At 64.7% G+C, this 54275-nt stretch carries 58 protein-coding genes, 1 tRNA gene and 1 pseudogene (1 of these 60 running past the window's edge); 34 read left to right on the forward strand and 26 right to left on the reverse strand.

What is annotated here, in order from left to right:
* Positions 1 to 147 precede the first annotated feature (147 nt).
* Complete coding sequence (locus FJ471_RS13225) at positions 148 to 555, reverse strand: DUF2000 family protein (RefSeq protein ID WP_140803650.1); 408 nt, start codon at positions 553 to 555, stop codon at positions 148 to 150.
* 45 nt (positions 556 to 600) lie between these two features.
* Here FJ471_RS13225 and FJ471_RS13230 point away from each other — a divergent pair, with 45 nt between their 5' ends.
* Positions 601 to 1473, forward strand: coding sequence for an AraC family transcriptional regulator (locus FJ471_RS13230; RefSeq protein ID WP_140803652.1), 873 nt, complete (start codon positions 601 to 603; stop codon positions 1471 to 1473).
* 131 nt (positions 1474 to 1604) lie between these two features.
* Here FJ471_RS13230 and FJ471_RS13235 read toward each other — a convergent pair whose 3' ends face one another.
* On the reverse strand, positions 1605 to 2078 hold the full coding sequence (locus FJ471_RS13235) for a MarR family transcriptional regulator (protein WP_140803654.1): 474 nt from the start codon (positions 2076 to 2078) through the stop codon (positions 1605 to 1607).
* Between the two features lie 372 nt (positions 2079 to 2450).
* On the opposite strand from FJ471_RS13235, the gene FJ471_RS13240 reads away from it, so the two are divergent.
* The gene (locus FJ471_RS13240; protein WP_140803656.1) at positions 2451 to 3491 is read left to right on the forward strand and encodes a GTP-binding protein; all 1041 of its coding nucleotides are present in this window, start codon (positions 2451 to 2453) and stop codon (positions 3489 to 3491) included.
* Between the two features lie 291 nt (positions 3492 to 3782).
* Here FJ471_RS13240 and FJ471_RS13245 read toward each other — a convergent pair whose 3' ends face one another.
* Positions 3783 to 4796, reverse strand: a complete 1014-nt coding sequence (locus FJ471_RS13245) for an IS5 family transposase (RefSeq protein ID WP_181179368.1) — start codon at positions 4794 to 4796, stop codon at positions 3783 to 3785.
* Between FJ471_RS13245 and FJ471_RS34770 the strand changes: the two genes are divergently transcribed.
* On the forward strand, positions 4795 to 5019 hold the full coding sequence (locus tag FJ471_RS34770) for a hypothetical protein (protein WP_181179382.1): 225 nt from the start codon (positions 4795 to 4797) through the stop codon (positions 5017 to 5019). The genes FJ471_RS13245 and FJ471_RS34770 overlap by 2 nt on opposite strands.
* Positions 5020 to 5085: 66 nt before the next feature.
* Positions 5086 to 6495: a 3-isopropylmalate dehydratase large subunit gene (gene leuC / locus FJ471_RS13255; RefSeq protein ID WP_140803660.1), complete on the forward strand. Its 1410-nt coding sequence runs from the start codon at positions 5086 to 5088 to the stop codon at positions 6493 to 6495.
* 312 nt (positions 6496 to 6807) lie between these two features.
* On the opposite strand, the gene FJ471_RS13260 is transcribed toward leuC, so the two are convergent.
* Positions 6808 to 7113: a hypothetical protein gene (locus FJ471_RS13260; protein ID WP_140803780.1), complete on the reverse strand. Its 306-nt coding sequence runs from the start codon at positions 7111 to 7113 to the stop codon at positions 6808 to 6810.
* Positions 7114 to 7275: 162 nt separating this feature from the next.
* Here FJ471_RS13260 and FJ471_RS13265 point away from each other — a divergent pair, with 162 nt between their 5' ends.
* Together FJ471_RS13265 and FJ471_RS13270 are read left to right on the forward strand one after the other, a co-directional pair.
* A complete protein-coding gene (locus FJ471_RS13265; RefSeq protein ID WP_140803662.1) occupies positions 7276 to 8472 on the forward strand; it encodes a GGDEF domain-containing protein in 1197 nt (398 codons plus the stop codon).
* A gap of 270 nt (positions 8473 to 8742) precedes the next feature.
* A complete protein-coding gene (locus FJ471_RS13270; protein WP_140803664.1) occupies positions 8743 to 9945 on the forward strand; it encodes a GGDEF domain-containing protein in 1203 nt (400 codons plus the stop codon).
* Here the strand turns inward: FJ471_RS13270 and FJ471_RS13275 are convergent.
* Positions 9929 to 10285: a hypothetical protein gene (locus FJ471_RS13275; RefSeq protein WP_140803666.1), complete on the reverse strand. Its 357-nt coding sequence runs from the start codon at positions 10283 to 10285 to the stop codon at positions 9929 to 9931. The two genes, FJ471_RS13270 and FJ471_RS13275, sit on opposite strands and share 17 nt — an antisense overlap.
* A gap of 365 nt (positions 10286 to 10650) precedes the next feature.
* Here FJ471_RS13275 and FJ471_RS13280 point away from each other — a divergent pair, with 365 nt between their 5' ends.
* From FJ471_RS13280 to FJ471_RS13320, 8 genes are all read left to right on the forward strand, one after another.
* A complete protein-coding gene (locus FJ471_RS13280) occupies positions 10651 to 11148 on the forward strand; it encodes a hypothetical protein (protein ID WP_140803668.1) in 498 nt (165 codons plus the stop codon).
* A gap of 384 nt (positions 11149 to 11532) precedes the next feature.
* The gene (sdhC, locus tag FJ471_RS13290) at positions 11533 to 11955 is read left to right on the forward strand and encodes a succinate dehydrogenase, cytochrome b556 subunit (RefSeq protein WP_140803672.1); all 423 of its coding nucleotides are present in this window, start codon (positions 11533 to 11535) and stop codon (positions 11953 to 11955) included.
* Positions 11955 to 12350, forward strand: a complete 396-nt coding sequence (gene sdhD / locus FJ471_RS13295; RefSeq protein ID WP_140803674.1) for a succinate dehydrogenase, hydrophobic membrane anchor protein — start codon at positions 11955 to 11957, stop codon at positions 12348 to 12350. The genes sdhC and sdhD overlap by 1 nt, the downstream gene beginning before the upstream one ends.
* Positions 12351 to 12354: 4 nt before the next feature.
* Complete coding sequence (gene sdhA / locus FJ471_RS13300) at positions 12355 to 14190, forward strand: succinate dehydrogenase flavoprotein subunit (protein WP_140803676.1); 1836 nt, start codon at positions 12355 to 12357, stop codon at positions 14188 to 14190.
* 2 nt (positions 14191 to 14192) lie between these two features.
* Entirely contained in the window at positions 14193 to 14627 is a 435-nt protein-coding gene (locus tag FJ471_RS13305; protein ID WP_140803678.1) for a DUF3052 family protein, read from the forward strand.
* Positions 14627 to 15406 (forward strand): succinate dehydrogenase iron-sulfur subunit, encoded by a 780-nt coding sequence (locus tag FJ471_RS13310; RefSeq protein ID WP_140803680.1) that lies wholly within the window; start codon positions 14627 to 14629, stop codon positions 15404 to 15406. The genes FJ471_RS13305 and FJ471_RS13310 overlap by 1 nt, the downstream gene beginning before the upstream one ends.
* Before the next feature lie 911 nt (positions 15407 to 16317).
* Positions 16318 to 16390, forward strand: a tRNA-Glu gene (locus tag FJ471_RS13315).
* 173 nt (positions 16391 to 16563) lie between these two features.
* Entirely contained in the window at positions 16564 to 17193 is a 630-nt protein-coding gene (locus FJ471_RS13320; RefSeq protein ID WP_140803682.1) for a DUF480 domain-containing protein, read from the forward strand.
* Positions 17194 to 17401: 208 nt separating this feature from the next.
* On the opposite strand, the gene FJ471_RS13325 is transcribed toward FJ471_RS13320, so the two are convergent.
* Positions 17402 to 17827, reverse strand: a complete 426-nt coding sequence (locus FJ471_RS13325) for an OsmC family protein (protein WP_140803685.1) — start codon at positions 17825 to 17827, stop codon at positions 17402 to 17404.
* Positions 17828 to 18048: 221 nt separating this feature from the next.
* Between FJ471_RS13325 and FJ471_RS13330 the strand changes: the two genes are divergently transcribed.
* Positions 18049 to 18276 carry a hypothetical protein gene (locus FJ471_RS13330; protein ID WP_140803687.1) on the forward strand — a complete coding sequence of 76 codons (228 nt, stop codon included), beginning with the start codon at positions 18049 to 18051 and terminating at the stop codon, positions 18274 to 18276.
* Positions 18273 to 18629: a YciI family protein gene (locus FJ471_RS13335; RefSeq protein WP_140803689.1), complete on the forward strand. Its 357-nt coding sequence runs from the start codon at positions 18273 to 18275 to the stop codon at positions 18627 to 18629. The genes FJ471_RS13330 and FJ471_RS13335 overlap by 4 nt, the downstream gene beginning before the upstream one ends.
* On the opposite strand, the pseudogene FJ471_RS35295 reads toward FJ471_RS13335, so the two are convergent.
* Both FJ471_RS35295 and FJ471_RS13350 read right to left on the reverse strand, forming a co-directional pair.
* Positions 18624 to 20453, reverse strand: a pseudogene (locus tag FJ471_RS35295) (carbamoyltransferase C-terminal domain-containing protein). The gene FJ471_RS13335 and the pseudogene FJ471_RS35295 sit on opposite strands and share 6 nt — an antisense overlap.
* Positions 20363 to 21565 (reverse strand): nucleotide disphospho-sugar-binding domain-containing protein, encoded by a 1203-nt coding sequence (locus tag FJ471_RS13350; RefSeq protein WP_140803695.1) that lies wholly within the window; start codon positions 21563 to 21565, stop codon positions 20363 to 20365. The pseudogene FJ471_RS35295 and the gene FJ471_RS13350 overlap by 91 nt, the downstream one beginning before the upstream one ends.
* A 123-nt stretch (positions 21566 to 21688) precedes the next feature.
* Between FJ471_RS13350 and FJ471_RS13355 the strand changes: the two genes are divergently transcribed.
* A complete protein-coding gene (locus FJ471_RS13355; RefSeq protein WP_140803697.1) occupies positions 21689 to 22219 on the forward strand; it encodes a hypothetical protein in 531 nt (176 codons plus the stop codon).
* 390 nt (positions 22220 to 22609) lie between these two features.
* Positions 22610 to 22909: a DUF3892 domain-containing protein gene (locus FJ471_RS13360; protein ID WP_140803699.1), complete on the forward strand. Its 300-nt coding sequence runs from the start codon at positions 22610 to 22612 to the stop codon at positions 22907 to 22909.
* 45 nt (positions 22910 to 22954) lie between these two features.
* On the opposite strand, the gene FJ471_RS13365 is transcribed toward FJ471_RS13360, so the two are convergent.
* Positions 22955 to 24229, reverse strand: coding sequence for a ubiquinone biosynthesis hydroxylase (locus FJ471_RS13365; protein ID WP_140803701.1), 1275 nt, complete (start codon positions 24227 to 24229; stop codon positions 22955 to 22957).
* Positions 24230 to 24332: 103 nt separating this feature from the next.
* Here FJ471_RS13365 and tesB point away from each other — a divergent pair, with 103 nt between their 5' ends.
* The 7 genes from tesB (at position 24333) to xth (ending at position 32543) form a co-directional block, all read left to right on the forward strand.
* Complete coding sequence (gene tesB / locus FJ471_RS13370; protein ID WP_140803703.1) at positions 24333 to 25196, forward strand: acyl-CoA thioesterase II; 864 nt, start codon at positions 24333 to 24335, stop codon at positions 25194 to 25196.
* A gap of 246 nt (positions 25197 to 25442) precedes the next feature.
* Entirely contained in the window at positions 25443 to 25781 is a 339-nt protein-coding gene (locus tag FJ471_RS13375) for a P-II family nitrogen regulator (protein WP_006327120.1), read from the forward strand.
* Positions 25782 to 25875: 94 nt separating this feature from the next.
* Positions 25876 to 27159, forward strand: a complete 1284-nt coding sequence (locus tag FJ471_RS13380) for an ammonium transporter (protein WP_281408529.1) — start codon at positions 25876 to 25878, stop codon at positions 27157 to 27159.
* A gap of 311 nt (positions 27160 to 27470) precedes the next feature.
* A complete protein-coding gene (locus FJ471_RS13385) occupies positions 27471 to 27746 on the forward strand; it encodes a hypothetical protein (RefSeq protein WP_140803707.1) in 276 nt (91 codons plus the stop codon).
* A 211-nt stretch (positions 27747 to 27957) separates the two neighbouring features.
* Positions 27958 to 30636, forward strand: a complete 2679-nt coding sequence (locus tag FJ471_RS13390; RefSeq protein ID WP_140803709.1) for a DNA translocase FtsK — start codon at positions 27958 to 27960, stop codon at positions 30634 to 30636.
* Between the two features lie 222 nt (positions 30637 to 30858).
* A complete protein-coding gene (locus tag FJ471_RS13395; RefSeq protein ID WP_140803711.1) occupies positions 30859 to 31527 on the forward strand; it encodes an outer membrane lipoprotein carrier protein LolA in 669 nt (222 codons plus the stop codon).
* 209 nt (positions 31528 to 31736) lie between these two features.
* Entirely contained in the window at positions 31737 to 32543 is an 807-nt protein-coding gene (gene xth, locus FJ471_RS13400; RefSeq protein ID WP_140803713.1) for an exodeoxyribonuclease III, read from the forward strand.
* 288 nt (positions 32544 to 32831) lie between these two features.
* On the opposite strand, the gene FJ471_RS13405 is transcribed toward xth, so the two are convergent.
* Both FJ471_RS13405 and FJ471_RS13410 read right to left on the reverse strand, forming a co-directional pair.
* Entirely contained in the window at positions 32832 to 33287 is a 456-nt protein-coding gene (locus FJ471_RS13405) for a cyclic nucleotide-binding domain-containing protein (RefSeq protein ID WP_140803715.1), read from the reverse strand.
* Between the two features lie 274 nt (positions 33288 to 33561).
* On the reverse strand, positions 33562 to 34245 hold the full coding sequence (locus tag FJ471_RS13410) for a response regulator transcription factor (protein ID WP_140803717.1): 684 nt from the start codon (positions 34243 to 34245) through the stop codon (positions 33562 to 33564).
* 84 nt (positions 34246 to 34329) lie between these two features.
* Between FJ471_RS13410 and FJ471_RS13415 the strand changes: the two genes are divergently transcribed.
* Positions 34330 to 34926 (forward strand): L,D-transpeptidase, encoded by a 597-nt coding sequence (locus FJ471_RS13415; RefSeq protein ID WP_140803719.1) that lies wholly within the window; start codon positions 34330 to 34332, stop codon positions 34924 to 34926.
* 130 nt (positions 34927 to 35056) lie between these two features.
* Here the strand turns inward: FJ471_RS13415 and FJ471_RS13420 are convergent, their stop codons facing one another.
* The gene (locus tag FJ471_RS13420) at positions 35057 to 35314 is read right to left on the reverse strand and encodes a hypothetical protein (RefSeq protein ID WP_140803721.1); all 258 of its coding nucleotides are present in this window, start codon (positions 35312 to 35314) and stop codon (positions 35057 to 35059) included.
* Positions 35315 to 35444: 130 nt separating this feature from the next.
* Between FJ471_RS13420 and gcvA the strand changes: the two genes are divergently transcribed.
* On the forward strand, positions 35445 to 36365 hold the full coding sequence (gene gcvA / locus FJ471_RS13425) for a transcriptional regulator GcvA (RefSeq protein WP_140803723.1): 921 nt from the start codon (positions 35445 to 35447) through the stop codon (positions 36363 to 36365).
* A 10-nt stretch (positions 36366 to 36375) separates the two neighbouring features.
* Here the strand turns inward: gcvA and FJ471_RS13430 are convergent, their stop codons facing one another.
* From FJ471_RS13430 to tsaD, 6 genes are all read right to left on the reverse strand, one after another.
* The gene (locus tag FJ471_RS13430) at positions 36376 to 36801 is read right to left on the reverse strand and encodes a DUF1761 domain-containing protein (RefSeq protein WP_140803725.1); all 426 of its coding nucleotides are present in this window, start codon (positions 36799 to 36801) and stop codon (positions 36376 to 36378) included.
* 51 nt (positions 36802 to 36852) lie between these two features.
* A complete protein-coding gene (locus FJ471_RS13435; RefSeq protein WP_181179372.1) occupies positions 36853 to 37551 on the reverse strand; it encodes a methyltransferase in 699 nt (232 codons plus the stop codon).
* On the reverse strand, positions 37506 to 37931 hold the full coding sequence (locus FJ471_RS13440) for an EVE domain-containing protein (RefSeq protein ID WP_140803729.1): 426 nt from the start codon (positions 37929 to 37931) through the stop codon (positions 37506 to 37508). Before FJ471_RS13440 ends, FJ471_RS13435 begins: the two co-directional genes overlap by 46 nt.
* A gap of 94 nt (positions 37932 to 38025) precedes the next feature.
* A complete protein-coding gene (locus FJ471_RS13445) occupies positions 38026 to 38322 on the reverse strand; it encodes a YciI-like protein (RefSeq protein WP_140803731.1) in 297 nt (98 codons plus the stop codon).
* 18 nt (positions 38323 to 38340) lie between these two features.
* Positions 38341 to 39345, reverse strand: a complete 1005-nt coding sequence (locus FJ471_RS13450; protein WP_140803733.1) for an NAD(P)H-dependent glycerol-3-phosphate dehydrogenase — start codon at positions 39343 to 39345, stop codon at positions 38341 to 38343.
* A complete protein-coding gene (gene tsaD / locus FJ471_RS13455; protein WP_181179378.1) occupies positions 39342 to 40427 on the reverse strand; it encodes a tRNA (adenosine(37)-N6)-threonylcarbamoyltransferase complex transferase subunit TsaD in 1086 nt (361 codons plus the stop codon). The genes FJ471_RS13450 and tsaD overlap by 4 nt, the downstream gene beginning before the upstream one ends.
* Before the next feature lie 101 nt (positions 40428 to 40528).
* Here tsaD and hemC point away from each other — a divergent pair, with 101 nt between their 5' ends.
* From hemC to FJ471_RS13485, 6 genes are all read left to right on the forward strand, one after another.
* Entirely contained in the window at positions 40529 to 41452 is a 924-nt protein-coding gene (hemC, locus tag FJ471_RS13460) for a hydroxymethylbilane synthase (protein ID WP_140803738.1), read from the forward strand.
* Position 41453: 1 nt separating this feature from the next.
* Positions 41454 to 42164 carry a uroporphyrinogen-III synthase gene (locus tag FJ471_RS13465; protein WP_140803740.1) on the forward strand — a complete coding sequence of 237 codons (711 nt, stop codon included), beginning with the start codon at positions 41454 to 41456 and terminating at the stop codon, positions 42162 to 42164.
* 100 nt (positions 42165 to 42264) lie between these two features.
* A complete protein-coding gene (locus tag FJ471_RS13470; protein ID WP_140803742.1) occupies positions 42265 to 43716 on the forward strand; it encodes a COG4223 family protein in 1452 nt (483 codons plus the stop codon).
* A 10-nt stretch (positions 43717 to 43726) separates the two neighbouring features.
* Positions 43727 to 45295 carry a heme biosynthesis protein HemY gene (locus tag FJ471_RS13475; protein WP_140803744.1) on the forward strand — a complete coding sequence of 523 codons (1569 nt, stop codon included), beginning with the start codon at positions 43727 to 43729 and terminating at the stop codon, positions 45293 to 45295.
* 46 nt (positions 45296 to 45341) lie between these two features.
* On the forward strand, positions 45342 to 45821 hold the full coding sequence (locus tag FJ471_RS13480) for a TerB family tellurite resistance protein (RefSeq protein WP_140803746.1): 480 nt from the start codon (positions 45342 to 45344) through the stop codon (positions 45819 to 45821).
* A gap of 18 nt (positions 45822 to 45839) precedes the next feature.
* A complete protein-coding gene (locus FJ471_RS13485; protein ID WP_140803748.1) occupies positions 45840 to 46556 on the forward strand; it encodes a glutamine amidotransferase in 717 nt (238 codons plus the stop codon).
* Between the two features lie 55 nt (positions 46557 to 46611).
* Here FJ471_RS13485 and FJ471_RS13490 read toward each other — a convergent pair whose 3' ends face one another.
* Complete coding sequence (locus FJ471_RS13490) at positions 46612 to 46878, reverse strand: hypothetical protein (protein ID WP_140803750.1); 267 nt, start codon at positions 46876 to 46878, stop codon at positions 46612 to 46614.
* Positions 46879 to 47008: 130 nt separating this feature from the next.
* Between FJ471_RS13490 and FJ471_RS13495 the strand changes: the two genes are divergently transcribed.
* The gene (locus tag FJ471_RS13495) at positions 47009 to 47272 is read left to right on the forward strand and encodes a hypothetical protein (RefSeq protein ID WP_181179380.1); all 264 of its coding nucleotides are present in this window, start codon (positions 47009 to 47011) and stop codon (positions 47270 to 47272) included.
* 108 nt (positions 47273 to 47380) lie between these two features.
* Here FJ471_RS13495 and FJ471_RS13500 read toward each other — a convergent pair whose 3' ends face one another.
* From FJ471_RS13500 to FJ471_RS13530, 7 genes are all read right to left on the reverse strand, one after another.
* A complete protein-coding gene (locus FJ471_RS13500; protein ID WP_140803752.1) occupies positions 47381 to 48619 on the reverse strand; it encodes an MFS transporter in 1239 nt (412 codons plus the stop codon).
* Positions 48620 to 48771: 152 nt separating this feature from the next.
* Positions 48772 to 49872 (reverse strand): aminotransferase class I/II-fold pyridoxal phosphate-dependent enzyme, encoded by a 1101-nt coding sequence (locus tag FJ471_RS13505; RefSeq protein ID WP_140803754.1) that lies wholly within the window; start codon positions 49870 to 49872, stop codon positions 48772 to 48774.
* 124 nt (positions 49873 to 49996) lie between these two features.
* A complete protein-coding gene (locus FJ471_RS13510) occupies positions 49997 to 50458 on the reverse strand; it encodes a MucR family transcriptional regulator (protein ID WP_140803756.1) in 462 nt (153 codons plus the stop codon).
* A 207-nt stretch (positions 50459 to 50665) separates the two neighbouring features.
* Positions 50666 to 51370 carry an ROK family protein gene (locus FJ471_RS13515; RefSeq protein WP_140803758.1) on the reverse strand — a complete coding sequence of 235 codons (705 nt, stop codon included), beginning with the start codon at positions 51368 to 51370 and terminating at the stop codon, positions 50666 to 50668.
* Positions 51371 to 51385: 15 nt separating this feature from the next.
* Complete coding sequence (zwf, locus tag FJ471_RS13520) at positions 51386 to 52762, reverse strand: glucose-6-phosphate dehydrogenase (protein WP_140803760.1); 1377 nt, start codon at positions 52760 to 52762, stop codon at positions 51386 to 51388.
* A gap of 13 nt (positions 52763 to 52775) precedes the next feature.
* A complete protein-coding gene (gene gnd / locus FJ471_RS13525) occupies positions 52776 to 53786 on the reverse strand; it encodes a phosphogluconate dehydrogenase (NAD(+)-dependent, decarboxylating) (RefSeq protein ID WP_140803762.1) in 1011 nt (336 codons plus the stop codon).
* A gap of 51 nt (positions 53787 to 53837) precedes the next feature.
* On the reverse strand, positions 53838 to 54275 hold the final stretch of the coding sequence (locus tag FJ471_RS13530) for a glucan 1,4-alpha-glucosidase (protein WP_140803764.1). The gene runs 1974 nt beyond the window's last position; 438 of the gene's 2412 nt are visible here — the last part of the coding sequence; its start codon lies off the right edge, out of view — the gene reads right to left on this strand; its stop codon occupies positions 53838 to 53840.

A 54275-nucleotide genomic window follows, 5' to 3' on the forward strand; every position in this document is an offset into this window, starting at 1 on the left:
AATACATGACCGCTCCAGACTTGCGCCGCCGCCGCTATTTTGCCTCTTGCCCAAGAGGGGCCGTCCATACATGACGACGTGATGGGCGTTCAGGCCAACCCCAAACGTTCGCAATGGCCCTTCGGGCGAAGGAGCATGACACCCATTTCAGCCATGCATGCGGGCGCCCTTGGTGATCTTGTCGACGAGCTTTTTGTCGCCGCGCAAGGCAATGCCGACGACCTTGGCGTCGTCCGGCGCGAATTCGGCGAAGACGGCGCGGTTGGCGAGGTCGTGGCCGGTCGAAAACATCTCCTCGATATAAGCGGACATCGTCACGCCGCGCTCCAAGGCACGTCGATGGATCGTGCCCAGCGTCGCCGCATCGGCCGACAGGACGATGACCGGCTGGATCGACATCGGGTTGTAGAGGTTGCCGGCACGGTCGCGATAGGGCTCGCCGATGATTTCGGGGAACTGCGCAACGATGCCGCTGGTCAGGAACGCGGTGACGTTGAGTTTCTGCCACACCGGCAGATCCTCTCTCAGGACAATTGCAATTTTCGTATCGAACACCAAGATGGAGACTCCGAGAGGGCCCATGACGGGCGGGAAAGGGCGATGGCGCAGGCTCTAGGCGCAGAAGCGAAGGAAGGTCTTGAACGTTCGTGCGCGGATGCGGTCAACGGCGACCGCATCGTTTCGGCGCCGGGCGGCTCGGGCCTCGAACGCATCGAGGCGCGCTTCCACGGCAACGCCTTCGAGCTGCACCGGCACGACACCTACGCGATCGGCGTGACGTTGCAGGGGGTGCAGCGCTTCCATTATCGCGGCGCGCTGCAACACAGCCTGCCCGGCCAGGCGATCGTGCTGCACCCGGACGAATTGCATGATGGCGGCGCCGGAACGGAAGACGGGCTGCGCTACCGGATCCTCTACCTGGAGCCGTCCCTGCTGCTCGACTGCCTCGACGGCGAGCCGCTGCCTTTCGTCCGTGACGCCGTGGTCGACGATCCCCGCTTTCGCGACACGCTATTGTCGGCGCTGGCGCCGCTGGACGAAGAACTCGGCGACCTGTTCGTGGCTGATTTCGTTGCGCAGCTGGCGCGGCATCTTCGGCGCCACGCCGGAAAGCCGGCAAAGTCGGCGGGCAAGACCGCATGGCGCGCCGCCGCACTTGCCCGCGACTATCTTGAGGAAAATGCCGAGCGGCCGGTGCGCTCGGATGAGCTGGAAGCCGTTACCGGCCTCGACCGCTATGCGCTATCGCGCCATTTCCGCGCCACCTATTCGACCAGCCCGCATCGCTTCCTGCTGATGCGGAGGCTGCAGCGCGCGCGCCGCATGATTGCCGAGGGCGAACCGCTGGCGGAAATCGCCGCCGCCGCCGGCTTCAGCGACCAGAGCCATTTCAACCGGCATTTCAAGAAGACGTTCGGATTGACGCCGGGACGCTGGGCGGCGCTGGTGAAGGGATCCCGGGTGGCGGCCTAGCGGGAAGGGCGACGACGCTGCGCGTCGCGCTTACAGCACAACGCCAACGTGGGTGCGTGGAGCGACGACGCTGCGCGTCGCGCGCATGTCACCAACGCCTCGCGGTTGAGCGACGATGCTGCGCATCGCGCTTACGCTTCATCCAACTCCGCGTCGTCGTCCATCAGGACCAGGTCTTCGTTCGACAAATTGGCCTCGATGCGGGCGAGCAGCTTGAACAGCGCCTTCTGGTCCTTCTTGTCGAGGCCCCTCAGCGCCTGCTTCTCGGTCTTCTTGACCGACTTCTCGATGGCGCGGATGGTTTCGCGGCCGGACTCGGTGAGGAAGATGTGGGCCTGGCGGGCATCGGCGTTGGAGGCGCGTTTTTCGAGGAAGCCCTGCGCCTGCAGCCGGTTGATGGTCTTGGTGATGGTCGGCGGGCGCACGCCGAGCCGGCCGGCGAGGTTGCCGGGGGTCTGGCCGTCCTCGCGGTCGAGCGCCAGCATGATCTGGTCCTGGCCGGCGTAGAAGCCGTGCGCCAGAAGCCGCGCGGCGAGCGCCGTGCGCGCCAATCTCGCCGCCGAATGCAGCCGGCTCATTGTCGCTGTCTTGTCCGCCTTGGCCATGGTCGTTCCCTCTTCGGCCGAACCGGCGCAGGCAAGCATAGAGGCTGTCCGACGGCTGGCAAATGACGATTTCAAGAGACCGGCTTGCAGAACGCTTTGCCGGCAAGCATTGCGGTGCCCGCGCAGGTGATGCCAGATGTTTATTTCAGTTAGATGACAAACGACTTTTGCGCTGGCGAGATTCACAGCGGAAGCCGGCATGGGCCGGTCGACACCTTTCCGGAACCTCCGTTTGACCCGCCTCGGTCGCCGCCGATCCGTCCTCGGCGCCGTCCCGGCCGGAGGTGCCGCCTGGTTCCATTGGTTTGGCGCGTGCAAAAGCGCGGCACCCATCCTATATGAGGCGACAAATCCAGATTTTCGAGGCAAGCCATGAGCGATGCACAGACGCAAATCCCCGTAACCGTTCTCACCGGCTATCTCGGCGCGGGCAAGACGACGCTACTCAACCGCATCCTGTCGGAAAACCACGGCAAGCGCTACGCCGTCATCGTCAACGAGTTCGGCGAGATCGGCATCGACAACGACCTGATCGTCGAATCCGACGAGGAAATCTACGAAATGAACAATGGGTGCGTGTGCTGCACGGTGCGCGGCGACCTGATCCGCGTCGTCGAGGGCCTGATGAAACGCCCCGACCGCTTCGACGCCATCGTCGTCGAGACCACCGGCCTCGCCGACCCAGTGCCGGTGGCGCAGACCTTCTTCATGGATGACGACGTGCGCAGCAAGACCAAGCTCGACGCCGTCGTGGCGCTGGTCGATGCAAAGCATCTGCCGCTGCGCCTCAAGGATTCCAAGGAAGCCGAAGACCAGATCGCCTTCGCCGACGTGGTGGTGCTGAACAAGACCGACCTCGTGACGCCGGAAGAGCTGGAAAAAGTCGAGGCGACGATCCGCGCCATCAACCCTGCGGCAAAGATCCACCGCACGCAGCGGTCCGGCGTGGCGCTCAACGAAGTGCTCGACCGCGGCGCCTTCGACCTGTCGCGCGCGCTGGAGAACGATCCGCACTTCCTCGAGGCGCATGATCACGATCACGATCACGACCACCATCATCACGATCACGACGGCCACGATCATCATCATCACCACCATGCTTCCGACATCCATGACGTGACGGTGAAGTCGGTGTCGCTGCGCGGCGGCGAGATGGACCCGAAGAAGTTCTTCCCCTGGATCGAGAAAGTGACCCAGATGGAAGGGCCGAACATCCTGCGGCTGAAGGGCATCATCGCGCTCAAAGGCGACGAGGACCGCTATGTGCTGCAAGGCGTGCACATGATCCTCGAGGGCGACCACCAGCGCGCCTGGAAGGATGGCGAAAAGCACGAGAGCCGACTGGTGTTCATCGGCCGCGATCTCGACGCCGAGCGCTTGCGCAAGAGCTTTGAGGCCTGCCAGGCGGCTTGATTTTAGCGCCCTTCTTCCTTCTCCCCTTGTGGGAGAAGGTGGATCGGCGCGCAGCGCCGAGACGGTTGAGGGGTGTTCCAGCGGAGTGAGACGCTGGCTTTCCCTGGAGCACCCCTCATCCGTCGCCTTCGGCGACACCTTCTCCCACAAGGAGGGCTTTGCACAGGGAGCGCAGCGGTTAGCGTTGGGTTGGCGAAGGCTTTAAAGGGCCGTCGGAGCTTTTTTCGGTGGCTTTTTGTCTGTTTTTTGACGGTTTAGCGCTCACCGGCTCGATCAGAGGCGGACTCCTCCTTATGCCCGTCTCTCAGCAGGCCGATGAATGACGCCAATCATGGTCCTTAGGTTATAGGCACAGGCAGCCAGGATGCACTGCGTACGGTTGGTGGCCAAGTTGAAGAAGCGCATGCGCCGCATGCCGTAGCGCTCCTTGAATACCGCGAAAGGCCGCTCGACCGCAGCCCGCACTTTGGCGATCAGCCGGTTGCGGAGCTTCTGGCGGGCCGGCAGTTGCGGATGATGCCTGTTGGCTCGTCGCATCAGCCGGTCCTTGATATTGGCTTCGGCGAGGCGGTCATGCCTGGCATGGGTGTAGTAGGCCTGATCGCCATAGGCAGCCTTCTCATCGCCGCAGATTAACTTGTCGGCCGGCTCGGTGTCGGTAACCGAGGCATCGCTCGCCTCGACGCGCCGGATGATGGTGTGCGCCTGGTCGACGCCAATGTGCATCTTGTAGCCGAAGGTGCTCTTCTTGCCCTTCTTGCCCCAGCGCGCATCCTTGTCGGACGATGGCTTGATCGGACCTTGGTGGCCCTTCTTCGGCTGCTTGGGTGGCCGGCCTCGAGCCTGCAGGAATGTAGCGTCGACCAAGGTACCGCGCTTGACGATTAGGCCCTTCTCTTCCAACTGACGGTTGATCTCCTCAAAGACCTTGTCGATCAGTCGATCCCGCGTCAGCTCCTCGCGGAAACGCCACAGCGTCGAATGATCGGGCGTGCGATCCGAAAGGCTGAAGCCGGCAAAGCGGCGGAACGACAGCCGGTCCCGAATTTGCGCCTCGAGCGCCGGATCGCTCAGCCCATGCCACATGCCCAGCAAGAGACAGCGCAGCAGCGCTTCCGCCGGATAGCTGGTATTACCCGAACCGGGGCCGCTGCGCTGACCAAGCAAGGTTCGGACCGCCTCCCAATCCAGTTCCTTCGATACCAGATCGAAGATCGTCTCATCCGACGCCGCAAGACCGTCCGCAAGACTCAACTGCCCAAGCAATCGATCAACCATCGCGAATCCCCTTTCGGATATCCGCATGGAATCATCAATCCGATTCTGTGCAAAGGCCTCACAACGGGAGAAGGGGAAGTCGCCGCAATTGCCGAAAAGCCAAAACATTGCTATCTACCCCGCCATGGAAAAGCTTTTCAGCGATCCGGCCTACAAGGGCTTCGTGCTGCAGGACAGAAAGCGCCTGCCGTCACGGTTCTCCGCGCGGGTTTGTGGCGCGCTCACCAGCCGACTTAGCCAGGCCGACTGATCGAAGTCGCTTGCCGGCCGAAAGCCGCCTGCTTTTCCCATTTCTCATATCGACGGATTTACGCACATGAGCGCACCGCGCACCCTCTACGACAAGATCTTTGACGACCACACGGTCGACCGCCAGGACGACGGCACCTGCCTGCTCTATATCGACCGCCACCTCGTGCATGAGGTCACCAGCCCGCAGGCTTTCGAGGGCCTGCGCATGTCGAACCGCAAGGTCCGCCATCCGGAAAAGACGCTGGCCGTGGTCGACCACAACGTGTCGACCTCGCCCGAGCGCAAGTTCGGCATCAAGAACGAGGAAAGCCGCATCCAGGTCGAGGCGCTGGCCAGGAACGCCAAGGATTTCGGCATCGAATATTATTCCGAGAACGACATCCGCCAGGGCATCGTGCACATCATCGGGCCGGAACAGGGTTTCACCCTGCCGGGCATGACCATCGTCTGCGGCGACAGCCACACCTCCACGCACGGCGCTTTCGGCGCGCTGGCGCATGGCATCGGCACGTCGGAGGTCGAGCATGTGCTCGCGACGCAGACGCTGATCCAGCGCAAGGCCAAGAATATGCTGGTGCGCGTCGACGGCCAGCTGCCGGAAGGCGTCACCGCCAAGGACATCATCCTTGCCATCATCGGCGAGATCGGCACCGCCGGTGGCACCGGCTATGTCATCGAATATGCCGGCGAAGCGATCCGCTCGCTGTCGATGGAAGGCCGCATGACGATCTGCAACATGTCGATCGAGGGCGGTGCCCGCGCAGGCCTGATCGCGCCGGACGCGACGACCTTCGCCTATGTCAAGGACAAGCCGCGCGCGCCGAAGGGCGCTGCCTGGGATGCCGCGCTCGAGTACTGGAAGACGCTGCAGACCGACGAGGGCGCGCATTTCGACAAGGTGATCGTGCTCGACGCGGCGAAACTGCCGCCGATCGTCTCCTGGGGCTCCTCGCCGGAGGACGTCGTCTCGGTGCAGGGCATCGTGCCCAATCCCGAAGAGATCGCGGACGAGAACAAGCGCACGTCCAAGATCCGCGCGCTCGACTATATGGGCCTGACGCCTGGAACCAGGATCACCGACATTGAGCTTGACCGCGTCTTCATCGGCTCCTGCACCAATGGCCGCATCGAGGACCTGCGCGCCGCCGCCAAGGTGGTCGAGGGCAAGAAGGTCAATCCGCGCGTCAACGCCATGATCGTGCCGGGTTCCGGCCTGGTCAAGGAACAGGCCGAGGCCGAAGGGCTCGACAAGATCTTCGTCGCCGCCGGCTTCGACTGGCGCGAGCCGGGCTGCTCGATGTGCCTGGCCATGAACGACGACCGGCTGAAGCCGCACGAGCGCTGCGCCTCGACCTCGAACCGTAATTTCGAGGGCCGGCAAGGCTTCAAGGGCCGCACCCATCTGGTGTCGCCGGCCATGGCGGCGGCGGCCGCGATCGCCGGCCACTTCGTCGACATCCGCGACTGGAAGTAGGCGCCCGGCTTGGAGCGCAGGAAGTGTCGGAATCAGCGCAAGCGGTGGGGATTGGCTGAAGCTTCCCCGACATCGTCATTCCAGGGCGAAGCAGGAGCGTAAGCTCCGTCGCGGAGACTCGAAGGATGCAGCAGAGCAGAATTCTGCACTGCTGCAACGCCTTGGGGTCACGGCATGGATCCTCGGGTCTGCGCCGCGTCGCTTCGCTCCTTGCTTCGCCCGTGGATGACGATCGCGATGGGCGTTCCGGCCAATCGCTAAGGCATACCAACGCAGCATATCCGACCGGTCGAAATTTCCGCGCCAGGGAACTTACCTGCGGACGATCTCGTGAAACTCTTCGCGCCGGCCGGGCTCGTCGGCGGCGACGACCAATGCCAGTTGCCGCTCGTCGAAGATCCTGAACCATTCGTCCCATTCGACAAGCTCGTAGCCACCGGCGTTGAGCGGACGCTCCGGCCGGTCAGTGTCCTCATAGGCGTTCTGCCCAAAAACCAGCCGCAGCATGGCCTGCGTGCCGGCCTCGGGTGAGACGTCGACGATGGCCGGGAAGCCGGCGCGCGCCGCCGCCCAGGAGCGGATCTCATCGTGGTTCGTCAAAGTGATCGTGTCGGCCATCTCGATCGTCTCCTGCCTGGCGTCTCCCGTCTGGCCGGACAACGCCGCTCCGGCAGGCCGGTTCCGAATGCTTTGCGGCGTATTTGTCGGAGGGCTTAACCGCTTGTTTGGGCTTAGGTCCTAGTATCTCCCGTTGGGTAAGTTGGGGAAAGTCGCAGTCCTTTGGACACCGGTCTGCTCATAGCGCTGCTCAATCCGACGATAGCGCTGGCGCTTGGCGCCGCGTTCCTCGTGCTGTGGTCCTATCAGCGCCATCGTCCGTATCTGGCGGCGCTAGGCGCGAGCTACTGCCTGTCGGCGCCGGGTTTCCTGCTGCAATATTTCACGCTTCCGGTCGGCGTGGCGCTGACCAAGCTCGTTTCCAACATCTGCTTCACGATCGCGGCCTGCTGCCTCTCCAGCGCGATCATCGCGCGCTACGGAAGACGCGTGCCTTATGTCGGCATCGGCATCGTGACCGGCGGTGGGCTTGCCGCCTTCATCTGGTTCATGTTCGTCCAGCCGGATCTCACCTGGCGGGTGCTGGTCATGAATTTCGGCTTCGGCGCGCTCAGCCTGCTGGTCGCCGCCGAGCTCCGAACAGTGCGCAACAACGGTCCGACCGAAAGGATCCTGTTCGCGCTGTCGCTGCTGTCGGGGCTGAACTTCGTCGCCCGCACGCTGATCGTCGTCATCGCGCACGGGCCATTCCCCGGTTATGACGGATTCTACGGCTCGTCCTACTGGACGACGGCGCTGCTGTCGCACGCGCTGTTGTCGCTGCTGATCGCGCTTTGCCTGTTCACGGCGGCGGCGCTCGATGTGATGAGGGCGCTGAAGGCGGAAACCCACACCGATCCGCTCTCGGGCATCCTCAACCGCCGCGGCTTCGAGGAGCGGGCGACCCTGCTGCTCGACCAGTGCGGCAAGGCCGGTTTTCCCGTCGCCCTGGTGCTGGCCGATCTCGACCACTTCAAGGCGCTCAACGACCGGCACGGCCATGAGGCCGGCGACCGGGTGATCGCCGACTTCGCCGCCAAGCTGCGTTCCGCCACCGGCGCGCGCGGGGCTGCCGGCCGCATCGGCGGCGAAGAGTTCGCCGTGCTTTTACCGCTCAGCGACCTGGGGGCGGCAAGGCTTTTTGCCGAAGCCATCCGCACCTTCTATTCTGCCGGCTCGATCGATGGCCTGCCGCCCGGCACCAGGGTCACCGCCAGCTTCGGTGTCGCCGCGCGAAGCGGCAGGGAAGGGCTGATGCCGTTGATGCGGCGCGCCGACGAGGCGCTCTACAAGGCCAAGAAGAACGGCCGCGACAGCGTGCGGCTTTCCTATGAGAGGCCTGAGACCACTTTCGTCGCCGAGCCGCTCGCCGTCGGGTGAGGCAAGTGGGCTCCCGCGACTTCGTCATCCTCGGGTCTGCGCGCGTCGCTTCGCTCCTTGCTTCGCCCGTGGATGACGATCGAAGGGATGGCTCGGCCAATCGCGGAACCAGGCGATTGCCATTGACCTCTAAGCGGCGTTCCAAATGCTCTGACGACCGGACAGGCCTTGCGGCTAGCCGCAAGGCCTGCGGCTCCGCAGCATAGCTGGCATTAACGTGTTCTTCGCCCGTCGATGCTTTCGTGTCCGGACCATCCGACGAAGGAAGACATGGGCAGCGCCGACTTCATCTTGATGATCAACCTCGTCGTCGCCGGGCTCTTGGCGGCGGCATTCATGGCGGTTGCCGTCTATGACAGCGGGCGCATGTCGGCGCGCTGGCTTGCGTTCAGCTACCTGCTCGGCATGGCCTATTTCGCCATCGAATTCAGCATCCCCGCTTTCGCCGACGCCCGGCTGCCGGTCGTTGCCGCCTTTGCCGTCTTCCTCGGCGCAACCATCGCCTTCAATGGCGGGCTCGCCCACAAATATGGCTTGAGCCCGCCCTGGGCGCCGATGCTGTGCTTCCTCGTCGTCGCCTCCGTCGCCGTCTATCTGGTGCAGGACCTGCCGCGCCATTCGCTGACACGCATGATGGCCTACCAGCTTCCTTACGCCGTCATGCAATTCACCGCGCTCGGCATCGTGCTGTCCTCCCGGCAAAGGCTCGCGCGGCTCGACCATCTGCTTGCGCTGGTGCTCGGCGCCAGCGCGGTGCAATTCGCCTCCAAGCCGCTCATCGCGGGCGCGCTGGGCGGCTGGGGCGCCAATCCGCAAGCCTATGTCGGGACCAGCTACGCGCTGGTGTCGCAATCGCTCGGCACCGTGTTCGGGCTGGCGCTGGCGCTGCTTGCCTTGGCCGTGCTGGTGCGCGACGTGCTCAACGAGGCGACCTCGAAATCGGAAACCGACGCTTTGTCGCGGCTGTTCAATCGCGGCGGCTTCGAACGCCATGCCGACCTTGCCATGCGGGATGCCGTGCGGCGCGGCGTGCCGGTGGCGCTGGTGATCGCCGATCTCGACTATTTCAAAAGCATCAACGACAGCTACGGCCATGCCTGCGGCGACCGCGTGATCGAGACGTTCGCCGGTTTCCTGCGCGAGGCTGCCGCCGAACATCATGTCGCCGGCCGCATCGGCGGCGAGGAATTCGCCATCATCCTGCCGGGCACCAATCTTGCCGCGGCGCGGCTGTTTGCCGAAGGCGCGCGCAACGCATTCGGCGCCCTGCCGATCGATGGCCTGCCCGCAGACCATCGCTGCAGCGCAAGCTTCGGCGTGGCGGAATTGGCAGCCGATGAGGGTTTTGCCGATCTTTTGCGGCGCGCCGACGCCGCGCTCTACGATGCCAAGAATGCCGGCCGCGACTGCGTGCGCGTGTCAGGCGCGCTGCGGCGGCGCCAGGCGCCGACTGTCTTCAACGGCAAGGGCTGAGATTGGGCATCTCGCCGTCGGAAAGCCCGTACATATAGGAGCGGCCCTTGACCAGCACCGGCGGCTGGTAGCAGCCCGGCGCGCCGGCTTCGTCCGCATCGTCATAGACGACATCCGGCTGGCCGGCGCTGGTGAATTCGGAAAGCTTCTTCGCAAGCTTGCCCTCGCCGACGATGATGCGCTTGTAGCCGGCGGCGCTGTCGACGACGAGATTGCCGAAGGAATCGGCATAGACGCGGTCATGATGGCGCAAGCCGGCTTCGGCCGGCGCCGCGATTGCCGCCACCAGCCCCGCCAGCGCCGCGGCGGCAACGCTTGCCCGCACTGAATTCGAACGCATGTCGCTCTCCCTTGATAGGCACGACAGATCGCGCCTGGAATCCGGTTCGAATCGGAAATTAACTCTTTCTTAACCTTTGTTAAGAGGCGGGAGGCCATCGGCGCCGTTTCTTAAGAAACATGGTTAATTTTGGAAGGCCCGGCTTCCCAAGCGACGGGGGCGTTATGGAGCCGGGCTCACTCCGGGTCATCTTGATCTTGCGGCGCCGCGTGGCTACAGCGGTCCACCGTTTCACGGAAACGGCAACCGGCTATCTCTTTGTTTCGATGCAATTCCGGACGGAAGGCCACGGCGAAAGCGCCGAACCCAACCGTTCACTGTTTTCCCGGAATTGCTGTAGGGTGCCGCGCACGAAAGGGCAGCGCATGAGCTTTGGCCACATGGTTCGGGTGTCGATCACCATCCCGCTGCTTCTCGCGGCCGCGGCCTGTGTGCCGCAGGACGGCGCGCCGAAGGTGGCGAATGCCGCTCCGCCCGCCTCGCCCGCGCCGATCCAGCAGCCCGCCGCGCCGGGGGCAGCGGCGATGCCAGCGACGCCCCCGGTGCCCGCGCCGGCACCGGTCCCGACGGCGGCCAAGACGCCCGCGCCGCCGACCAAGATCGTCACCGACCTTACCACGCCGCGGTCCGGCATCGGCACCGCCACCTACAGATGCGGCAATGGCGGCATGATCACCATCCAGAATCTGGGCAGCGCCTTGCGCGTCATGCGGCCCGATGGCTCGACCGAGGAGTTCGCCGCCTCGCCCGCCAACCAGAGCAGCCGCTACCAGGAAGCGGCGACGCATGACGCAATCGTGATCGACGGACGCGAGGCGCTGGTGATGAAGAGGGGGTCGACCCCGCAGACTTGTAAAAGATAGCGGGTGTGCTGCCATTCAGGTGAGGCCGGCCTGCAATGCCGGCTTCCTGCGCTTCCGGTGCTCACGTACTTCAAGTACGCTCCGCTCCGGTTCTCGGAAGCCGCCATTTTCGACTCGGCCTGACCTGAATCTCAACACACCCGGCGCTTGCCGGGTAGATGTATATACCGCACTGCAGCAAACGCTGCGCCGGCTTCAAAACAGTCGCTAATCGATTGAAGCGCGCGACCGCCAATTTGTCAGACTAAATGATGTTTCCAAAACGATTTTCCGGCTTTGACGCGGTGCAAAAAGAGCATTAGAAACCGGCTGTCCGGAGCCATATATGAGGGCGGCAAACGCCGCATTCCCATCGCGGCTCCAGGATGCCGATCTGGGGGAGCCATGAGCAAATCACCAGCCACCCGCGCAGTTGCCGGACGTGAACGGCCGCTCTCGCCGCATCTGACGGTCTACCGGCCGCCGATCACGATGACGATGTCGATCATCCATCGCATCACCGGCGGCGCGCTCTATTTCGGAACGCTGCTGGTGGCGGCTTGGCTGATCGCCGCGTCGAGCTCGCAGGCCGCCTTCGACTGGGTCGACTGGGCCTTCGGCTCCTGGCTCGGCCGGCTGGTCCTCTTCGGCTACACCTGGGCGCTGATGCATCACATGCTGGGCGGGCTGCGCCACCTCGTCTGGGACACCGGCGCCGGGCTCGAGAAGCACACCGCCTCGAAGATCGCCTGGGCGACGCTCGCCGGTTCGATCGTGCTGACGCTGTTGATCTGGATCGCCGGCTACATGGCGCGGGGAGCTTTCTGATGAGCGCGAACAACACCGATATGCGCACGCCGCTCGGCAAGGTGCGCGGCCTGGGCTCGGCGCGCGAAGGCACGCAGCATTTCTGGCGCCAGCGGCTGACGGCGATCGCCAACATCCCGCTGCTTTTGTTCTTCGTCGGCTTCCTGATCGCGGTCAACGGCCACGGCTACATGGAAGTGCGGGCGGCGCTCGCCAATCCCTTCGTGGCGCTCGTGCTGGCGCTGGTGCTGATCTCCGGGCTCTATCACATGCGGCTCGGCATGCAGGTCATCATCGAGGACTATGTGCATGGCGAAGGCATGAAGCTGGCGCTGATCGCCCTCAACACCTTCTTTGCAGTCGCAGTCGGCGTCGCTTCGCTGTTTGCCCTGCTCAAACTCGCATTCGGAGGCTGACGTCTTGGCCAACGCAAACACAGCCAGCACGGCTTCCGCCTACACTTTTGTCGATCACAAATTCGATGTGGTGATCGTCGGCGCCGGCGGCGCCGGCCTGCGCGCCACGCTCGGCATGGCCGAGCAGGGCTTGCGCACCGCCTGCATCACCAAGGTGTTCCCGACGCGCTCGCACACCGTCGCGGCGCAGGGCGGCATCGCTGCCTCGCTGTCGAACATGGGCCCCGATTCCTGGCAATGGCACATGTACGACACCGTCAAGGGTTCGGACTGGCTGGGCGACGTCGACGCCATGGAGTACATGGTGCGCGAGGCGCCGGCCGCGGTCTACGAGCTCGAGCATTACGGCGTGCCGTTCTCGCGCACCGAGGAAGGCAAGATCTACCAGCGGCCGTTCGGCGGGCACATGATGAATTATGGCGACGGACCGCCGGTGCAGCGCACCTGTGCCGCCGCCGACCGCACCGGCCACGCCATCCTGCACACGCTCTACGGCCAGTCGCTGAAGAACAACGCGCAGTTCTTCATCGAGTATTTCGCGCTCGACCTGATCATGGAGCCGGACGGCACCTGCACCGGCGTCGTCGCCTGGAACCTCGACGACGGCACCATCCACCGCTTCTCGGCCAAGATGGTGGTGCTGGCGACCGGTGGCTATGGCCGCGCCTATTTCTCCGCCACCTCGGCGCATACCTGCACCGGCGACGGCGGCGGCATGGCGGCCAGGGCCGGGCTGCCGCTGCAGGACATGGAGTTCGTGCAGTTCCATCCGACCGGCATCTATGGCGCCGGCTGCCTGATCACCGAAGGCGCGCGCGGCGAGGGCGGCTATCTCGTCAACTCCGAGGGCGAGCGCTTCATGGAGCGCTACGCGCCGTCGGCCAAGGACCTTGCCTCGCGCGACGTTGTCTCGCGCTGCATGACGTTGGAGATTCGCGAGGGCCGCGGCGTCGGCAAGAAGAAGGACCATATCTTCCTGCATCTCGACCACCTCGATCCGGCGGTGCTGCACGAGCGGCTGCCGGGTATTTCGGAATCGGCCAAGATCTTCGCCGGCGTCGACCTCACCAAGGAGCCGATTCCGGTGCTGCCGACGGTCCACTACAATATGGGCGGCGTGCCGACCAATTACTGGGGCGAGGTACTCAACCCGACGCCAGAGAACCCCGACCGCGTGTCGCCCGGCCTCATGGCTGTCGGCGAGGCCGGCTGCGCTTCGGTGCATGGCGCCAACCGGCTGGGCTCGAATTCGCTGATTGATCTGGTCGTCTTCGGCCGTGCCGCGGCGATCAGGGCCGGCGAGGTGATCGACCGCAATTCGCCGATCCCTTCGCCAAACGCAGCTTCGGTCGAGAAGATCATGGACCGCTTCGACAGGCTGCGTCATGCCAACGGCTCGACGCCGACGGCAAGCCTGCGTGAAAAGATGCAGCGGGCGATGCAGGAAGACGCCGCGGTGTTCCGCACGCAGGAATCGCTCGAGAACGGCTGCAAGCGCATCTCGGAACTCTGGGGCGAGCTCAAGGACATCAAGGTCACCGACCGCTCGATGATCTGGAATTCCGACCTCGTCGAGACGCTGGAGCTGGAAAACCTGATGGCCAACGCCATCACCACGGTCTACGGCGCCGAGGCGCGCAAGGAGAGCCGGGGCGCGCACGCGCGGGAAGATTTCTCGGCCCGCGACGATGCCAATTGGCGCAAGCATACGCTTGCCCATCTGAGCGAGGACGGCAAGGTGACGCTGACCTACCGGCCGGTGCACACCGAGCCGCTGCTGGCGGAAAAGGACGGCGGCATCAGCCTGGCCAAGATCGCGCCGAAGGCGCGGGTGTACTGATCATGGCGCCGGCGGCCATGGGATATTCCGGCACGCCCCTCCCGGCCAAGCTTGGCCTGAAGGACGGCATGGTCGCCGCCTTCATCGCGCTGCCGCCGGAGCTCGACGCGCTGACCGAGGCGGTGTCCTTTGCCGGCGTCGACCGGCTCGCCGAGTGGTCGGCGATCTCGGGCAGCCGCAAATACGACGCCGTGCACGCCTTCACCCGGCAGCGCGCCGAGATCGAGGACGGCCTGGCCCACATCGAGGCCGCGATCAAGCGCGACGGCATGGTCTGGGTCTCCTGGCCGAAGAAGGCATCGAGAGTGCCGACCGACGTCACCGAGGACGTCATCCGGTCGGAGGCGCTGAAGCGCGACCTGGTCGACGTGAAGGTTGCCGCCGTGAACGAAATCTGGTCCGGGCTGAAGCTCGTCATCCGAAAGGACCGCAGGTAATGGTCGAACTCACGCTTCCCAAGAATTCGAAGGTCCAGCAGGGCAAGACCTGGCCGAAGCCGGAAGGCGCGACCAATTTGCGCGAGTACCGCATCTACCGCTGGTCGCCGGACGATGACCAGAACCCGCGCATGGACACCTATTTCGTCGACATGGACGATTGCGGGCCGATGGTCCTGGACGCGCTGTTGTGGATCAAGAACAAGATCGACCCGACGCTGACGCTGCGCCGCTCCTGCCGCGAAGGCATCTGCGGCTCCTGCGCCATGAACATCGACGGCTCGAACACGCTGGCCTGCACCAAGGGCGCCGAGGACATCTCGGGTGCTGTAAAGGTCTATCCGCTGCCGCATATGCAGGTGATCAAGGACCTGGTGCCGGATCTCACCAATTTTTATGCCCAGCATGCTTCGATCCAGCCGTGGCTGCAGACTGTATCGCCGACGCCGGCCAAGGAATGGCTGCAGAGCCACGAGGACCGCGCGAAGCTCGACGGGCTCTACGAATGCATCCTGTGCGCCTGCTGCTCGACGTCCTGCCCGAGCTACTGGTGGAACGGCGACCGCTATCTCGGCCCGGCCACGCTGCTGCAGGCCTATCGCTGGCTGATCGACAGCCGCGACGAGGCGACGGGCGAGCGGCTCGACAATCTCGAAGACCCGTTCCGGCTCTATCGCTGCCACACCATCATGAACTGCGCGCAGACCTGCCCGAAGGGGCTGAACCCGGCAAAGGCGATCGCCGAGATCAAGAAGATGATGGTGGAGAGAAGGGTATAGCCCCGCAATGACCCTGCTTGCGGGAAGCGGTGGCCGCGATCCAGCTCCGGCTGGACTTGGCCCGCGTATTCGAGCTTTCTTTTCACAGGTTAGTCACAGCCTAGACACAGGCCTGTTGATACTGATTCACAGTAACAATGGGGATTCTCTGTATAACGCAAATTTGCTATGATTCGCGTCGCCAGTTCCCGTTAGAGATTTGGCTGTCTTGGTGTGCGACACGGTGACAATCTGCCAGCCGTAGCCTCGTTCCGGGCAAGCGATGTGCGCATTGTGGGGTTCCCGGCAGGCCCCACCATACCGAGGAAATGATTGGCACCCCCTGCCCGGGGGTGTCCGTCATTTAAGGCCTGCGATATGCTGACATCGGGTCTTAATGCGACCGGCTTTTAACTCTGTGGTCCGGTGAAATGTCTGGACCCATATTTCTCCGCCAGAGTCGGCTGCCTTTATACCTATTTGATACATGAGAGCTTGCTCGGTAGCGTAACCGAATATAGTCGCGCAATTTGGTCGATCAGGGACCGAATAATAGCTGCCATTTTTGATCAACTGAGGCATGCTTTGGAATTCTTCCCTAGTTATCTCCGTGTGCTTTTCGGCGATCTTATAGAATTCCCGGCACCCCAAATACACTAACCCTGGGTTTGCTTTCAAATAGGTAGCCACCCTCCTAGGGAGCTCGCCCATGAACAAATGGGGGCGCTGTTTGAGTGCTAACTGCATAAGATCGCTAAGTTCGACCGGCATGCCGATTAGCTAAGCGAACTCGCCGTCAAATATCAATGCTTGCTTACCAGCGGCGGCGGGTTACATTCCAAGACACAGGGAAAGATACACCGGTTCGATGCGATCTTGACGCCGCAAAGACCTGATCCTACATGACCTGCTGCGACCCCGGCGGTCTGCTTGATCGCCCATAGTTTAACGGTAGAATAACGGACTTTCACTCCGCAGGTTCTGGTTCGAATCCAGGTGGGGTCGCTAATCTCTCCCCGCAAAGCCCGGAGCGGCGGCAAGGGTCACCGCTCATGATGAGTTTTGGCCACAATGCCAGATATCTTCCCGGCGAGGCGAGACGTTGGCCCATCACCCTGGCTCAATGCTGCGGCAGGACAGGGGTGCTGTCCCTCCAGCCTAAAAAGGATATACATCCCATGACCGATCTCCCTATCCTCTCCGCCGTCGAAGCGCGCGTGCTCGGCTCGCTGATCGAGAAGAAGGAGCTGACGCCGGACGTCTATCCGCTGACGCTGAACGGCGCGCACCAGGCCGCCAACCAGAAGACGGCGCGCGAACCTGTCATGGCGCTGGAGCTGACCGAGATCAGGCGGGCGCTGAGCTCGCTCGAGCAGAAGGGCCTGGTGCGCCAGGCCTTCGCCTCCCGGGTCGAGCGTTACGAGCATCAGATGGCGCAGCGCTTTTCGCTGACCACGCCGCAGATCGCGGTGATCGGGCTCTTGCTGTTGCGCGGCGCGCAGACGGCGCATGAATTGCTGGCCCGTTCGGAGCGCATGGCGCGCTTTGCATCGATCGAGGAGCTTCGCGACAATCTCGACCTGATGATCGGCCGCCGGCCGCCTCTGATCCAGCTGCTCGAGCGCGCGCCCGGGCAGCGCGAGGAGCGCTACGTGCACTTGCTGAGCGGACCGGTGGAGGCGGTTGCGGTGGCGGCGCCTTGGCAGCCGGCGGCGACATCTTCGGATGCCGATCTCGCGGCGCGGGTGAAGGCGCTAGAAGAAGAGGTCGCGGCTTTGCGGGCGAAGATCGAGGCGTTGGGCGGTTAACCCTTCCCCGAAGCGTTGGCGCGAGGCCCCCTCTCTGTCCTGCCGGACATCTCCCCTCAAGGGGGGAGATTGGCAGCTTCAGCGCCGACACTCCTCTTACGACGTCGGTGATTGGCGAGACCCTGCGTGACATCTGATCTCCCCCCTTGAGGGGAGATGCCCGGCAGGGCAGAGAGGGGGGCGAAGGATCGCCGCCCTCCCAAACCAATCACCCCAACCTGGCGTCCAGCGACACCTTGATCGCGCCAAGCGCCTTCGAGACCGGGCATTCGGCCTTGGCCTTCTCGGCGAGTTCCTTGAACTTCGCGGCATCGATGCCCGGCACCTTGCCGACCAGGGTGATGGCGCTGCCGGTGATGCCGGTGCCGGGGACCAGCGTCACCACCGCCTTGGCGTCGAGCTCGGTGGCCGGCGTGCCGTTCTCGGCCAGGAAATGCGACAGCTGCATGGCGTAGCAGCCGGCATGCGCGGCGGCGATCAGCTCTTCCGGGTTGGTGCCGGATTTGCCGCTCTCATCCTCGAAGCGCGCCTTGAACGAATAGGGCGTGCCCTTCAAGGTTCCGCTCTGCGTGTCCAGCGTGCCTTTGCCCTCTTTCAGATTGCCTTTCCAGACGGCGTTTGCGGTGCGGTCCATGAAGTCCTCCTGCCTTGTCGGGGTTCTCGCCGGCGGGCGCCGGCGTTCCCCATGACTATAGCGCGAGCGCGGCGGAAGACCATCCGGCCCCGGGCGCAATGTGTCGGCATCGCAGGCGCCGTCAAAAAATTCCGAAGAAAGTTGCGTGCAAAAATGTCGACTTCGGTCGGACCGGAGCGTCCTGCGGGCGGCCACAGGTTCGTGGCCGGACGGAGGCTCGCATGGACAATCTGTATTTCTCACTCTGGCGACGTTCGGGCGGCAAGCCGCAACGCAAGGAGGACTTCTGGCTGGACCCGCCGCCTTCCGGCTGCGGGCGGCTTTTGCTGGCCGTTGCCGTCATCGGGGTCGCCGCATGTCTTCTCGAACATGCCGCGGCAGTGAAAGGCGCGGCTGACAACGTCAGGACCGCATCCTATGGTTCATCGCAATATGGGAGCTTGAAATGAAATATGTGCTGCTGGTCTACGGCCAGGAAAAGGACCTCCTCGCGCTTACCCCGCAGGAATCGGCCAAGCTCGATGCCGATTCGCTGGCCCATGACAGGGAGCTCGACCGGCAGGGCAAGCTGATCGTCGCGCAGGCGCTGCAACCGGTGAAGATGTCGAAGTCGCTCAGGCGGCGCCAGGGCAAACGGCTGGTGACCGATGGCCCTTTCGCCGAGACCAAGGAGCAATTGCTGGGCTTCCTCATGGTCGAGGCGGCGGATCTCGACGAAGCGCTGGCGATCGCCGACCGCGTTCCGCTGGCCGAGCTCGGCACGGTCGAGGTGCGGGCGATCTACGACATACCGGGTTCATGACCTGCCGGTCCGGCCGGGTTTCTGGAACACGGTATTGCCGAGAACAAGCAGGTCGATGTCGGAGGTGAAGAACACGCCGAGCGCATCTTCCGTGTCATGGATCATGGGGCGGCCCATGACGTTGAAGCTGGTGTTCAGCAGGATCGGCAGGCCCGTCTTGCGGTGGAACGCCGAGATCAGCTTGTGGAACAGCGGATTGCCCGCCTCGGTCACGCTTTGCAGGCGTCCGGTGTCGTCGACATGGCGCACGCCGGGCGGCGCGCGTCCCGGCAGCCATTTCAAGGTGCGCTCCATATAGGGGGACTCGGCATAGTCCTGGAAATAGTCCGGCCCGAACTCATGCAGGATGCTCGGGGCGAAGGGGCGGAACTCCTAGCGAAATTTGACCGACGCGTTCAGCCGGTCGCGGATGCCTGGCGAACGCGGGTCGGCCAGGATCGAGCGATTGCCGAGCGCGCGCGGTCCAAATTCGGCGCGGCCCTGCATGAAGCCGACGATCGCCCCGTCGGCAAGCCTGGCGGCCACATGGTCGGTCAGCCGATCGGGATCGTCGGTTTGCAAGCATGGTTCGACGCCGTGCCTGCAGAGCCGTTCCAGCGAATCCTGCGCGCGGACGGAGCCAAGATAGGGGGTCGAAAAGCGCGGCACGGGACGGTCGCGATGCGCCGCCTGCCAGGCCAGAAGCGCCGCGCCGACGGCGTTTCCGTCGTCACCGGGCGCCATCGGCACGTGGAGACGGCGGAAGGGTGTCGCTCCCAGGATCTTGCCGTTCGCGCTCGGATTCAAGGCGCAGCCGCCCGTGAGGATCAGGTTCTCGCCGCCCCAGCGCCGATGCGCCTGGTTCAGGAACTCGAAAAGCACATCCTCGAAAACCTTCTGGGCCGTGAAGGCCATGTCGGCATTCGCCATGTGCGGTCTTTGGCGAAACGGCAGCAGGTGACCGATGACGGCCGCATAGTCCCGCGCGAGCGACAGATGTCCGCCCTTCACCGTCACGGCGGACCGCATGCGGCGGTAAAGCCCCTCATCCAGCCGGCCATAGGCGGCAAGCCCCATCAGCTTCCATTCCTCGCCGGCCACCGGATCGAAGCCGGCAGCGAAGCAGACCTGGCCGTAGAAGATGCCCAGGCTTGCAAGATTCGCCATGCCGGGGCTGTCCAGGCGTTTCAGCCTTCCGTCCCGAAACGAAAACACCGATGTGCTCGAGCCTTCGCCCATGCCGTCCATGACGACGCAGAGCCCGTCCTCGAACGGACTTGAAAACGAGGCGGTCGCGGCATGGCAGAGATGATGGTTCCACCCCTTCTTCGTTAGCCGGCTTCTGAAGTGGCGCCGTTCGTTCAGGCGTAGCTCGAGATTGAGCAGCAGGTCGATCACCGAGGTGGGAGCCCGGTAGAGCCCGTGGCGAAGCACCCATCCCCTTGCCCGCTTCGCCTCCAGGTCGGACGCCCCGATCAGGTCGAGCGCGCCGAGGCCCCAGCGGCACAAGGGCGCCAGATACCTGACCGAGCGCAGCGCGTTGCCGGACCATGTCAGGTTCGCGCTGACCGGTCCGGCCTGCGCGTAGCTGTCGAGGATGGGTTCGATCAGGCCAAAGGCGTCGGGCGCCGCATGCCAGCCGCGCTTGTACTTCAAGGCGCGCTCGTTGGCCTGCGCGAACAGCACTTCGCCTGCCTCATCGACCACCGCGATGGCGGGATCGTGCTGCGAGCAGGAAAACCCCAGATATGTCGTCACCGCCCGGTCCCCAACGCTTCCATGACAATGCCGACGCCGGCCGGCGCCCCTCCGGCTCGCGCCAGCAGATCCCGAATCCTGCCCCACGGATAGTCCCGGTCCTTGAGAGCCTCAAGAGCTCGGGCGATCGCGTGGGAGTCGAGCTCGCGGCCCGGCGGCAGACGAATGCCCAACCCTTGCGCGTCGAGCTGGCTTGCCAACACTTTCTGATCGGCAATGGTCGGGATGAACAAAGCGGGTTTCGAATACCGGACCGTCTCCCAGGTGGTCGCCATGCCGGCATGGTGGATGACGACGTCCGCGCCGGCAATCAGCGGCTCCATGTCGCGGACAGTGTCTAGCACGGTCGCCTCCTGCCCGGGATTGGCCGCCTCGAGCGCCTTCGCGACGCTCATCAGGCGCGGCAGGTCCACCTTGCGTCCGCACAGGGCGACGACCGAGAATCCCGCCAGAAAAGCTCCCTCGATGGCTGCCTCGAAGCGCCGCGTGTCATTGTTGGAGAGCGTGCCGAACGTGACCAGCGCATAGCCGCGTCCGGCGCGCGGTTCAAATCGGCGACCCTCATCGATCGTCGGCCCGATATAGTGGCGCGGAACATCTCCCCAGGGATCGCCGACCTGCAGCTCCTTGAGCGAAAACACCGGCTCGCACCGTGGCGGCGCCAACCTCCGCCAGGAACGCTCCACCCCGAAAACCTCCTGCAATGAAACGGCGAATCCGAGCCTGGCCATTTCACGCAGAAGGGCTGGCGCGCCGCGGAAGACATCTGCCGCAAGCTTCGCGTATCCATCCTCCTTGCGCATCCTGCGCTGGGTCGCCGGATTGAAGACGAGGGTGGGGATCGTGTGGATCCTCGGAATATCCAGCGCGGTGCCGATGCGGCTGGCCCAGAACGCCATGGAGTCCTGCAGGATCAAGCGCGGCGACAGGGCGACGACGTCAGCCGACAGCTGCGCGTGGAATGTCCGCGAGGCGCGAAGGAGATCGGCTCCCATCCGCAGCAGGTTGAAGTCGGGAGCGTCGATATCGTAGGCAAAGCCGGGGTAGGGCAGGAACCGCGCGCCGGAGGAGCGTATCGCGCTTTCGAATGCCGTGTGGCCGAAGCAGACAATTTCCTGCCCGTTGCCGACAAGCCCGCTCAGCAGCGGCAGCATCGGCTTGACATGGCCCATGGCTGGGATCGTGAAGGCAACGATCATGCTTTGCGCGGATTTCAAGATCAGCCTTAACTTCGATACGATTTCCTTCGCCGCCGCAACCGTTGCGTGTTGAAGCAGAGTCACGCTTCTCTTATCGTCGCCGCGATTTCGGGGGAACTCGGCATGCCTTTCCTGATCGCCATCCTCGGCCTGCTCGGAGCAGCCGCCATCTGGTGGTACCGGCTCAAATATATGAGCGACGCCGCGCGCGAGGTCGCCGATGTCGTCGGGCGCGTCCAGGGCAATATCCGCCGCAAGAAATTGCGCAACCAGGCCGCCCTCTCGCCGCTGACCGCGATCGACGATCCGGTGGTGGCGGCGGCGACGCTGATCACCGCGATCGTCTCGGAGCACGGCCCGGTCCTGCCGCGGCGCGAGGCTGTCATCCGCGAGGTGATCGCCCAGATCGCCGAAAGCCCGAAGAAGACCGACGAGGCGGTCGTCTATGCCAAGTGGGCGGTCGCGCAGGTCGACGACACGACGATCGTCATCGACAAGCTGGCGCCTTTCCTGCGCGAGCGGCTCGATCCGCATGAGCGTGACGACCTGCTCAGGATGCTGAACCGCGTCGCGCAAGGCGGCGAGCAGAGCCTCAGGATCGCCGACCAGCGGATATTGAGGCTGCGGCAGAAGCTGGGGTTCGAGGTGAACTAGATCCGAATCGGTTGTGACTTGTTGCGCCGCACAATCTGGACGAGTCGCTTCGGCGGGTGTAGATAATGTGAAAGTTCTGTGAGAAAACAGAAGCTTGCTCTGGGAGGAGCCGGTTTAACATATTGAAAATAAAGCATAAAAATCCGCCGAGAAGAATCTCGTTTGCGGAGGGTTTTGGCGCGTTGACAGAACCGTGGGACTCGCCTCACAACATTAGCTGATGGTGAACAGACGAAACCGTCGCGCAGCTGAAACTGGCGACGGTTTCTAACTTCACTTCCCGCACGACGTGTCAGGCGCGGGACGCGGCAATGTTTGCAAGGGTGTTTTTGAGTCAAAAACACGCTGCGGTCAAGCCTGGCATTTTTTCAAAATGTTAGGAACAGACTAATGTCCCAAGCGACACAAACGAAAACCGCAGAAATAAAATGCATCAATAAGCTTGATCGCGGCAACGTCCACGAGCGGATAACGCACGTGGGTGGATATGCGACCGAGCAATGGAAAATAACTCAGCAGCAAGCCATTGCGTACATCGAAAGCCGCGAATGGCGTTTTTATGTGAGCCGCCCAAGAGGCGACACTGTGTGGGTGGTTGTTGCTGTCAGCCGGTATGGTCACAAGTATCTGAAGACCGAGGCCGACGGCGACGAGCCGAACAATCTGCTCAGTCTCCCGGAGTGCCCCTAGTCTGCGACTTTGCCAGGCCCTGCCGCCTTCAGGCGGCAGGGCCGTTCAGATCGCCTCGCCCTTCAATAGCCGTGGCGTGTCGCCGGACAAGCCCGAGGCCTGGCGGATGAAGAAATCCTTGAGTCTGGGCATGCGCTCGACCAGCCCGAGCCCGAGGTCGCGGGCGGCGCGCAGCGGGCCGATGTCGTTGGAGAACAGCCGGTTCAGGACGTCGGTGGTGACGCCCATCTGCAGCGTGTCGAAGCGGCGCCATTGCTGGTAGCGCTCGAGCACGTCGAGCGCGCCGATGTCCTGGCCGAGCCGGTCGGCCTCCACCACCACTTCGGCGAGCGCCGCGACATCCTTGAACCCGAGATTGAGGCCCTGGCCGGCGATCGGATGGATGCCGTGCGCGGCATCGCCGGCGAGCGCCAAGCGCGGCGCGACGAAGGCGCGGGCCAGCGTCAGGCCGAGCGGCCAGGCGCGCGGCTTGTCGGCGACGCTTATTTCGCCGAGCTTCAGGCCGAAGCGCTGCTCCAGGTCGTGCTCGAAGACGAAATCGTCGCCTTCGACCAGCGCCTTGGCATCTTCGGTGCGCTCCACCCAGACGATCGACGAGCGGTTGGTCCCGTCCTTGTCCGGCTTCAGCGGCAGCGTCGCGAACGGACCCGCGGGGAGGAAATGCTCCTCGGCTCGGCCATTGTGCGGGCGCTCATGCGCCACCGTGCAGACGATGCCGGATTGGCCGTATTCCCATTTCACCGTCTTGATGCCGGCCATGTCGCGCAGTTTCGAATTGACGCCGTCGGCGGCGACCAGCAGCCGCGCCTTCAGCGTCGCGCCGTCGGCGAGGTGCACGGTGACGCCGGCGCCGTTTGCGTCGAAGGCGCTGACCGCCATGCCCTCGATGATGTCGATCCCGAGCTTCGCGGCGCGGCGGCGCAGCGCGCCGTTCAAGTCGCGGTTGGCGACCATGTGGGCGAAAGGCTCGCCGGGCGCCACCTCGCCGTCGAAGGTCAGGAATACCGGGCGCACCGGGTCGGCGGCGCGCGAGTCGGTGATGATCATTTCGGTGATCGCCTGCGCTTCCGGCGCGATCTCCTCCCAGACGCCGAGCTGCTCCAGCATGCGGCTGGCGGCGGCGGCGATGGCCGAGGCGCGGCCGTCGCGCTGCCAGACGCCGGCGGGCGCGGCATCGACGACGGCGATGGCGAGGCCCGGCCGCGCCTGCTTCAGCGACACGGCCGCGGTGAGGCCGACATAGCCGGCGCCGGCGATGAGCACGTCGAGAGCCTCGCGCGTCCCATTGGCCTCTGCTCCGTCCCGCTTGCGGTCGACCATGGCATCATCCTTTCACGGCTTCGGCCGGCCGCCGTTTGCGGCCTTGACTGCCTGCGCGTCCTGTCCGAAACCGGCCATGGCACATCCTCGAAGGATTTCAGACATGACAGCGGCCATGGACGAGCTTCTCGACATTCTCGACCTCGAGCAGATCGAACACAATCTGTATCGTGGTCGCAGCCCCAAGGTCGACTGGCAGCGCGTCTTCGGCGGCCAGACCATCGCCCAGGCGCTGGTCGCCGCGCAGCGCACCGTGGAGCCGGAACGCCACGTGCATTCGCTGCATGGCTATTTCATGCGGCCCGGCGACACCAAGCTGCCGATCGTCTACGAGGTCGACCGCATCCGCGACGGCGGCTCCTTCACCACGCGCCGGGTGGTGGCGATCCAGCACGGCCAGGCGATCTTCTCGCTGGAGGCTTCGTTCCAGCAGGACGAGGTCGGGCTGGAGCACCAGATGCCGATGCCACGCGACGTGCCGGGGCCCGACACGCTGCTGACCCAGCCCGAACTGCTCGGCAAGTTCGGCGAGGCGGTGCCGGAAGGCATCAGGCGCTACTGGGAGCGCGACCGGCCGATCGAGATGAAGCCGGTGATGCTGAAGCACTATACGAGCCGCGAGAAGCTCGATCCGCAGCAGAACATCTGGATCCGCACCACCGGTCCGGTGCCGGAAAACCGCGCGATCCAGGCGGCCGTGCTGGCCTACCTTTCCGACATGACGCTGCTCGACACCTCGACCTTCGCGCATGGCCGCGCCATCTTCGACCGCGACATCCAGGCCGCCAGCCTCGACCACGCCATGTGGTTCCACCGCAGCCATTCGCTGGACGACTGGATTCTCTACAACCAGGACAGCCCGTCGACGCAAGGGTCGCGCGGCTTCACCCGCGGTTCGCTGTTTGCGCGTGACGGCACGCTCATCGCCTCGGTCGCCCAGGAAGGCCTCATTCGGCTGAAACGCTGAGCCGGCCCAGGCGACTGCCTGCAAAACGCGCATTTTTGATTTTCTGCCCATTTTATAAGCAATGATGCTGGATCATCGGTGCGCGAATGATGTGCACCGGCCGCCCATTCCATTTGTTTACAACGGGTTAACACCCGGTTCCGGCAACTGGCACGGAGCTTGAATCCTGTCGGGCACTCTCCGGCTCCTCAGGATCGGTGAAGGTGTGCAAACGCGGGGGACCGCAACAGCAAAGGGTGAAACCTTATGAAAATCGTGATGGCAATCATCAAGCCGTTCAAGCTCGACGAGGTGCGCGAAGCGCTCACCGCCGTCGGCATCCAGGGCCTGACCGTCACCGAAGTCAAAGGCTACGGGCGTCAGAAGGGGCATACGGAAATCTATCGCGGCGCGGAATATGCGGTCAGCTTCCTGCCCAAGATCAAGATCGAGGTCGCCGTCGGCGCCGACATGGTCGACAAGGCCGTCGAAGCCATCACCGCGGCCGCCAAGACCGGCCAGATCGGCGACGGCAAGATCTTCGTCTTCGGCATCGACCAGGCAGTGCGCATCCGCACCGGCGAAACAGACACCGACGCGCTCTAAGCGGCGACCATCCATTCCAACGGAGAGTTCAATGAATATTCCTTCCACCTTGAAGACGACGGGACGCGCGGCCGCTTCGCTCGCGCTCGTGGCCATGAGCACCGTCGCCGCCATCGCGCAGGAAGCCGCCCCGGCAGCCACCGCCGCGGCGCCTGCCGCGCCCGCGCCGGCGCTCGACACCGGCAACACCGCCTGGATGCTGACCTCGACGGCGCTGGTGCTGATGATGACCATTCCGGGCCTGGCGCTGTTCTACGGCGGCATGGTGCGCAAGAAGAACGTGCTCGCCACCATCATGCAGAGCTTCGCCATCACCTGCCTGGTGACGGTGCTGTGGTTCATGTTCGGCTATTCGCTCGCCTTCTCCGACGGCGGCGCCACGAACAGCTATATCGGCGGCTTCTCGAAATTCTTCCATCACGGCATCACCGTCTCGACGCTATGGGCGCCGGGCGTGGCGAACATCCCTGAATTCGTCTTCTCGATGTTCCAGATGACCTTCGCCATCATCACGCCGGCGCTGATCGCCGGCGCCTTCGCCGAGCGCATGAAGTTCTCGGCGCTCTTGATCTTCATGGGCCTGTGGCTGGTCTTCGTCTACGCGCCGATCGCCCACTGGGTGTGGGGTGGCGGCTTCCTCGGTTCGGCCGGCGTGCTCGACTTCGCCGGCGGCACGGTCGTCCATATCAACGCCGGTGTCGCGGGCCTGGTCTGCGCGCTGGTGCTCGGCAAGCGCGAGGGCTACGGCACCACCAACATGGCGCCGCATAACCTCGTCTATTCGGTGATCGGCGCCTCGCTGCTGTGGGTCGGCTGGTTCGGCTTCAACGCCGGCTCGGAACTCGCGGCCGACGGCCTTGCGGGCGCGGCGATGATGAACACGCAGGTCGCCACCGCCGCCGCGGCGCTGGCCTGGATGTTCGCCGAATGGATCGTCGCCAAGAAGCCTTCGGTTCTCGGCATCATCTCGGGCGCCGTCGCCGGCCTCGTCGCGGTGACGCCGGCTTCCGGCTTCGTCAACCCGACCGGCGCCTTCATCGTCGGCATACTGGCCGGCGTCATCTGCTACCTGTCGGCGGTCAAGCTCAAGCATGCGTTCGGCTATGACGACTCGCTCGATGCTTTCGGCGTGCACGGCGTTGGCGGCATCGTCGGCGCGCTGCTCACCGGCGCGCTCGCCGATCCGGCGATCAACGCGCTCGGCAAGGACGCTTCGGTCGGCAAGCAGCTCTACGGCATCGCCTTCACCATCCTGTGGACGGCGATCGCCACCTTCGTGATCCTGTACATCGTCAAGGCTCTGGTCGGCCTGCGTCCGTCCACGCAGGAAGAGGTCGAAGGCCTCGACGTCACCCAGCACGGCGAAGTCGTGCCGTAAGGCCGGCTCTGCTCTCTGCTTCGGCGCAGTTCCGGACGGGAAACCGCTGGAATTGCCCCGAGGGCCGGCGGATCCTCCTCCCGCCGGCCCGGAATTCCTCCCAAGATCCCGTCGTGACGCCCCCAAAAGGGGCTCACGCCTTGAGGCCCGGAAGGTTCTTCCGGGCCTCCTTTTTTGCTCGGCGCCTGCCTGGCGAGTCTCGATCACATTCACTTGATCGCGCTTCAGTGAAACATCGACCTTCCAGGTTCCGTACTGGGATAGCGAGCGCCATCAAGGCGTCCGCCAAACAAGAGGGAAGGAACCACCTGATGAACATCAAGAACATCTTCCTGGGAGCAATAGCTCTTTCGATGATCAGCGGCGTTGCACTTGCCGGTGCTCTCGACGAGCCGGCCAACATGGCCCCGTTCTTCACCGACTCCAGCATGAAGACCATGAAGCCCGAGGCCGACTTCAAAGCAGCCTGGGCGGCGATGCCCAAGGACAAGCAGGACATGATGATGAAGGAATGCCAGGACGCGGCGATGAGCAAGCCTCACGCCGAGTTCTGCGGCAATCTGGTGACCTACGCCGGCAACAGGTGATCCCGCGGAAGGTCGGGTCCGGAAGGGCCCGATCGCTTTGGCGTTTTCAACGCACAGGGTGGCGGGCCGCGAGGCCTGCCATCTTTGTTCGAGCCGAAGCCCGGTAAAGAGCCATGGTTAATGCGGCCTTAACCTTCCCCCCGATAGTCTGGCGTTCGAATCTGCCGGAATGCGCCATGCGCCCGGCCAGGCAACGATCACGGGGAAGAGCATGCGTTCAGGCGCCTCAGCACCGCTCGCGCTGACCGATACGGGGCACGGCATCCAGGCATTCGCGCGGCGTCAGGTCGGGCGGCTGGTCGGCGCCGGGCTATTCCTGTTCACCGCCTTCGGCATCGCGGCTTTGGCCACATGGAACGTCGCCGACCCGAGCTTCTCGCACGCCACCAGCAACGTCGTCACCAACGCCATGGGCTATGCCGGCGCGGTGTTCTCAGATCTCGCCATGCAGTTCTTCGGCCTTGCCGCCGTCGCTGGCCTTGTCCCGGCGGTGATCTGGGGCTTCCTTCTGTTTTCCGCGCGCGGCGTCGACAAGTTGCCGAAGCGCGGCTTCGGCTGGTTCGGCTTTGCGCTTTTGGCCGCCGCCATCGCCGGCTGCGTGACGCCGCCCAACACCTGGCCGCTGCCGACCGGGCTCGGCGGCGTGTTCGGCGACATGGTGCTGAAGATTCCGGGCATCGCCGTCGGCGGTTATCCGAAAGGCCTTTTCGCGACGATCATAGCAGTCATCCTTGCCGCTCCCGCCTTGTGGCTGTTTGCCTATGGTTCGGCGCTGATTGCCCGCAAGAACGGCTTTGCCGTCATGGAGCGCGCTGCCGCGCCCGATCCGCGCGAGCAGGACGAGATGCTGTTCGACGAGGATGAGGACGAGGGCGACGAAGGGATACTCGCGCTCGGCGCCGTCACCCATTGGTGGCTGTCGTTCCGCGCCTACCTGCATCGCCGCGCCGAGCGCCGCAGGCGGGAGCGTGACGAGTTCGAACCGCCGATGGAGCCCAAGGCCAGCGCCTGGCGGCGCGCCGCCGAGCGGGTCGAGTCGGCCGAGTTCGCCGAGTCCCGCATGAGCCCTGGCGGCCGCGCCCGCGTCGAGCCGGAATTCTTCGCCGCCATGGTCAACGACCGCAGCGTCTCGGTCGACCCGGCCGACCAGGATATCTTCGACGAGGAGGATGAGGACGAAGACGTCGACCTCGACGACTTCGACGACGAGGCGCCCGTGCAGCGGCGGGGCGCAGGCGCCAAGGTGCAGAATTTCCGCTCCGATGCCGCGACCCGCGTCGCCGCGCCGGCAGCGCGCCCGGTGCCAGGGTCACGCGTCCAGCGCGAGGCGCAGACCTCGCTTATCGGGTCGGACACGTTCGAGATGCCGTCGCTGCATTTTCTCTCCGAGCCGAAGAACATCGCCAAGGATGCAAGCCTTTCGAAGGACGCGCTGGAGCAGAATGCGCGCCTGCTCGAAGGCGTGCTGGAAGATTTCGGCGTCAAGGGCGAGATCATCCATGTCCGCCCCGGTCCGGTCGTCACGCTCTACGAGCTGGAGCCGGCGCCCGGCATCAAATCCTCGCGCGTCATCGGCCTTTCCGACGACATCGCCCGCTCGATGAGCGCGATCGCGTGCCGCGTCGCCGTCGTGCCTGGCCGCAACGCCATCGGCATCGAATTGCCCAACACCAAGCGCGAGACCGTCTATCTGCGCGAGATCATGGCCAGCCGCGACTTCGAGACGACCAAGATGAAGCTGGCGCTGGCGCTCGGCAAAAGCATCAATGGCGAGGCGGTCATCGTCGACATCGCCAAGATGCCGCACGTGCTGGTCGCCGGCACCACCGGCTCGGGCAAGTCGGTCGCCATCAACACCATGATCCTGTCGCTGCTCTACCGGCTGACGCCGCAGGAGTGCAGGCTGATCATGATCGATCCGAAGATGCTCGAACTCTCGGTCTATGACGGCATCCCGCATCTTTTGACGCCGGTCGTCACCGATCCGAAGAAGGCGGTCGTCGCGCTGAAATGGACCGTGCGCGAGATGGAGGACCGCTACCGCAAGATGTCCAAGGTCGGCGTGCGCAACATCGACGGCTTCAACGCGCGCGTCAGCCAAGCCGAAAAGAAGGGCGAAAAGATCTCGCGTACGGTGCAGACCGGCTTCGATCGCCAGACCGGCGAGGCGATCTACGAGACCGAGGATCTCGAACTCGAGCCGATGCCCTATATCGTGGTCATCATCGACGAGATGGCCGACCTGATGATGGTCGCCGGCAAGGATATCGAAGGCGCGGTGCAGCGCCTGGCGCAGATGGCGCGCGCCGCCGGCATCCACGTCATCATGGCGACGCAGCGTCCGTCCGTCGACGTCATCACTGGCACCATCAAGGCCAATTTCCCGACCCGCATCTCCTTCCAGGTGACGTCCAAGATCGACAGCCGCACCATCCTCGGCGAGCAGGGCGCCGAGCAGCTGCTCGGCATGGGCGACATGCTCTACATGGCCGGCGGCGGCCGCATCCAGCGCGTCCACGGCCCGTTCGTGTCGGATGACGAGGTCGAGAAGGTCGTCGGGCACCTGAAGCTGCAGGGCGTGCCGGAATATCTCGACGCCATCACCGAGGACGACGAGGAAGACGACGAGGACGGCCCGTCGGGCAAGGGTGGTTCCGGCGGCGGTGGCGGCGGCAATTTCGAGGATTCCGACGATCCTTACGACCAGGCGGTGGCGGTGGTGCTGCGCGACGGCAAGGCCTCGACCAGCTACATCCAGCGCCGGCTCGGCATCGGCTACAACCGCGCCGCCTCGATCATCGAGAAGATGGAGAAGGAAGGCATTGTCGGCCCGGCCAACCATGCCGGCAAACGCGAGATACTGGTGCCGACCGAAGAGGACAAATTCTAGGGTTTGTCGATATTCAGGTGAGGCCGGCCTGACCTGAATCCGACAACCCTTGGCCCGGCGAGACGCCAGCCCGGGCCGGCAAGCAACCGGAATTCGTCTGGCGCGTTTCATGCGACGGGCTCACGCCCGCGCCTGCGCGACGGGCCTGTCGCGCACCGCCAAACTTAGGCCCTAGTGGGAGTCCAGAAACTGCGGCGACACGAATCACAGAAAGTGACCGGCATGAAGACCCAGACAGAATTCGCCATCACCCGCCGCCAGCTCCTCGGCCTCGGCCTGATGCTTGGCGGAGCCGCCGCTCTCAACCTCGTGCCGGGTTATCAGCTCGTGGCCGCCGCGCAGGCCGCGGTGCCGTCGGCGGCGCAGAAGATCGCCGACCACTTCTCCTCGGTGAGGTCGATGAGCGGCGAATTCGTCCAGTTCGGCCCGAAAGGCGAGCAGACCGGCGGCAAGTTCTTCCTCGAGCGCCCGGGCAAGATCCGCTTCAACTATGACGGATCCTCGAACTTCCGCGTCATCTCCGACGGCAAGTCGGTGGTGATCCTCAACAAGAAGCTCAACACCTCCGACCTCTACCCGCTGTCGAAGACGCCGCTGAAGCTGCTGCTCGACGACCGCATCGACCTCTCCGGCGGGCGCGTCAAGGCGGTCAAGGAGGAGGACGACCTCACCACCATCAAGCTGTCCGACAAGTCGGTCTTCGGCAATGCGATGATCACCATGATGTTCGACCCGAAGACCTACGACCTGCGCCAGTGGACGATCACCGATGCTCAAGGCAAGGACACCACGGTGATGATCTTCAATACCAAGGAAGGCGTCAGCTTCCCGCCGGATACGTTTGCCATCGACTATACGGCGAATAGAGAGCTGAATACCAAGACGCGGTAAATTCAGGTGAGGCCGGTCTGCAAATGCCGGCTTCCTGCGCTTCCGGTGCTCACGTACTTTAAGTACGCTCCGCTTCGGTTCTCGGAGATTTTCGACTCGGCCTGACCTGAATTAGGTCCCCCGGTCAAGCGATTGCAGCCGCAAAGGTTGGCTTGTCTTTCCCGCGAGCGGCTGGCACTAGATCGACGATCTCTTGCCGGACTCGCCACATGCCCTTCACCATCGCCACCTGGAACATCAACTCCGTGCGCCTGCGCATGCCGATCGTCGAGCGGCTTTTGAAAGAGCACGCCCCCGACGTGCTGTGCCTGCAGGAAACCAAGGTTCCCGACGAGCTCTTTCCGGAAAAAGCCTTCCGCAAGGCGGGCTACGAGCACATCCTGTTCCACGGCCAGAAGGGCTATCACGGCGTCGCCACCGTCGCCCGCCGCCCGATCGAGCTGGTCGAGAAGCGGCGGTTCTGCGAGATCGACGACAGCCGGCATCTGTCGGTCAAGGTGCAGGCGGGCGGCAAGTCGGTGCTGGTGCATAATTTCTACGTGCCGGCCGGCGGCGACGAGCCGGACCCGGAGATCAACCGCAAATTCCGGCACAAGCTCGATTTCGTCCAGGAGATGAACGGCATGCCGGCGGGCGGGGACGAATCGTCCGCATCGATCCTGGTCGGCGACCTGAACATCGCGCCGCAGGAGCATGATGTCTGGTCGCACAAGCAATTGCTCAACGTCGTCAGCCACACACCGGTCGAGACGACAAATTTCGAGGCGATGCGCAAAGCCGGCGGCTGGGTCGACCTGATGCGGCTCGACGTGCCCGCCGAGCAGAAACTCTACACCTGGTGGAGCTATCGCGCGAAGGACTGGGAAGCCTCCAACCGCGGCCGCCGCCTCGACCATGTCTGGTCGTCCGCCAACCTGGTGCCGAGCTTCAAGGGCTACGAGATCCTGCAGGCGGCGCGCGGCTGGGAGAAGCCGTCCGACCATGTGCCGGTGATAGCCAGGTTTGACTTGGACTGACGCGTTGCGGGAGAGGGCGGCGCTGGCGTTCGGTCGTCATCCACGGGCGGAGCAAGGAGCGAAGCGACGCGCGTAGACCCTAGAATCCATTCCGTTACCTGCGTCGAAGGATGCAACGATGCAGAACAGAGGTAATTCTCTCCCCACATCGATCTTCGCCTGGAAACCCCATTTTGCAACGCGGCAACGCGTCAACGTCACGGAATGGATTCTAGGGTCTACGCGCGTCGCTTCGCTCCTTGCTTCGCCCTAGAATGAGGAAGCCAGCGTGGGGCGGCCTTTCAGGCATCACCCCGAAAAGCGCGGCGCCAGTTCCTCGATGCGGGCGATCATCTGCTGGAATTCCTCCAGGATGCGCTCATGCAACAGCACCGCGATCTCCGGATATTCTTCCAGGATTCGGTGGAACATCTTGCGGCTCAATCGGATCACTTCAGAATCGACCGTAGCCGACGCGCTGGTCAGCCGGTTGGTGTCGGCTATCAGCGCCAGTTCGCTCAGCATGGTGCCCGGACCTGCAGTGCCGATCGGGACGCGTTCACCTCCTAGCTCCCGATAGAGCGTGATCAGGCCGCTAACCACGATGTAGGCAGAGTCGGCGACGTCGTCCTCGCGGTAGAGCTTATGGTCGGCCTGCAGGAAAGTTGTCTCGGCGCCGAAGGCGAGCAGACGCAGCTGTTCCTGCGTGAAGCCCTGGAAAAGCTTTACGCTGGACAGGATGTGGATGTCGTCATCCAACGCCATCCTAGCTGTGTCCCCGAGCGGTCAGTCCAGTCCCTCCTTTGGAGCGGCGCGCCCTAAAGGACGCGCGAGAAACGCTCCAGCACTTCCTGCCTGCACTCCGTGCGAGGCATCCATCGAGCCGATCCATCACCCTCCAGCACCAGGATCGTACCCGAAGCGGTCCCGCCCGACCGCTTCGTCTCTTTTGGCGCAATTCCGGACGGAAGGCTACGGCGAAGCCACCGGGCTCAACCGCCTCACGCTTTTCCTGCAATTGCTCTAGATCATGAAATGTTTAAGGAACCAGCTTGTAGCCGCCGCTTTCTGTCACAAGAATTTCGGCATTGGAAGGATCGCGCTCGATCTTCTGGCGCAACCGGTAGACATGGGTCTCCAGCGTGTGCGTGGTGACGCCGGAATTGTAGCCCCATACCTCTTCCAAAAGCACGTCGCGCGTCACCACCTTCTGGTCGGCGCGGTAGAGATACTTGATGATCGAGGCTTCCTTCTCGGTCAGCCGCACCTTGGCGCCGCGCGGATCGATCAGCAGCTTCTGGCTGGGCTTGAACGTATAGGGGCCGACCGAGAAGGTCGCATCCTCGCTCTGCTCGTGCTGGCGAAGCTGGGCGCGGATGCGGGCGAGCAGCACCGCGAAGCGGAAAGGCTTGGTCACGTAATCGTTAGCGCCAGCCTCGAGACCCAGAATCGTGTCGGAATCGGTGTCATGGCCGGTCAGCATGATGATCGGTGCCTTGTAGCCGCCCTTGCGCAGAATCTTCACCGCCTCGCGGCCATCCATGTCGGGCAGGCCGACATCCATGATGAGCAGATCGACGACGCCGCCGCGCGCCGCGGCAACGCCTTTTGCGGCGCTCGATTCCTGCTGGACATCGAATTCTTCGTAGAGCGCCAACTGCTCAACCAGGGTGGCGCGCAGGTCGTCGTCGTCATCGACGATCAGGATGGTGCGTGATGTCATGGATCAATCCGTTGTTTTAAAAAGAATATTCAGTTGACCTCCCCCCATTTATGCGGAAGCTCACCGGCGCAACAGCCGATCACAGTGATTTGTTCCGTGAGACAATCATACAAGAAAAAACGCGCGCGCAATGAGGCGGGCGCATTTTTGCCGAAAGCCTTGCGTGTTTTGGTCGTGCGCGCACGGCCGGGCAACCCCGCGCAGGGGTTCCTGCAGGCCGGCAAAACGGTGTTTGCCTGCGCCCTGGGGCGCGGCGGCATCACCGCCAACAAGCATGAAGGGGACGGCGCGACGCCGCTGGCGTCGATGCGCATCCTGTCAGGCTATTTTCGGGGCGATCATTTCGCGGGCGGGCGCAGGACGAGGCTGCCGATGGCGCCGATCGGTCCGGATCTCGGCTGGTGCGAGGTGCCGGACGACCGCAACTACAATCGGCCGGTGAAGATCCCCTATGGCGCGAGCCATGAGCGGATGAAGCGCGACGACCGGCTCTACGACGTCTGCCTAGTGCTCGACTGGAACATCGCGCCGCGCCGGCGCGGGCGCGGCAGCGCGATCTTCTTCCATCTTTCACGGCCGGGCTTCACCCCGACCCAGGGCTGCGTGGCGGTGACGGCGCGGACCATGGCGAGGCTGCTTCCGTTGCTGTCGGACAGGACGGTGGTGAAGGTGGTGAGGTAGGGGCTATCGATATTCAGGTGAGGCCGACCTGCAAACGATGGCTTCCTGCGCTTCCAGTGCTCACGTACTTCAAGTACGCTCCGCTCCGGTTCTCGGAAGCCATCGTTTTCGACTCGGCCTGACCTGAATCTCAATAGCCCCTCGGCCGCCGCCAACCTGTCCCCAGCAGTCCGATCTCGCGAAGCTCTCGATCCATCGCCTTCGAGATGTTCCCGTGCTCGGCGCCGATGTCGCGCAGCTGGCTGTCGGAGAGGTCTTCGACCGATTCGTGCGGAAGCCGGGCGGCGACGCGGGCCTGGCGCAGCCAATCGCGTGCCGAGCGCAGCCAAAGGGCGAGGCCGGAAGGGGATTCCAGGGGGGTGCAGGACTTCAGGGCGATTTCAGACATGGCTCTGTCCGTGTTCTCCGGATATCAAATCCGGTTTGATGGTGTTTCGATGGAGCCATAATGCCGGATTGAAAAACAAACGAGAAACGAGTAGTTCTTTTCTGATCATCAAGTTTTATTTGGAGATCGCATGTCCAAGCTGCTGCCGGGAACGCGGGCGCTGCGGACGTTCGAAGCGGCCGCCAGGCATCTCAACTTCACCCGCGCCGCCGACGAGCTCGGCCTGACGCCGGCGGCGGTCAGCCATCAGATCAAGGAAATTGAGGACCAGCTCGATCTGGTGCTGTTCACGCGCACCAGCCGCACCATCCGGTTGACCGAGGCAGGCAACGTGCTGCACGACGCGTCGATCGATGCGCTCGACCTTTTGAACCGCGCCGTCAGCCGCGCCCGCAAGATGACGCGCGGGACCTCTTTGCTGAAAGTGACGCTCGACGCCCAGTTCGCGACGAAGTGGCTGATGCGGCGCGTCGACGATTTCCGCCAGCAGAAGCCCGGCATCGAGCTGCGTTTCGATATCACCTACGATGTCAGGGATTTCGACCGGGACGATGTCGATATCGGCATCCGCTTCGGCGCCGGCAAATATCCGGGGCTTTGCGCGCACAGGCTGTTCGAGAACATCATCATCCCGGTGTGCAGCCCGGCGCTGCTGGCGGCGGGTCCGCCGCTGAAGGAACCGCGCGACCTGTTCAACCACACGCTTGCGCATATCGAATGGTCGCGGCAGGGCGTGACCTGGCCGAACTGGAGCATGTGGATGCACGCGGCCGGCGTCGACGATTTCGACGACAGCCGCACGCTGGTCTTCGGTTCGTCGACCGATGCCACCCAGGCGGCGCTCGACGGCAATGCCGTGGCGCTCGCCGACTTCGCCATGGTTGCCAATGATCTTTCGCAAGGGCGCCTAGTGCGGCCCTTCGAGCTCGGCATCAAGGTCGCGCCGGAATTCGCCTATTTCCTGGTCTATCCCGAGGCCGCGAAGGACGACGCGCGCGTCGTCGCCTTCCGCGATTGGCTTACCGAGGAGGCGGCGAAGACGCCTACCTGAGAGGCGCGCCTCAGCCCGCGGGCGCGCCCGGCGCGCCGAACCAGCCGATGACGGCGCCGATGATCAGCATCACGCCCAGCCAATGGCCGGCATCGATCAGCGTCAGGGCCCAGCCGAAGCCTTCATAGCGGTGGTTGACGGTGAGCGTGGTGGCGATGAAGCCGAGCCACAGCACGAAGCCGAACAGCAATCCCGCGATCGGGTTCGGCTCGCCGCCGGTGATCGCGCCCACCACCAGCGTCAGCACGAGCGCCATGATGAGCTCGGCGACGAAGCTGACGACGAAGGGAACGGCAGAGCGCTTCATGGTGGCGGGGTCGAGCCTGGCTGCCTTCAGCCAGGGCTTGCTCAAGCCCATGTACCAAACCGCGCCGAACAACCATGCGACGACGGCGGCGACAATCACCGCCAGCCAGTTCACGACCGAAAAATCCATGCTTTTCCCCTCCAGATCGAGACGCGATGGAACGCTTGTTCGCCCGTCGCGTCAAGCAAGGCGCCAGACGGTCGTGCGCTTGACCTCGGCGTCCTCCAGGACCCGCGTCACCGGAACCTGGTAGACGGCAAGCGATTGCAGTCCGGTCCTGGGGAGGTAGGCGCGGCCCGGATCGCCGACGAGGATCTCGGCGCCGCGCGCCCGCAGGCTGGTGAACCAGGGCAGCAGCCGGTCGGCGAAAGCCTTGTCGTAGAAGACGTCGCCGGCAAGCACGACGTCCCAGCCATCGTCGGAACCGACGCAATCCGTGCCTCGGAATTGCGCCTCCACGGCGTTGGCTTCGAGGTTGATGGCGATTGCCGTTTCGCAGAACGGGTCGATATCGGCCGCGACCACCCGCGCAGCACCAGCTTTCATCGCCGCTATCGCGACGAGGCCAGAACCGGAGGCGAAGTCGAGCACGCGCCTGCCGCGCACGGTCCCGGGATTGTCGAGCACATAGCGGGCGAGACCCTGGCCGCCGGCCCAGGCAAAGGCCCAGAAAGGCGGCGGCAGGCCGATCTCGGCCAGTTCTTCCTCGGTGCGCAGCCATAGGTCATGCGCCTCGTCGGCGAGGTGCAGAAGCACTTCCGGCACATGCGCCGGCGCCATCAGCGCCGTGTTGTCGAGAATGAACTTTTTCGTGCTTTTCGGCGCGAGCTTCGTCACGGTGCCGGGTTGAGCTCGGCCATGCGGCAGACCTCTTTCCATTCGGCCGGCGTCACCGGCTGCACGGAAAGCCGGCCAAGCCGCACCAGCGCCATCTCGGCGAGCTTGGGATTGGCCTTGACCTGTTCCAGCGTCACCGGCTTGGGCACTTCCTTGAAGGCCCGGATGTCGACGCATTCCCAGCGCGGATCGTCGGTGGTGCTGTCGGGATGCGCCAGCGCGCAGACCTCGGCGATGCCGACGATGTTGAGCCCCTCGTTGGAATGATAGAAGAAGCCGAGATCGCCGATCTGCATCGCCTTCATGTTGTTGCGGGCGGCGTAGTTGCGCACGCCGTCCCATTGCGTGCCGGCTTTGCCTTTGGCCTTCAGCGCCTCGAAGGAAAAGACCGAGGGTTCGGACTTGAACAGCCAGTAATTCATATCGTTTGTCCCGTTGCCATTGTCGGCGCGCCGTGCACGGCGTTGCCGCCTATGCTTACTCTCTCGCCGGCGCCGCGGCGAGGGCGGCGAAGGATCACGCGCCGGCGGGCTTCTGGAACACCCAGTTCCACGGACGGATCTGGACGCTCTCGAACAGGCCGGCCCTGGCGTAGGGGTCGGCGGCGGCCAGGGACTGGGCGCCAGCCATGTCCGGCGCCTCGATCATCACCAGGCTGCCGTCCGGCTTGCCATCGGCGTCGAGGAAGGGGCCGGCAAAGGCAAGCCTGCCTTCGCTGATCAGGCCTTCCAGGAACGCCGCATGCGCCGGCCGCGTGTCGACGCGCAGCTGCAGGCTGCCGGGCTTGTCCTTGCAAATCAACGCAAACAGCATCTTTCAAACTCCGATGGTTCAGATGTCGGTTTCGGTCTTGAGCGGGCGTGTCATCAGCGCGGTCACGGCCTGGCCGATGGTCACCTTGCCGTCGAGGATGGCGGCGACGGCCGAGATGATCGGCGCCTCGATCTGGCGCTCGGCGGCGATGCGGGCGGCAATGCTGGCCGTCGGCACGCCTTCGGCCAGCGGCAGGCCGGCAAGCGGCTTGCCTTGGCCGAGCGCCAGGCCATAGGCGAAGTTGCGCGACTGCGCGGAAGAACAAGTGAGCAGCAGGTCGCCGAGGCCGGAAAGCCCCATCAGCGTCTCCGGCCTGGCGCCGAAGGCGGCGCCGATGCGGCGCAATTCGACGAAGCCGCGCGTCACCATGGCGGCCTGGGCGCTGGCGCCAAGGCCCGCGCCGGTGACGGCGCCGGCGGCGATGGCGAAGACGTTCTTCAGCGCGCCGCCGATCTCGACGCCGATCAGGTCGTCGCTGGAATAGCAACGCAGGTTTTCCGCCGAAAAGCGCGCGGCGAGCTCCGCCGCCAGATCGCCGTCGCGAGCGGCGACCACGACGGCCGTCGGCAGGCCGCGCGCGACGTCGCTGGCGAAGCTCGGACCGGACAGTGCTGCCACCGGATTGTCCGGCAGGCTTTCCGTTACGATCGCCGAGAGCAGCGCGCCGGTCTCGCGCTCGATGCCCTTGGCGCAGAGCACCAGCGGCGCTCCCCGGGGCACATGGTTGCGTGCAGCGGCCAGAACGGCGCGCAGCGACTGCGCCGGGGTCACGGCGAGCACGCAGTCGGCGCCGTCGAGCGCGGCGGCCATATCGCTGGTGGCCGCGATGCCGGGCGCGATTTGGATGCCGGGCAGATAACGCGGGTTCTCGCCGCGGGCGACGGCAGCGACGGTCTCAGTGTCGCGCGCATAGAGCCGGACATCATGGCCGGCGCGCAGCATGGCCAGCGCCAGCGCCGTGCCCCAGGCGCCGCCGCCCAGTACCGCGACGCGCCAGCTGCTGATGGATCGCTTGGACGTCATGCCTTGGCACCGCGCCGGCCCGAGCCGACGAGTGGTGCCGAAACACTGTCGAGCGGCCAGCGCGAGCGCGGCACGAAATCGGCGGTGTTCTCGTCGGCGATGCCCGCGCGCAGCCGTTCGATGCCGGCCCAGGCGATCATCGCGGCATTGTCGGTGCAGAGTTTTTGCGGCGGCGCGACGAAGGCGAAGCCGGCTTGCGAACAAAGCGCTTCAAGCGTCGCCTTGATGGTGCGGTTGGCGGCGACGCCGCCGGCAACGACCAGCGCCGGCTTTGCCTGGCGAGGGAATTCCCGGCGGAAGCGGGCAAGCGCGCGGCCGACACGATCGCCCAGCGCGTCGGCCACCGCCGCCTGGAAAGAGGCGCAGATGTCGGCGACGTCCTGGTCGCTCAGCGGCGCGATCGCGGTTGCCGCCTGGCGCACCGCGGTCTTGAGGCCCGAGAACGAAAAATCCGGCGGCGCCGAGCCCTTCATCGGGCGCGGGAAGGCGAAGCGGCGCGGGTCGCCACTGGCCGCGGCCTTCTCGACATTCGGGCCGCCGGGATAGGGCAGGCCGAGCATCTTGGCCGTCTTGTCGAAGGCTTCGCCCAGCGCATCGTCGATGGTGGTCGCCCAGCGCTGGTAGTCGCCGACGCTGCGCACCGCGACGATCTGGGTGTGGCCGCCGGAGACGAGCAACAAAAGATAGGGGAAGTCGAGACCGTCGGTCAGCCGCGCCGTCAGCGCGTGGCCTTCCAGGTGGTTGATGGCGATCAGCGGCTTGTTGGCGGCAGCGGCGATCGCCTTGGCCGTCATCAACCCGACGATCAGCCCACCGACAAGGCCTGGCCCCGCCGTCGCGGCGATCGCGTCGACCTCGTCGAGCGACACCTTGGAATCTTCAAGTGCCGCCTCGACAATCCCGTCGAGAGCCTCGACATGGGCGCGCGCCGCGATCTCGGGCACGACGCCGCCGAAGGCCGCGTGTTCCTCGATCTGGCTCAGCACCACGTTGGACAGGATTTCGGGCGCGGAAACGCCGTCCAGCGCCACCACGCTGGCCGCCGTCTCGTCGCAGCTCGTCTCAATGCCCAGAACGCGGATCAATTCGTCGCTAGCCTCAAAGATTGTGTCACCGACCATTCCCAATTAGGAAAAGGCCCGGCAGACCTCAAGCTGCCGGGGGTTATCACGGACCGCGCGCCATGCAAACTTTGAAAATCGGAACACGCGGCAGCCCGCTGGCACTGGCCCAGGCGCATGAGACGCGGGCGCGGCTGATGCAGGCGCATGGGCTGCCCGAGCAGGCATTCGAAGTGATGCCGATCTCGACCAGCGGCGACCGCATCCAGGACCGGCCGCTGTCGGAAGCCGGCGGCAAGGGCCTGTTCACCAAGGAAATCGAGGAAGCGCTGCTCGACGGCCGCATCGACATCGCCGTGCATTCCTCGAAGGACATGCCGACGGTGCTGCCCGATGGACTGGAGCTTATCACTTTCCTGCCGCGCGAGGACGCGCGCGACGCCTTCATCGGCAAGACAGTGAAACGGATCGCCGACCTGCCGCATGGCGCCACGGTAGGGTCGTCGTCGCTGCGGCGCCAGGCGCTGCTTCGCCGCATGCGGCCGGATTTCGAGGTGGTGATGTTCCGCGGCAATGTGCAGACGAGGCTGCGCAAGCTCGATGAAGGCGTCGCCGAAGGCACGATCCTCGCCTATGCCGGCTTGAAGCGGCTCGGGCTCGAACATGTCGTCACCGACCTGATGTCGCTGAAGGATTTCCCGCCGGCGCCGGGACAAGGCGCGATCGGCATCGAAACGCGCATCGGCGACCGCGAGGTCGAGAGAATGCTGGCGGCGATCCATCACGTGCCGACCGGCCAGGCCCTGGCCTGCGAGCGCGCCTTCCTCGCCGCGCTCGACGGCTCGTGCCGCACGCCGATCGCCGGCCATGCGACGGTCTCGGGCGAGAAACTTGATTTCACCGGGCTGATCATCTCGCCCGACGGCACGGAATCGCATGAGGTTCGGCTGGACGGCGAGGCCGCGGACGCCGCTGAGATCGGCCTGGACGCCGCGCGGACGGTTCGCGCCAGGGCCGGTGCTAAATTCTTCGACGGCTGGGCCTGACATGGTCCGCGTCCTGGTGACGAGGCCGGAGCCCGGCGCGTCGCGCACGGCACGACGCCTCGAAGCCCTGGGATTCCAGCCGATCCTGCTGCCATTGACCGAGACGAGCGCATTGCCGGTCGAGGCGACTGTCGGCGATGCGGTCGCGGTCGCCGTCACCAGCGCCAATGCGGTGCGGCATGCGCCCGGGGCGCTGATTGCGGCGCTTGCGCGCCTGCCTTGCCACGCGGTTGGCAAAAGGACGGCCGAGGCCTGCCGCGCGGCGGGATTTTTATCCGTCGCGGAAGGTCCGGGCGATGCCGAAGCGCTGGCCGACGGCATCGCCAACGGCCTTGCCGGCAAGGCGATCGTCTATCTGTGCGGCCACGTGCGCTTTCCGCTGTTCGAGCGCCGGCTGGCGGCGGCCGGCGTGCATGTCCAGGCGATCGAGACCTACGACACAACAGCGATCGACCATGGCGATGCCGATGTAGTCGCCCGGTTGTCGGGCCGGCCGGTCGACGCCGCGCTGCTTTATTCGGCCAAGGCAAGTGCGGCGCTGGTCAGCCTGATCGCGCGGCCTGCCCTACGGCAGCTCTTTGAAAAGACAGAATTCCTGGCACTTTCGGCGCGTGTCGCCGAACCGCTGCAGGGGATCGCCCGTCAAACGATCCGCATCGCGTCGAAACCCGAGGAAGATGCGTTGCTGGCGCTTTTGTCGCAAACGCGCTGAGCCGCGTCATCACACCGCCCCTTTTCACCGCTTGGTGATGTGCTAGAGCATCCCCTGGACCCTTTGAACCATCCTCAAGCCAGTTCGCGGAGCCCAAAGCATGGTCAAGACGCCGAAGATGCGACACTCGAAGACACGGCGCGAGCCGGTGACCATCGAACTCGAGCCCGGCGCCGTCTCGCGAATCACCGACGAGGATGCCGCCAAGGCCGATGCCGCGCAGACCGACGAGGCGAAGGCGGAAGAGGCCGTCGCCGCTTCGCAGCCCGAGGCGCCAGAGGAACCGATCCACGCCGAGCAGGCCGATATCGAGCCGTGGGAGCATAGCGATGCAGCTCAAGCAGCGGCCGACAAGCCCGAGGCCGGCAATGACGAGTCGGAAAAGCCATATCCCGGCGGTTCCGACGCACCGAAGAGCCAGCCCAGGGGCTTCGAGTACAATTTCGAGGACGCATCCGCCGCCGGCGCCGCGGCATCGAAAGCAAACGAGACACGGAGCGAGGATCGCGTATTGCAGCCGTCGCGCAAAACCGGCGTCAACGCCATCGCCGCGGGCGTCATCGGCGGCGTGATCGCGCTTGCCGGCGCCGGCCTGCTGCAGGCAGTCGGCCTGCTTGGCGCGCCGGGGTCGGGCGGCGGATCGCTCGACGGCGTCACTGGCGAGATCGCGTCGCTGAAAAGCGAGATGGCGGCGCTGAAGGAAAGCGGCGACACCGGAGCCACCGCCAAGGTCGACGGTCTTTCGTCGGCGCTCGAGCAGGTCAAGGCCGATGTGGCGGCGCTGAAATCCACCGCAGGACAGAGCGGCGACGGCGCCGCGCTCAAGGCGCTCGGCGACAAGGTCGGCCAGGTCGAGACGGCTGTGGCCGACCTGCGGAAGAACGGCAATGCGGCGCCTGTCGATCTCGGGCCGCTCAACGAGAAGATCGCCGGGCTCGACGCTCAGGTGAAATCGTCCGGCGACGCGGCCAAAGCCGAGGACGGCCGGGTCGCGGCGCTGGAGCAGTCCGTGTCGCAGCTTTCCGGCAAGGTCGAGGCGCAGGCCTCGCAGCCGAAGATCGCTTTGGCCATTGCCGCCTCGGCGCTGAAGTCGGCGCTCGACCGCGGCGCGCCTTTTGCGACCGAGCTCGACACGTTCGCGGCGATCGCGCCGGACGCGCCGGAGCTCGCGACGCTGCGCTCCTATGCCGACAAGGGCGTGCCGACCCGCGCCACCATCGCGTCGGAGGCCGATGCCGCCGCCAACGCCATGGTCGAGGCGGCCAAGCCGGCCGACCAGAATGCCGGCTTTTTCCAGAGCCTGGTGTCGAGCGCGGAATCGCTGGTCAAGGTGCGGCCGGTCGGCGCCATCGAAGGCAAGGGCGCGCCGGAAACCGTCGCCCGCATGGAAGTGGCGGTCACCCAGGGCGACTACGCCAAGGCGCTCGGCGAATACGACACGCTGCCCGATGCCGCGAAGGCCGCCGGCGCCGACTTTGCCGGCAAACTGAAGGCGCGGCTCGACGTCGAAAAGCAGCTCGAAGCGCTGATTGCCGGCGCGACGAAGGCGTGAGGACCAACAGATGATCCGCCTCCTCGTCTTCCTCGCCGTCGTCTTCGCGCTCGGGCTAGGCTTTGCCTGGCTGGCCGATCGTCCGGGCGAGATGCTCGTCACCTTCAACGGCTACCAGTACCAGGTCACGCTGATGGTGGCGGCGGTGGCGATCGTTGCCGTGGTCGCCGCCGTGATGATCGTCTGGTGGCTGGTGAAGTCGCTGTGGAACAGCCCCTACACGATCTCGCGCTATTTCCGGGTGCGCCGCCGCGACCGCGGCTACCAGGCGCTGTCGACCGGTATGATCGCCGCCGGCGCCGGCGACGGCGCGCTGGCGCGCAAGAAGACCAAGGAGGCCGCGAAGCTGATCAGCTCCGACCAAGAGCCGCTGGTCAACCTGCTCGACGCCCAGGCCTCGCTGCTCGAAGGCGACCATGAGGGCGCGCGCGAGAAATTCGAGCGCATGCTCGACGATCCCGAGATGCGGCTGCTCGGCCTGCGTGGGCTCTATCTGGAGGCCGAGCGGCTCGGCGACCGCAATGCCGCGCGCCACTATGCTGGCCGCGCCGCTGCGGTGGCGCCGCAGCTTGCCTGGGCGGCGGAATCGACGCTCGAGGAGCTCACCGAACGCGGCGACTGGGACGGCGCGCTGAAGCTGGTCGAGGCGCAGAAATCGACACGGCAGATCGAGCGCGACGCCGCCAACCGCCGCAGGGCCGTGCTGCTGACCGCCAAGGCGCAGGCGCTGGTCGACAGCGATCCGAACGCGGCCCGCACAGCGGCGCTCGAAGCCAACAAGCTGGCGCCCGATTTCGCGCCGGCCGCGGTGATCGCCGCCGATCTGGTTATCCGGCAAAACGACGTGCGCAAGGGCTCCAAGATCCTGGAGGCCGCCTGGAAGGCCGAGCCGCATCCCGACATCGCCGAGCTCTACACCCATGCCAGGCCGGGCGACGCCGTGCTCGACCGCCTCAACCGGGCAAAGAAGCTGCAGGAATTGAAGAAGAACCACGCCGAGTCGGCGATGGCCGTGGCGCGCGCGGCGCTCGACGCGCAGGATTACGCGACGGCCCGGTGCGAGGCGGAGTCCGCGATCCGCATGGATCGTCGCGAGGGCGCCTATCTTCTGCTCGCCGATATCGAGGAAGCCGAGACCGGCGACCAGGGCAAGGTGCGGCAGCTGCTGTCGAAGGCCGTGCGCGCGCCGCGCGATCCCGCCTGGGTGGCGGACGGCGTCATCTCCGAGCGCTGGGCGCCGGTGTCGCCGGTCACCGGCAAGCTCGACGCCTTCACCTGGCGCGCGCCGATGGAGCGGCTCGGCCAGTTGATCGACAGCGAGACCGATATCCCGGTGCCGGCGATCGCAGCCGCGCCCGCCGCCGCACCGGCCGAAAAGGCGATAGACATTGTTGCCGATGCGGCGGCCGAGAAGCCGGTGCCGACGAACGGCGGCGAGAAGGACAAGGCGGTGGCCGAGACCGTCGATGAGGCGGGAACCATCGGCCAAGGTTCGGAGTTGCCGCATCTCCCGGACGATCCGGGTGTCGCGCCGGACGAGGCTGCGGAAAAATCGCCGCGCCGGTTTCGTTTGTTCTAAGGCTGTGATCTGAGGCCGGGTTTTGGTGGGCAGGGAAAAAACATCGATGTTCGAGCGCGTATTGTCCTTCCTGAGGGATCTGCCGGCCGGTGGCGAGGCCAGGCCGAGCGCCGATGATCCGCGCGTCGCGGCTTCCGCGCTGCTCTATCATGTGATGAACGCCGACGGCGTGCGCCAGGACGTCGAATGGGAACGGTTCAAGCAGATCCTGGCCGAGACCTATTCGGTGAGCGGCGCGGAGCTCGATGCGCTGGCCGCGGCCGGCGAGCGTGCCGACAACGAGGCGATCGACCTCTATGCCTTCACCAGCGTCTTGAAGCGCGATCTCGACGCCGAGGCGCGCAAGGCCTTCATCGGCCTGATGTGGGAAATCGTCTATGCCGACGGCGAGCTGCACGAGCTCGAGGACAACACCGTCTGGCGGGTCGCCGAGCTGATCGGCGTCGAGCGCCACGATCGCATCGAGGCGCGCCGCAAGGCGGCGGCCGAGGCGCCCGGCGCGCGGGGCAAGTCGAGCGACGAATAACAGGACCCTTCGCCTTCCATGCCATCCAGACCAAGGCCGAGACCCAAAATCCTGATCGTGCTGCATCAGGAGAATTCGAGCTCCGGTCGCGTCGGCCATATGCTGCTGGAAGAAGGCTTCGATCTCGACATCCGCCGGCCGCCGCTCGGCGACGAATTGCCCTGCACGCTCAACGACCATGCCGGCGCGGTGGTGTTCGGCGGGCCGATGAGCGCCAATGACGAGGACGAGTTCGTCCGCCGCGAGACCGACTGGCTGGAAATCCCGCTCAAGGAAAACCGGCCGTTTCTCGGCATCTGCCTCGGTGCCCAAATGCTGGCCAACCATCTCGGCGGCAAGGTCGAGGGCCATGGCGAGGGGTTGGTCGAGATCGGCTGGTACCCGCTGAAGCCGACCGACGCCGGCAAGAAGCTGCTGCACTGGCCGGAGATGGTCTACCAGTTCCACCGCGAGGGTTTTTCGCTGCCGAAGGAAGCGACGCTGCTGGCAACGGCGGAAACCTATCCCAACCAGGCTTTCCGCTATGGCGACAACGCCTGGGGCATCCAGTTCCATGGCGAGCTGACGCGGGCGATGATGCAGCGCTGGGTGGTGCGCGGCGCGCATCGCTTCGAATTGCCCGGCGCGCAGCCCGGCCGCGACCATCTCGGCGGCCGGCTGATCTGGGACATGCACCTCAAGCGCTGGCTGGGCGAGTTTCTGGGGCTGATTTTTGGCAGGCCGGCGGTGGGGTAGGGAAAACCGAATTTGCTTCGAACGGCTGTGCCCGATTCAAAAATTGCCTACGCCTTCAAGGATTTTGCTCGCTAGTAAGCTCCTGTATTTTCTCAAGGAGATTTTTGACGAGCAGCCGGTACGCGCGCGTGAGTTCGTCCGGCGACAATTCTACTCTGATGTCGTACTTGCCGGAATAGTTTACCTGCAGGTCGACTGTTCCGAACAGCGTCGTTGCGCCATCGCGAATGTCTGTCACCACGATCATGTTCGCCAATGGCTGATCCAGCAGAATGACGCCTGGTTCTCCGGGATGATTGTGCGTCGTCGTGCGTATTTTCACAACGTAACCCTCCTATCAGGTGAGAGCCCGCCTCTCCTCATCGGCATCGCGCCCTGTCCAAAATAGAAGCCGTCCCCTCAAAACGCGAGGAACAAAAATGGATGGTATCGGCGCGACCACCATCTGTGTTATGCGCCGCCCAACCAACCGAAGGACGACAGCTGTGAACGAACCGACCTTGGCCGAGGCGACCGAGAATATCTATGCCTCACTCCGAGCCGACAATGCCGATATCGATGCGCATATCGCGACGCTCAAGGCGGCGCTGGCACGGGAGGGGAAAAAGCAGGCGGTGTTCGATCCGGCCAAGCTGGTGCAGAAAAACCGTGCCGGCCGCAAGTTGATGCAAGCCTATTTTCGGCAGCGCGGCGTCAGCGTGAGCTTTTCGGAATAGATCTGCTCCCGACCTGAGCTTCCGCATCGGTGCCCTCGCAGCCTAGCCACAAGCCCCATACCCCTAACGGCGGGCCGGTGAGTGCCGTCGACCTGATCTGGAACTCGATCAATTGCGGCTGTTGAGATGCCGCACCTGCCGCAGCGCCGGGAACAGATAGGCCCACAGGCCGGCGACCGCTACGGCGCCGATGCCGCCGATCACCACGGCGGGAACCGTGCCGATCAGCGCCGCCATGGTGCCGGCGCGGAATTCGCCGACCTCGTTGGAGGCACCGACGAAGACCTGGTTGACGGCGTTGACGCGGCCGCGCACCTCGTCCGGGGTCCAAAGCTGGATCAGCGTCTCGCGGATATAGACGCTGAACATGTCGGTGGCGCCGAGCAGGGCAAGTGCCACGATCGACAGCCAGGTGATGGTCGAGACGCCGAACAGCACCGTGACGGCGCCGAACAGCGCGACGAAGCCCAGCATGATCTTGCCGGCATGATCGCGGATCGGATGGCCGGCAAGCCAGACGGCGACGCAGATGGCGCCGATGCCCGGGGCCGAGCGCAACAGGCCAAGACCCCAGGGGCCGAGATCCAATATGTCGCGCGCATAGACCGGAAGCAGCGCCGAGGCGCCCGACAGGAGCACGGCGAAGAGGTCGAGCGAGATCGCGCCGAGCACGATCTTCTCGCCCCAGATATAGCCGAAGCCGGCAAACAGCGTCTGCATGGTCGGCTTGTCGGTGGCCGTCTGCTGGGCGGGCTTCGGGATGGTGAAGATGAGCACAGCGGCGGCGAGCATCAATATGGCGGCGGTCGCGTAGGCGATTTCGGCCGAAACGCCGTAGAGCAGGCCGCCGGCGACGGGGCCGACGATGGTCGCGGTCTGCCAGGCCGACGAGTTCCAGGCGATCGCGTTGGCGAAATCCTCCTGCGGCACCAGATTGGCGAACAGCGAGGACGAGGCCGGGCCGTAGAAGGCCCGCGCAATGCCGAACGCCACCAGCACCATGAAGATCGGCAGGGGGCTGGTCAGGCCGCGCAGTGTCAGAAGCAGCAGACCCAGCGCGCAGCCGGCCTCGACCAGGGTCGCCAGCGTCATGATCAGCCGGCGGCCGAAGCGGTCGGCGACGACGCCGGTGACAAGCACCAGAAGCAGCGAAGGCAGGAACTGGACGATGCCGACAATGCCGAGGTCGAACGGATCGCGGGTCAGGTCATAGACCTGCCAGCCGACGGCGACCGAAACGATCATGGTCGCGAAGGTCGTGAGGAAACGCGCCGTCCAATAGCTGAGGAACGGGCGGTGCCGGAACGCGGCGTAGCGCTGGTCGGGTGACGTTGTTTCGACGGTCATGATCTGAGGCCCCGTTGCGACGATGGCCGGCGGGGCACTTCCACGGTGGGCGCTGGTCCGGCCGCAACCCTTTAGCCCAGTTCGTTTCGCCATGCGCGCAAAAAATCCGCGCCGGATCAAAGAAAATCGAAATTTTCTCCCCGAATGGCGGCTCAGCCTCTCAACGCGGCGGAGATGGCGTGAAGCCCGCCGCGCAGCTCCGCTTCCGTCGGCCAGCCGAAGCCAAGGCGGAAGAAGCGTTTCGGCATCTCGAACCAGTGGCCGGGACCGACATAGGTACCGTGCTCCTCCAGCAGCCTGCTGTAGAACGTGTCGAGGTCGAAGCCGGCATCGACGTTGAGCCGCGGGAAGCCGACGACGCCGCCTTGCGGCCGCACCCAGTCGACAAGAGGCTCGCCGTCGATCCAGGCCTGGACGATGTCGCGGCGCCTGGCCATTTCGGGGAGCAGCGAGGCCAGAAAGCCGTCACGGCGTTCGAGCGTGGTGCGGGCGATCGCTTCGTCGATGACGCTGCCGCAGATGCCGATCTGCTCCTTGGCGGCGAGGAAGGTTTCCTGCAGCTCCGGATCGCGGGTTACCAGCCAGCCGATGCGGATGCCCGGAATGCCGAAGGCCTTGGACAACGAGCAGACGCTGATGGCGGCGGGACTGAGCGAGGCCGCGGCGGGCAGGCGTTCGCTGTAGGAGAGGTCGCGATAGGTCTCGTCGACCAGCAGCCGGCATTTGCGATGTTCGGCGAGCGCAATCAGCGCGTCGAGATCGGCGCGTGTCATCATCGTGCCGGTCGGGTTGTGCGGGCAGGTGACGCTGATCAGTTTGGTGCTCGGCCGCAGCTCTGTCTTGACGCGTTCGATGTCGACGGCAAAGCCCCGGTCGAAATCGAGGTCGACATAGGAGATGGCGCAGCCGATCGCTTTCGGCGTCTCGATGTTGGTGGCGTAGTTCGGCCGCACGACCACGAGATGGTCATTGGGCGACAGCAGCGACGTGGCGATAATGAACAGCGCGCCGGCCGCGCCGGCGGTCACCAGCACATCGTCGGGAGAAACGCCCTTGTCCTGCCCGGCGATCAGCGCCCGCAAGTCCTTGTCGCCGCGATGCTCGCCATAGAACAAGGTGAGGTCGGACAGCGCGAGGCCGATGTCGGAGAGTTTCTGGTCGGCGATCGAGCTTTCGGAAAGATTGTAGCGGATGCGGTCGTAGCCGTATTCCTCCGGCGCTTCCTTCTCGATCACCATCCTGGCGTAGTTCATGGCTGGCCTGCTCCCCGGTCTCAGACCGTATCCAAGCCATAAAAGCAGCAAGCCTGCCAAGGCGGATTCCTCGGCAGGCTTGCTTAAACCATTGGTGCAGGCGCGTTATTTCAGGCGAGCGATCTCAGGCGGGCGCCTTGGCCTTTCTGCCTTTGGCCGGCTTTGCCGGCTCCGGTTCCGCCTTGCGGCCGAGGCCGATCGACTTGGCGAGCTGCGAACGCGACGCCGCATAGTTGGGGGCGACCATCGGGTAGTCCACCGGCAAGCCCCATTTGGTGCGGTAGGCTTCCGGTGTCAGGCCGAAATGCACGCCGATATGGCGCTTCAGCGATTTGAACTTCTTCCCGTCCTCGAGACAGATGATGTAGTCCGGCGTCACCGAGCGCCTGGGATTGACGGCGGGGGTCGGTGGGGGCGCCGTGGGCACCGCCGGCTGGCTAATCCCGCTGATCGAGGAGGCGACGCTGGCGATCAGTCCGCCCAGGTCCGAAGCGGGCAGGCGGTTTTTCGCGACATAGGCCGATACGATGTGAGCGGTGAGCTCGAGCAGATCGACTTCCTTGGCTGTGCTGGTGTCCTCGTCCACGTAGTCCCTCCATTTTCGCCGCAAGGCCGTGAAAACGATCCGGTTTTCACGGCGTGTAATGTCAAAGCGCTGCGGGCGTTGTTGGCGAATTCGAAAAGCCGCAGGGGCCGCAGGCCGGCGAATTCCTAGTCGGCAAATCTGCGCGACGCAACGTTTTGTCGCGTCAATACACGCTGTTTTGAACAATTATACTGAAATGTAACAATATCAGACGATCAGCGCCTTGTCGCGCCATAGACGAAATCCACCCTCGAAAGCGCGAGTGTTGTCGCCGCGCCGGGATTTTTCAGGCAATTCATCGAGCTTGTCGACATTGCCGCCGCCAATCACGACATAGTCCGGCTGCAAGGCGGCGCGAAGCCTGTCGACCACGTCGAAAACGTATCTGCGCCACTTCTTCTTGCCGCGCTTTTCCAGGCCGCGCTCGCCGACATAATCCTCGAAACTCGCTCCCTTTTTGTAGGGAAGGTGGGCGAGCTCCATGGGCTGGCCGACATTCTTGATGATCATGGCGGCGCCAAGGCCGGTGCCGAGGCCGAGGAAGAGCATGCGGCCGCCGTCATAGCTGCCGATCGCCTGCATCAGCGCGTCGTTGACGAGCTTCACCGGCTTGCCGAAGGCGGCGGTGAAATCGTAGCCGTTCCAACCCTTGCCGAGATTGAAGGGGTCGAGCGAGGGCTTGTTGTCGCGCACGGGGCCGGGATAGCCCATCGAGATGACGTCGTAGTCCAGGTCCTCGGCCAGCTTCTTGACCGAAGCGACGACCTGGTCCGGTGTCAGGCTCGGTCCGGACGCGGCGCGGCGCATCTCGCCGCCGGCGCTGGTCAGGATCTTCACATGCGAGCCGCCGACATCGATGGCGAGCACGATCGGATCGCTGCTCGCCGGCGCCTTCCTTGTTGCCTTCGCCATCTTGTCCTCCCGAAGCTATTTCGTCGGATTGATCCAGCCGTCGGGCGGCCCGAAGCCGTTCATGGCATCGGCCGGCCCCCAGGTCTTGGGCGCATAGATCGCCGGCGCCGTGGTGTCGCCGAGCACCGGACCGACGATGCGCCAGGCAAGCTCGGCCGCGTCCTGGCGCGTGAAGAGCTGGCCGTTGCCGTTCATGGCGTCGCCGATCAGCCGCTCATAGGGCGGCATGTCGCCCTTGGTGTCGTCGAGCGCGGTCAGTTCCACCTGCTCGCCGATCATGTCGTCGCCGGGGACCTTGCGCTGGGCGCCGATCGAGATCGCCACCTGCGGGTCGATGCGGAAGCGCACGTAATTGGCGTCGCCCGGCTTGATCGGATCGAAGACATCGAGCGGCGGCCGCTTCATCCGCACGATCACCTCGGTGGCGTGCACCGGCATGTTCTTGCCGGCGCGGATGAAGAAGGGCACGTCCTGCCAGCGCCAGGTGTCGACCAAGAAACGCACCGCGGCGAAGGTCTCGACCGGCGAATTCGGCCGCACGCCCGGCTCGGCCAGATAGCCGTCGAACTGGCCGCGCACGACATCGTCCTTGGTCAGCGTGCGGATGGCGCGCAGCACCTGCACCTTCTCGTCGATCAGGTCGTCGGCCGAGCGGCCGACCGGCGGCTCCATGGCCAAAAGCAACAGGATGTTGAGCAGGTGGTTTTCGATGACGTCGCGGATGCAGCCGACATCGTCGTAGAATTTGCCGCGCCCTTCGACGCCGAAATCCTCGGCCATGGTGATCTGGACGCTCTCGACGAAGTTGCGGTTCCAGATCGGCTCGAGGAAGGAATTGGCGAAGCGGAAATAGAGCAGGTTCTGGATCGCCTCCTTGCCGAGATAATGGTCGATGCGGAAGATCGACTGCTCGTCGAACACCAGATGCAGCACCCGGTTCAGCCAGCGCGCCGACTGCAGATCGTGGCCGAACGGCTTTTCCACCATCAGCCGGGCGCCGCGCGCGGTGCCGGACTGCTCCAATCCTTGCACGACGGTCTCGAACATGGTCGGCGGCACGGCCATGTAGTGCAGCGGCCGCTGCGCTGACCCCAGCGCGGTCTTCAGCTTCTCGAAGGTCGCGCCGTCGCGGTAGTCGCCGCTGACGTAGCGCAGCAGCGAGGCGAGCTTGGAAAAGACCTTGTCGTCGATGCTGCCCAGCGCGGTGACGACGCCGTCGCGGGCGCGGTCCACCAGTTTGGGGAGTTCCCAAGGCTCGAAGGCGACGCCGATCACCGGCTCGGTCAGCGTCCCCTTGGCGACCATCTGGTAGAGCGCCGGGAAAATCTTCTTATGCGCAAGGTCGCCGGTCGCTCCGAAAAGCACCAGCGTGTCGGACCTCTCCTGGCTCATGCCTTGTCTCCCCTCACGCGCCGGTCTTCTTTTCGAGATGGCCGCCGAAGGCATAGCGCATGGCGGACAGGAGCTTGTCGGCGAATTGCGATTCGCCCTGCGAGGAGAAACGGTCGAACAGCGCCGAGGACAGCACCGGCGCCGGGACGCCGGTGTCGATCGCGGCCTTCAGCGTCCAGCGGCCTTCGCCGGAATCGGAGACGCGACCGCCGAACTGGGCAAGCGCCGGATCGCTCTTCAGCGCGCCAGCGGTGAGATCGAGCAGCCAGGAGCCGATGACGCTGCCATGCCGCCAGACTTCGGCGACTGCGGGCAGGTCGACGTCGAACTGGTAGTATTGCGGATTTTCGAGCGGGCTGGTCTCGGCGTCGGCGGTGCGCTGCCTTTTGCCGGCATTGGCCGACTTCAGGATGTTCATACCTTCGGCATAGGCGGCCATGACGCCGTATTCGATACCGTTGTGCACCATCTTGACGAAGTGGCCGGCGCCGCTCGGGCCGCAATGGAGATAGCCGAAGGGCGCCGTGCCGCCATCCTTGGGCGGATTGGAGCCGGCATCGGCGCCCGGCGCCAGCGTGGCGAAGACCGAATCGAGATGCTTCACCGCCTCGTCGGGGCCGCCGATCATCAGGCAGTAGCCGCGCTCGAGGCCCCAGACGCCGCCGCTGGTGCCGACATCCACAAAGTTGATGCCTTTCACCGCGAGCTTGGCCGCCTGGTCGACGGCATCGTGGTAGTAGGAATTGCCGCCGTCGATGATGATGTCGCCCGGCTCCATCAGCGCCGCGACCTGGTCGACGATCCTGCCGGTGATCGCGGCGGGCAGCATCAGCCAGGCGCAGCGCGGCTTGGCGAGCTTGCCGACGAATTCCTCCAGCGAGGCCGCGCCGACGGCGCCGTCCTTGACCATGCCGGCGACGCTTGCCGAATTGATGTCGTAGACGACGCATTCATGGCCGTCGCGCATCAGGCGCCGCACCATATTGGCGCCCATCCTGCCCAGTCCCATCATTCCGATCTGCATGGTGTCATCCCGATTGCTTGAGGAAAGGAGAAGTATAATGGCCCTGCTGGATCACGATCGAGTGTCAATGCCGACGCTGAAGTCGACATTCTCCCAACGCATCGCCCCGGGCCAGAAAAAAGTGAAGACGATGGTGGTTCCCGGCTGCAGGCGGTTAACGGGCAAATCCACCAGATGGATGCCGAACGTATTTTCGACCGTCTTGCTGTCCTGCACGGTCAGCCATTTGTCGGTGCTCCAATGGACGACGCCCCGCGCCGACAATTCGACGCGAAGCGCCTTGCCGGCCGGAATGGAGCGGATCTTGTGGTTGAAGCGCCATATCCGCAGCGGCGAGACCGTCTTGCCCTTGATATAGCGCTCGACGCCTTGCGGCGGCATGTCGAAGACGGCGCCGTCGCGCAGCGAGCGCAACAGCTTGATGTGCTCGGCATGCGCCCAGACCAGCGGCATGGCGCTGCCGGAAGGGGCGCCCAGGCGCAATTCACG

The organism is Mesorhizobium sp. B2-7-1 (assembly GCF_006440735.1).
Classification (GTDB): Bacteria; Pseudomonadota; Alphaproteobacteria; order Rhizobiales; family Rhizobiaceae; genus Mesorhizobium.

Excerpts from the sequence above, each read along its gene's own strand:
- tesB (WP_140803703.1), top strand. The coding sequence starts at position 24,333 with ATGACAGCGGCCATGGACGAGCTTCTCGACATTCTCGACCTCGAGCAG.
- FJ471_RS13515 (WP_140803758.1), bottom strand. The coding sequence starts at position 51,370 with ATGGCGAAGGCAACAAGGAAGGCGCCGGCGAGCAGCGATCCGATCGTG.
- FJ471_RS13410 (WP_140803717.1), bottom strand. The coding sequence starts at position 34,245 with ATGACATCACGCACCATCCTGATCGTCGATGACGACGACGACCTGCGC.
- FJ471_RS13445 (WP_140803731.1), bottom strand. The coding sequence starts at position 38,322 with ATGCTGTTTGCGTTGATTTGCAAGGACAAGCCCGGCAGCCTGCAGCTG.
- FJ471_RS13365 (WP_140803701.1), bottom strand. The coding sequence starts at position 24,229 with ATGGTCGACCGCAAGCGGGACGGAGCAGAGGCCAATGGGACGCGCGAG.
- sdhD (WP_140803674.1), top strand. The coding sequence starts at position 11,955 with ATGAGCGCGAACAACACCGATATGCGCACGCCGCTCGGCAAGGTGCGC.
- FJ471_RS13475 (WP_140803744.1), top strand. The coding sequence starts at position 43,727 with ATGATCCGCCTCCTCGTCTTCCTCGCCGTCGTCTTCGCGCTCGGGCTA.
- FJ471_RS13405 (WP_140803715.1), bottom strand. The coding sequence starts at position 33,287 with ATGGCGTTGGATGACGACATCCACATCCTGTCCAGCGTAAAGCTTTTC.
- FJ471_RS13325 (WP_140803685.1), bottom strand. The coding sequence starts at position 17,827 with ATGGACCGCACCGCAAACGCCGTCTGGAAAGGCAATCTGAAAGAGGGC.
- FJ471_RS13505 (WP_140803754.1), bottom strand. The coding sequence starts at position 49,872 with ATGAACTACGCCAGGATGGTGATCGAGAAGGAAGCGCCGGAGGAATAC.
- FJ471_RS34770 (WP_181179382.1), top strand. The coding sequence starts at position 4,795 with ATGGAATCATCAATCCGATTCTGTGCAAAGGCCTCACAACGGGAGAAG.
- FJ471_RS13280 (WP_140803668.1), top strand. The coding sequence starts at position 10,651 with ATGAGCTTTGGCCACATGGTTCGGGTGTCGATCACCATCCCGCTGCTT.
- FJ471_RS13495 (WP_181179380.1), top strand. The coding sequence starts at position 47,009 with ATGCGCCGCCCAACCAACCGAAGGACGACAGCTGTGAACGAACCGACC.
- FJ471_RS13470 (WP_140803742.1), top strand. The coding sequence starts at position 42,265 with ATGGTCAAGACGCCGAAGATGCGACACTCGAAGACACGGCGCGAGCCG.
- FJ471_RS13395 (WP_140803711.1), top strand. The coding sequence starts at position 30,859 with ATGAAGACCCAGACAGAATTCGCCATCACCCGCCGCCAGCTCCTCGGC.
- FJ471_RS13440 (WP_140803729.1), bottom strand. The coding sequence starts at position 37,931 with ATGAATTACTGGCTGTTCAAGTCCGAACCCTCGGTCTTTTCCTTCGAG.
- FJ471_RS13270 (WP_140803664.1), top strand. The coding sequence starts at position 8,743 with ATGGGCAGCGCCGACTTCATCTTGATGATCAACCTCGTCGTCGCCGGG.
- FJ471_RS13485 (WP_140803748.1), top strand. The coding sequence starts at position 45,840 with ATGCCATCCAGACCAAGGCCGAGACCCAAAATCCTGATCGTGCTGCAT.
- FJ471_RS13500 (WP_140803752.1), bottom strand. The coding sequence starts at position 48,619 with ATGACCGTCGAAACAACGTCACCCGACCAGCGCTACGCCGCGTTCCGG.
- sdhC (WP_140803672.1), top strand. The coding sequence starts at position 11,533 with ATGAGCAAATCACCAGCCACCCGCGCAGTTGCCGGACGTGAACGGCCG.
- FJ471_RS13235 (WP_140803654.1), bottom strand. The coding sequence starts at position 2,078 with ATGGCCAAGGCGGACAAGACAGCGACAATGAGCCGGCTGCATTCGGCG.
- gnd (WP_140803762.1), bottom strand. The coding sequence starts at position 53,786 with ATGCAGATCGGAATGATGGGACTGGGCAGGATGGGCGCCAATATGGTG.
- FJ471_RS13350 (WP_140803695.1), bottom strand. The coding sequence starts at position 21,565 with ATGATCGTTGCCTTCACGATCCCAGCCATGGGCCATGTCAAGCCGATG.
- FJ471_RS13320 (WP_140803682.1), top strand. The coding sequence starts at position 16,564 with ATGACCGATCTCCCTATCCTCTCCGCCGTCGAAGCGCGCGTGCTCGGC.
- FJ471_RS13305 (WP_140803678.1), top strand. The coding sequence starts at position 14,193 with ATGGCGCCGGCGGCCATGGGATATTCCGGCACGCCCCTCCCGGCCAAG.
- FJ471_RS13330 (WP_140803687.1), top strand. The coding sequence starts at position 18,049 with ATGGACAATCTGTATTTCTCACTCTGGCGACGTTCGGGCGGCAAGCCG.
- FJ471_RS13480 (WP_140803746.1), top strand. The coding sequence starts at position 45,342 with ATGTTCGAGCGCGTATTGTCCTTCCTGAGGGATCTGCCGGCCGGTGGC.
- FJ471_RS13245 (WP_181179368.1), bottom strand. The coding sequence starts at position 4,796 with ATGCGGATATCCGAAAGGGGATTCGCGATGGTTGATCGATTGCTTGGG.
- FJ471_RS13380 (WP_281408529.1), top strand. The coding sequence starts at position 25,876 with ATGAGCACCGTCGCCGCCATCGCGCAGGAAGCCGCCCCGGCAGCCACC.
- FJ471_RS13435 (WP_181179372.1), bottom strand. The coding sequence starts at position 37,551 with ATGGAAAGAGGTCTGCCGCATGGCCGAGCTCAACCCGGCACCGTGACG.
- gcvA (WP_140803723.1), top strand. The coding sequence starts at position 35,445 with ATGTCCAAGCTGCTGCCGGGAACGCGGGCGCTGCGGACGTTCGAAGCG.
- leuC (WP_140803660.1), top strand. The coding sequence starts at position 5,086 with ATGAGCGCACCGCGCACCCTCTACGACAAGATCTTTGACGACCACACG.
- FJ471_RS13310 (WP_140803680.1), top strand. The coding sequence starts at position 14,627 with ATGGTCGAACTCACGCTTCCCAAGAATTCGAAGGTCCAGCAGGGCAAG.
- xth (WP_140803713.1), top strand. The coding sequence starts at position 31,737 with ATGCCCTTCACCATCGCCACCTGGAACATCAACTCCGTGCGCCTGCGC.
- FJ471_RS13240 (WP_140803656.1), top strand. The coding sequence starts at position 2,451 with ATGAGCGATGCACAGACGCAAATCCCCGTAACCGTTCTCACCGGCTAT.
- FJ471_RS13450 (WP_140803733.1), bottom strand. The coding sequence starts at position 39,345 with ATGACGTCCAAGCGATCCATCAGCAGCTGGCGCGTCGCGGTACTGGGC.
- FJ471_RS13260 (WP_140803780.1), bottom strand. The coding sequence starts at position 7,113 with ATGGCCGACACGATCACTTTGACGAACCACGATGAGATCCGCTCCTGG.
- FJ471_RS13430 (WP_140803725.1), bottom strand. The coding sequence starts at position 36,801 with ATGGATTTTTCGGTCGTGAACTGGCTGGCGGTGATTGTCGCCGCCGTC.
- FJ471_RS13375 (WP_006327120.1), top strand. The coding sequence starts at position 25,443 with ATGAAAATCGTGATGGCAATCATCAAGCCGTTCAAGCTCGACGAGGTG.
- FJ471_RS13360 (WP_140803699.1), top strand. The coding sequence starts at position 22,610 with ATGTCCCAAGCGACACAAACGAAAACCGCAGAAATAAAATGCATCAAT.
- FJ471_RS13385 (WP_140803707.1), top strand. The coding sequence starts at position 27,471 with ATGAACATCAAGAACATCTTCCTGGGAGCAATAGCTCTTTCGATGATC.
- FJ471_RS13420 (WP_140803721.1), bottom strand. The coding sequence starts at position 35,314 with ATGTCTGAAATCGCCCTGAAGTCCTGCACCCCCCTGGAATCCCCTTCC.
- FJ471_RS13465 (WP_140803740.1), top strand. The coding sequence starts at position 41,454 with ATGGTCCGCGTCCTGGTGACGAGGCCGGAGCCCGGCGCGTCGCGCACG.
- FJ471_RS13335 (WP_140803689.1), top strand. The coding sequence starts at position 18,273 with ATGAAATATGTGCTGCTGGTCTACGGCCAGGAAAAGGACCTCCTCGCG.
- hemC (WP_140803738.1), top strand. The coding sequence starts at position 40,529 with ATGCAAACTTTGAAAATCGGAACACGCGGCAGCCCGCTGGCACTGGCC.
- FJ471_RS13275 (WP_140803666.1), bottom strand. The coding sequence starts at position 10,285 with ATGCGTTCGAATTCAGTGCGGGCAAGCGTTGCCGCCGCGGCGCTGGCG.
- FJ471_RS13355 (WP_140803697.1), top strand. The coding sequence starts at position 21,689 with ATGCCTTTCCTGATCGCCATCCTCGGCCTGCTCGGAGCAGCCGCCATC.
- FJ471_RS13390 (WP_140803709.1), top strand. The coding sequence starts at position 27,958 with ATGCGTTCAGGCGCCTCAGCACCGCTCGCGCTGACCGATACGGGGCAC.
- zwf (WP_140803760.1), bottom strand. The coding sequence starts at position 52,762 with ATGAGCCAGGAGAGGTCCGACACGCTGGTGCTTTTCGGAGCGACCGGC.
- FJ471_RS13230 (WP_140803652.1), top strand. The coding sequence starts at position 601 with ATGGCGCAGGCTCTAGGCGCAGAAGCGAAGGAAGGTCTTGAACGTTCG.